49 protein-coding genes (1 of these 49 running past the window's edge) are annotated in these 57671 nt (G+C 49.8%); 19 read left to right on the forward strand and 30 right to left on the reverse strand.

Going from position 1 to position 57671, the window contains the following annotated elements:
- Positions 1 to 184 (forward strand): hypothetical protein (locus tag ACVA58_RS21530; RefSeq protein WP_446512415.1); only part of this gene is annotated, 184 nt, incomplete at its 5' end.
- A gap of 130 nt (positions 185 to 314) precedes the next feature.
- Here ACVA58_RS21530 and ACVA58_RS21535 read toward each other — a convergent pair.
- Positions 315 to 1178 (reverse strand): TraB/GumN family protein, encoded by an 864-nt coding sequence (locus tag ACVA58_RS21535; RefSeq protein WP_446512416.1) that lies wholly within the window; start codon positions 1176 to 1178, stop codon positions 315 to 317.
- Positions 1179 to 1317: 139 nt separating this feature from the next.
- Positions 1318 to 4332, reverse strand: coding sequence for a copper-translocating P-type ATPase (locus ACVA58_RS21540; protein ID WP_446512417.1), 3015 nt, complete (start codon positions 4330 to 4332; stop codon positions 1318 to 1320).
- 175 nt (positions 4333 to 4507) lie between these two features.
- On the opposite strand from ACVA58_RS21540, the gene cueR reads away from it, so the two are divergent.
- Positions 4508 to 4900, forward strand: coding sequence for a Cu(I)-responsive transcriptional regulator (cueR, locus tag ACVA58_RS21545; protein ID WP_446512418.1), 393 nt, complete (start codon positions 4508 to 4510; stop codon positions 4898 to 4900).
- Between the two features lie 65 nt (positions 4901 to 4965).
- Here the strand turns inward: cueR and ACVA58_RS21550 are convergent, their stop codons facing one another.
- The 3 genes from ACVA58_RS21550 to tesA all read right to left on the reverse strand — a co-directional run bounded on the left by ACVA58_RS21550 (position 4966) and on the right by tesA (position 8055).
- The gene (locus ACVA58_RS21550; protein WP_446512419.1) at positions 4966 to 5820 is read right to left on the reverse strand and encodes a co-chaperone YbbN; all 855 of its coding nucleotides are present in this window, start codon (positions 5818 to 5820) and stop codon (positions 4966 to 4968) included.
- Between the two features lie 768 nt (positions 5821 to 6588).
- Positions 6589 to 7425, reverse strand: coding sequence for an SDR family oxidoreductase (locus ACVA58_RS21555; protein ID WP_446512420.1), 837 nt, complete (start codon positions 7423 to 7425; stop codon positions 6589 to 6591).
- Between the two features lie 30 nt (positions 7426 to 7455).
- Entirely contained in the window at positions 7456 to 8055 is a 600-nt protein-coding gene (tesA, locus tag ACVA58_RS21560) for a multifunctional acyl-CoA thioesterase I/protease I/lysophospholipase L1 (protein WP_446512421.1), read from the reverse strand.
- On the opposite strand from tesA, the gene ACVA58_RS21565 reads away from it, so the two are divergent.
- Both ACVA58_RS21565 and ACVA58_RS21570 read left to right on the forward strand, forming a co-directional pair.
- Positions 8054 to 8728, forward strand: a complete 675-nt coding sequence (locus ACVA58_RS21565; RefSeq protein ID WP_446512422.1) for an ABC transporter ATP-binding protein — start codon at positions 8054 to 8056, stop codon at positions 8726 to 8728. The genes tesA and ACVA58_RS21565 overlap by 2 nt on opposite strands.
- A complete protein-coding gene (locus ACVA58_RS21570; protein WP_446512423.1) occupies positions 8725 to 11181 on the forward strand; it encodes an ABC transporter permease in 2457 nt (818 codons plus the stop codon). The genes ACVA58_RS21565 and ACVA58_RS21570 overlap by 4 nt, the downstream gene beginning before the upstream one ends.
- A gap of 75 nt (positions 11182 to 11256) precedes the next feature.
- Here the strand turns inward: ACVA58_RS21570 and ACVA58_RS21575 are convergent, their stop codons facing one another.
- Positions 11257 to 12165 carry a TIGR01777 family oxidoreductase gene (locus ACVA58_RS21575; RefSeq protein WP_446512424.1) on the reverse strand — a complete coding sequence of 303 codons (909 nt, stop codon included), beginning with the start codon at positions 12163 to 12165 and terminating at the stop codon, positions 11257 to 11259.
- A gap of 222 nt (positions 12166 to 12387) precedes the next feature.
- Between ACVA58_RS21575 and ACVA58_RS21580 the strand changes: the two genes are divergently transcribed.
- The 6 genes from ACVA58_RS21580 to focA all read left to right on the forward strand — a co-directional run bounded on the left by ACVA58_RS21580 (position 12388) and on the right by focA (position 16475).
- Positions 12388 to 13122, forward strand: coding sequence for a DUF1538 family protein (locus ACVA58_RS21580; protein ID WP_446512425.1), 735 nt, complete (start codon positions 12388 to 12390; stop codon positions 13120 to 13122).
- 10 nt (positions 13123 to 13132) lie between these two features.
- The gene (locus tag ACVA58_RS21585) at positions 13133 to 13927 is read left to right on the forward strand and encodes a DUF1538 domain-containing protein (RefSeq protein WP_446512426.1); all 795 of its coding nucleotides are present in this window, start codon (positions 13133 to 13135) and stop codon (positions 13925 to 13927) included.
- Entirely contained in the window at positions 13917 to 14267 is a 351-nt protein-coding gene (locus ACVA58_RS21590) for a P-II family nitrogen regulator (RefSeq protein ID WP_255040986.1), read from the forward strand. Before ACVA58_RS21585 ends, ACVA58_RS21590 begins: the two co-directional genes overlap by 11 nt.
- Positions 14264 to 14668 carry a CBS domain-containing protein gene (locus ACVA58_RS21595; protein WP_446512427.1) on the forward strand — a complete coding sequence of 135 codons (405 nt, stop codon included), beginning with the start codon at positions 14264 to 14266 and terminating at the stop codon, positions 14666 to 14668. The genes ACVA58_RS21590 and ACVA58_RS21595 overlap by 4 nt, the downstream gene beginning before the upstream one ends.
- A 78-nt stretch (positions 14669 to 14746) precedes the next feature.
- Positions 14747 to 15295 carry a phosphodiesterase gene (gene yfcE, locus ACVA58_RS21600; protein ID WP_446512428.1) on the forward strand — a complete coding sequence of 183 codons (549 nt, stop codon included), beginning with the start codon at positions 14747 to 14749 and terminating at the stop codon, positions 15293 to 15295.
- Between the two features lie 334 nt (positions 15296 to 15629).
- On the forward strand, positions 15630 to 16475 hold the full coding sequence (focA, locus tag ACVA58_RS21605; protein ID WP_446512429.1) for a formate transporter FocA: 846 nt from the start codon (positions 15630 to 15632) through the stop codon (positions 16473 to 16475).
- A 150-nt stretch (positions 16476 to 16625) separates the two neighbouring features.
- Here focA and ACVA58_RS21610 read toward each other — a convergent pair whose 3' ends face one another.
- The 3 genes from ACVA58_RS21610 to ACVA58_RS21620 form a co-directional block, all read right to left on the reverse strand.
- The gene (locus ACVA58_RS21610; protein WP_107350402.1) at positions 16626 to 17948 is read right to left on the reverse strand and encodes an anaerobic C4-dicarboxylate transporter; all 1323 of its coding nucleotides are present in this window, start codon (positions 17946 to 17948) and stop codon (positions 16626 to 16628) included.
- Positions 17949 to 18265: 317 nt separating this feature from the next.
- Positions 18266 to 20404 (reverse strand): phosphate acetyltransferase, encoded by a 2139-nt coding sequence (pta, locus tag ACVA58_RS21615; protein WP_446512503.1) that lies wholly within the window; start codon positions 20402 to 20404, stop codon positions 18266 to 18268.
- A gap of 167 nt (positions 20405 to 20571) precedes the next feature.
- Positions 20572 to 21768 carry an acetate kinase gene (locus ACVA58_RS21620; RefSeq protein WP_428656600.1) on the reverse strand — a complete coding sequence of 399 codons (1197 nt, stop codon included), beginning with the start codon at positions 21766 to 21768 and terminating at the stop codon, positions 20572 to 20574.
- 333 nt (positions 21769 to 22101) lie between these two features.
- Between ACVA58_RS21620 and yfbV the strand changes: the two genes are divergently transcribed.
- Positions 22102 to 22554 carry a terminus macrodomain insulation protein YfbV gene (gene yfbV, locus ACVA58_RS21625; protein ID WP_107350405.1) on the forward strand — a complete coding sequence of 151 codons (453 nt, stop codon included), beginning with the start codon at positions 22102 to 22104 and terminating at the stop codon, positions 22552 to 22554.
- A gap of 41 nt (positions 22555 to 22595) precedes the next feature.
- On the opposite strand, the gene ACVA58_RS21630 is transcribed toward yfbV, so the two are convergent.
- The 9 genes from ACVA58_RS21630 to rlmA form a co-directional block, all read right to left on the reverse strand.
- Positions 22596 to 23201, reverse strand: a complete 606-nt coding sequence (locus ACVA58_RS21630; RefSeq protein WP_446512430.1) for a TetR family transcriptional regulator — start codon at positions 23199 to 23201, stop codon at positions 22596 to 22598.
- Positions 23202 to 23248: 47 nt separating this feature from the next.
- Positions 23249 to 26404: an efflux RND transporter permease subunit gene (locus ACVA58_RS21635; RefSeq protein WP_446512431.1), complete on the reverse strand. Its 3156-nt coding sequence runs from the start codon at positions 26402 to 26404 to the stop codon at positions 23249 to 23251.
- On the reverse strand, positions 26401 to 27702 hold the full coding sequence (locus ACVA58_RS21640) for an efflux RND transporter periplasmic adaptor subunit (protein WP_446512432.1): 1302 nt from the start codon (positions 27700 to 27702) through the stop codon (positions 26401 to 26403). The genes ACVA58_RS21635 and ACVA58_RS21640 overlap by 4 nt, the downstream gene beginning before the upstream one ends.
- A gap of 340 nt (positions 27703 to 28042) precedes the next feature.
- A complete protein-coding gene (locus tag ACVA58_RS21645) occupies positions 28043 to 28345 on the reverse strand; it encodes a DUF6172 family protein (protein ID WP_446512433.1) in 303 nt (100 codons plus the stop codon).
- A 94-nt stretch (positions 28346 to 28439) separates the two neighbouring features.
- Positions 28440 to 29234 carry an ABC transporter ATP-binding protein gene (locus tag ACVA58_RS21650; RefSeq protein ID WP_446512434.1) on the reverse strand — a complete coding sequence of 265 codons (795 nt, stop codon included), beginning with the start codon at positions 29232 to 29234 and terminating at the stop codon, positions 28440 to 28442.
- A gap of 15 nt (positions 29235 to 29249) precedes the next feature.
- Positions 29250 to 30179, reverse strand: a complete 930-nt coding sequence (locus ACVA58_RS21655) for an ABC transporter permease (RefSeq protein WP_446512435.1) — start codon at positions 30177 to 30179, stop codon at positions 29250 to 29252.
- Between the two features lie 63 nt (positions 30180 to 30242).
- Positions 30243 to 31211: an ABC transporter substrate-binding protein gene (locus ACVA58_RS21660; protein ID WP_446512504.1), complete on the reverse strand. Its 969-nt coding sequence runs from the start codon at positions 31209 to 31211 to the stop codon at positions 30243 to 30245.
- Positions 31212 to 31665: 454 nt separating this feature from the next.
- The gene (locus ACVA58_RS21665; protein ID WP_446512436.1) at positions 31666 to 32628 is read right to left on the reverse strand and encodes a ChaN family lipoprotein; all 963 of its coding nucleotides are present in this window, start codon (positions 32626 to 32628) and stop codon (positions 31666 to 31668) included.
- A 164-nt stretch (positions 32629 to 32792) separates the two neighbouring features.
- A complete protein-coding gene (rlmA, locus tag ACVA58_RS21670) occupies positions 32793 to 33611 on the reverse strand; it encodes a 23S rRNA (guanine(745)-N(1))-methyltransferase (protein WP_446512437.1) in 819 nt (272 codons plus the stop codon).
- 320 nt (positions 33612 to 33931) lie between these two features.
- On the opposite strand from rlmA, the gene ACVA58_RS21675 reads away from it, so the two are divergent.
- The gene (locus tag ACVA58_RS21675) at positions 33932 to 34960 is read left to right on the forward strand and encodes a porin (RefSeq protein WP_446512438.1); all 1029 of its coding nucleotides are present in this window, start codon (positions 33932 to 33934) and stop codon (positions 34958 to 34960) included.
- A gap of 55 nt (positions 34961 to 35015) precedes the next feature.
- On the opposite strand, the gene ACVA58_RS21680 is transcribed toward ACVA58_RS21675, so the two are convergent.
- From ACVA58_RS21680 to ACVA58_RS21695, 4 genes are all read right to left on the reverse strand, one after another.
- Complete coding sequence (locus ACVA58_RS21680) at positions 35016 to 36287, reverse strand: sigma-54-dependent transcriptional regulator (protein WP_446512439.1); 1272 nt, start codon at positions 36285 to 36287, stop codon at positions 35016 to 35018.
- Positions 36274 to 38637 (reverse strand): ATP-binding protein, encoded by a 2364-nt coding sequence (locus tag ACVA58_RS21685; protein WP_446512440.1) that lies wholly within the window; start codon positions 38635 to 38637, stop codon positions 36274 to 36276. The genes ACVA58_RS21680 and ACVA58_RS21685 overlap by 14 nt, the downstream gene beginning before the upstream one ends.
- Entirely contained in the window at positions 38634 to 39902 is a 1269-nt protein-coding gene (locus ACVA58_RS21690) for an ABC transporter substrate-binding protein (protein WP_446512441.1), read from the reverse strand. The genes ACVA58_RS21685 and ACVA58_RS21690 overlap by 4 nt, the downstream gene beginning before the upstream one ends.
- A 259-nt stretch (positions 39903 to 40161) precedes the next feature.
- Positions 40162 to 40662 (reverse strand): YfbU family protein, encoded by a 501-nt coding sequence (locus ACVA58_RS21695; RefSeq protein ID WP_446512442.1) that lies wholly within the window; start codon positions 40660 to 40662, stop codon positions 40162 to 40164.
- A 308-nt stretch (positions 40663 to 40970) separates the two neighbouring features.
- Here ACVA58_RS21695 and ACVA58_RS21700 point away from each other — a divergent pair, with 308 nt between their 5' ends.
- Positions 40971 to 41624, forward strand: coding sequence for an energy-coupling factor ABC transporter permease (locus ACVA58_RS21700; RefSeq protein WP_446512443.1), 654 nt, complete (start codon positions 40971 to 40973; stop codon positions 41622 to 41624).
- A 388-nt stretch (positions 41625 to 42012) separates the two neighbouring features.
- Positions 42013 to 43263, forward strand: coding sequence for a NupC/NupG family nucleoside CNT transporter (locus ACVA58_RS21705; protein WP_446512444.1), 1251 nt, complete (start codon positions 42013 to 42015; stop codon positions 43261 to 43263).
- A 57-nt stretch (positions 43264 to 43320) separates the two neighbouring features.
- Here ACVA58_RS21705 and ACVA58_RS21710 read toward each other — a convergent pair whose 3' ends face one another.
- The 8 genes from ACVA58_RS21710 to ACVA58_RS21745 form a co-directional block, all read right to left on the reverse strand.
- Positions 43321 to 45075, reverse strand: coding sequence for a formate--tetrahydrofolate ligase (locus tag ACVA58_RS21710; RefSeq protein WP_446512445.1), 1755 nt, complete (start codon positions 45073 to 45075; stop codon positions 43321 to 43323).
- Between the two features lie 341 nt (positions 45076 to 45416).
- Entirely contained in the window at positions 45417 to 47513 is a 2097-nt protein-coding gene (gene flhA / locus ACVA58_RS21715) for a flagellar biosynthesis protein FlhA (protein ID WP_446512446.1), read from the reverse strand.
- Between the two features lie 83 nt (positions 47514 to 47596).
- Positions 47597 to 48733 (reverse strand): flagellar biosynthesis protein FlhB, encoded by a 1137-nt coding sequence (gene flhB / locus ACVA58_RS21720; RefSeq protein WP_446512447.1) that lies wholly within the window; start codon positions 48731 to 48733, stop codon positions 47597 to 47599.
- Position 48734: 1 nt separating this feature from the next.
- Entirely contained in the window at positions 48735 to 49526 is a 792-nt protein-coding gene (fliR, locus tag ACVA58_RS21725; protein ID WP_446512448.1) for a flagellar biosynthetic protein FliR, read from the reverse strand.
- Positions 49513 to 49782 (reverse strand): flagellar biosynthesis protein FliQ, encoded by a 270-nt coding sequence (gene fliQ, locus ACVA58_RS21730; RefSeq protein WP_446512449.1) that lies wholly within the window; start codon positions 49780 to 49782, stop codon positions 49513 to 49515. The genes fliR and fliQ overlap by 14 nt, the downstream gene beginning before the upstream one ends.
- Positions 49782 to 50492: a flagellar type III secretion system pore protein FliP gene (fliP, locus tag ACVA58_RS21735; protein ID WP_446512505.1), complete on the reverse strand. Its 711-nt coding sequence runs from the start codon at positions 50490 to 50492 to the stop codon at positions 49782 to 49784. Before fliP ends, fliQ begins: the two co-directional genes overlap by 1 nt.
- 46 nt (positions 50493 to 50538) lie before the next feature.
- Positions 50539 to 50922: a flagellar motor switch protein FliN gene (gene fliN / locus ACVA58_RS21740; RefSeq protein ID WP_446512450.1), complete on the reverse strand. Its 384-nt coding sequence runs from the start codon at positions 50920 to 50922 to the stop codon at positions 50539 to 50541.
- A 2-nt stretch (positions 50923 to 50924) separates the two neighbouring features.
- The gene (locus ACVA58_RS21745; RefSeq protein ID WP_446512451.1) at positions 50925 to 51890 is read right to left on the reverse strand and encodes a FliM/FliN family flagellar motor switch protein; all 966 of its coding nucleotides are present in this window, start codon (positions 51888 to 51890) and stop codon (positions 50925 to 50927) included.
- 622 nt (positions 51891 to 52512) lie between these two features.
- On the opposite strand from ACVA58_RS21745, the gene ACVA58_RS21750 reads away from it, so the two are divergent.
- The 5 genes in view from ACVA58_RS21750 to ACVA58_RS21770 are tightly spaced (at most 17 nt apart) and all read left to right on the forward strand, a layout consistent with a single transcriptional unit that may run on beyond the window.
- A complete protein-coding gene (locus ACVA58_RS21750; RefSeq protein WP_446512452.1) occupies positions 52513 to 53379 on the forward strand; it encodes an OmpA family protein in 867 nt (288 codons plus the stop codon).
- Entirely contained in the window at positions 53376 to 54743 is a 1368-nt protein-coding gene (locus ACVA58_RS21755) for a sigma-54-dependent transcriptional regulator (RefSeq protein ID WP_446512453.1), read from the forward strand. The genes ACVA58_RS21750 and ACVA58_RS21755 overlap by 4 nt, the downstream gene beginning before the upstream one ends.
- Positions 54744 to 54760: 17 nt before the next feature.
- Entirely contained in the window at positions 54761 to 55093 is a 333-nt protein-coding gene (gene fliE / locus ACVA58_RS21760) for a flagellar hook-basal body complex protein FliE (protein WP_446512454.1), read from the forward strand.
- Positions 55094 to 55103: 10 nt separating this feature from the next.
- Complete coding sequence (gene fliF, locus ACVA58_RS21765) at positions 55104 to 56858, forward strand: flagellar basal-body MS-ring/collar protein FliF (RefSeq protein ID WP_446512455.1); 1755 nt, start codon at positions 55104 to 55106, stop codon at positions 56856 to 56858.
- A protein-coding gene (locus ACVA58_RS21770) for a FliG C-terminal domain-containing protein (protein WP_446512456.1) crosses the window boundary here: on the forward strand, positions 56845 to 57671 show its 5' portion. Its footprint extends 205 nt past the window's final position; the window shows 827 of its 1032 coding nt (coding positions 1–827); it begins with the start codon at positions 56845 to 56847; its stop codon lies off the right edge, out of view. Before fliF ends, ACVA58_RS21770 begins: the two co-directional genes overlap by 14 nt.

Genomic DNA, 57671 nt, shown 5'->3' on the forward strand with positions numbered 1-57671 from the left:
AGCTTGGTCGCGCATCTCTGGCTCTTGGGCGTGGTGGACCAGAGGGTCGGGGTTTCCTGCTTCCTTGTTTTGGCCTCTTCACCGACCACTATTGAAAGCCTCGTCAGAAAGACCGGGACGCGCAGTTGGGGCTTTTTTCATTTCAGGCGTACCAATATCGGTAAACAACGTAATCGGTGAATAGCGTAGCTTGGTCGCGCATCTCTGGCTCTTGGGCGTGGTGGACCAGAGGGTCGGGGTTTCCTGCTTCCTTGTTTTGGCCTCTTCACCGACCACTGACGCTCAATACGATGAATAGCGCTTAGGTATAGCTTCTAACCGCAAGATACCTGCTCGCTTTGGCTCAGCTGCTTGATTGAAAAGCCTCGCTGTTTAAGCAGTGCAGGCAGCCCTTCCTCCCCTAGTAGGTGCATGGCACCGACCACGATCAAGAATTTACCTCGTTGATACATCGGATCGCCTGTTAGCTGTTTTGCCCAGTCATGGTTGCGGTCGTTGATGAGGGCGGCGTCGGTTTCGTCGGTGTACTGGCTGTCATCAAACAGGGTTGCGAGCTGTTGTTGATCTCCGGCCTGCCAGGCACTGATCAGGCAAGAGAGCTGATTTGTCATCTCTTCCCACTCATTGACCGTAGTCATCAGAAGATCTTTACCGTGATCATCGAGTTGCTCCATCAAACGTAGTTGCTGTTCGATACTTTCCAGCTCGAGGATAGGCATCTGTTTGGCCTGGGCACGTTTGAGCAAGGTGATATCAATGCCTCTATCTGGGCTCAGCCCCGCTTGCTCGGCCATCTTCATCTGTAGGCTGATTGCTGCCAACCAAGGTGGCGAGCTAAGCAATGGTGAAGACGATATCCCAGCTTGTTTGGCAGTGGCAGTAAGTGACTGTTTCTCACTGTCTGTCAGCATCTGGGCCGTTGTTGCGATTGCTGGGTTGAGTTGTGCCGAGCTAGGTTTGAGGATATTGGCCTCAACGACGAGGGCATCGGCACTGTCCCAATGGGTGGTAAACGCTGTCGGCAGGGGGTAGAAGTTATCGTCACCGGCATGGATTGAGCCAAGGATGATAAATTGTCGGTCGGCATCTTGAGCCTGCCAAACCAGAGGTTCGGCAACAACGCTGGTAGCAATGAAGGGCAGAAGTAATGTGGCACGGGTGAAGAGTGATTTCAGCATAATGATCCTGTGAGCTGATATAACCAGTGATCTGTTTGTTATATCAGCTCATGACAGGGTCGGGTAGGTCTATTTTGGCTGGAGCCAGAACCACCAGACAATAAAGGCAATGGCAAGGGTGCCGATAATAGCGACCATGTTAACGCTCCGTCTTTGGTTGTGAATGGGGCTGAGTACCTTGTTTGTCTTTGCCATCAGGCTTGAACAGCCTTAACCGGTTGGCATTGCTGACAACGGTAATGGAAGACAGTGCCATGGCCGCACCGGCCACCACAGGACTGAGCAAGGTGCCGGTGAACGGGAATAGGATCCCTGCTGCAACCGGAATACCCAGTGTGTTGTACACAAAGGCTCCGAACAGGTTCTGCTTCATGTTTCGAAGCGTTGCCTTAGAAAGCTGCAATGCATCGGGTACACCATGCAGGGAGTGACGCACCAGAGTCAGCTGGGCGCTTTCGATGGCGACATCACTGCCACTGCCCATTGCGATACCGATATCGGCTTGGGCTAAGGCAGGGGCATCATTGATGCCGTCACCGACCATAGCAATCCGTTTACCTTGTTGCTGGATCTTTTCCACTTCGCTGGCTTTACCGTCAGGTAGTACACCTGCTATGACATGGTCGATACCTGCTTGTTTGGCGATGGCATTGGCGGTTGTTGGAATATCACCCGTGAGCATGATGACCTCAAGTCCCATCTTTTTCATGCGCTTGATAGCTGCCACCGAATCATGACGGATCGGATCGCTGACGGCCAACAAGCCTGCCAGTTGGCCATCGACGGCAACATAAATCGGCGTAGCCCCTTGTTCGCTGGCACTTTCGGCCGCTTTATTGGCGAACTCGAGCTCTATCTGGTGCTGGCCCATTAACTTCTGGTTACCCAGCAACACGCTGTGGCCTAACACTTCGCCGCTGATACCAAAGCCGGGCTGGGCCAGAAAATGTTGTTGCGGCTCTAGGCTGAGTGCTTCTACTTTGGCTGCGTTAACAATAGCGGTTGCGAGGGGGTGCTCGGAACCTTGCTCAAGACTGGCTGCCAGTACTAACAGTTGACCTTTGTTGAAGCCGTTATAACAGTTACTGTCGACGAGTGCGGGCTTACCTTCTGTCAGGGTACCGGTTTTGTCCAACACCACAGTATCGACATCGGCCGCGATTTGCAGCGCTTCGGCGTTTCGGATCAATACCCCGTATTCAGCGGCGCGGCCGACGCCCACTGTCACTGACATCGGGGTAGCAAGACCCAGAGCGCAAGGGCAGGCGATGATCAGCACGGTAGTGGCTGTCACCAGCATATAAACTGACGAGGGCTCTGGCCCGAAGTAGTACCAGATCATGGCCGTGACGATAGCGATGATCATGACGGCAGGCACAAAAACAGCGGAAATGGAATCGGCGAGCCTTGCCAGTGCCGGCTTACTACTCTGTGCTTGGCGAACCAGATCAATGATCCTTGCCAGCATGGTATCTCGGCCAATTTTCTCTGCGGTAAACAGGAGGCTACCGTGCTGGTTGATCGTACCGGCGTGGAGGGTATCGCCGGCTTTTTTGTTGGCCGGGATTGGCTCACCGGTCAGCATTGACTCATCGATGTAGCTTTGCCCTTCGATGATTTGTCCATCGACCGGGACCTTGGCACCGGGGTGGAGACGCAGGACCATGCTGGTACGGACGTCGGCTAGGGGCACTTCCCGCTCTTCACCGTTGTGTACGATAATGGCGGTTTGTGGTTGCAAATCCATCAGCTGTTCAAGCGCTTTGGAGGTTCGGCTGCGGGCACGGGCTTCCAAGGCATGGCCTAGGGTGATCAAACCTAAAATCATTGCCGAGGCTTCGAAATACACATGTCTGGCTTGCATCGGCAACCAGTCAGGCACCAGTACCACCAACATCGAATACAGCCAAGCTGCACCGGTTCCCAATGCAACCAGGGTGTCCATTGAAGCACGATGGTGTTTGAAGGCTTTCCAGGCATTGACGAAGAAATGTTTACCTACTGTTGCAAGCAGTAATAGGGTGATAAGGCCAATTGCCCCCCAGCCTAACTGGTCTGCTGTCGAGGTGATCATCATACTGCCGCCAAATACCCCCCAAGCCATGAGCGGACCACCGAGAGCCAGTGCAATATAGGCGTTCTTGATATGCTGGCGGTAAACTTGTTCGTTCTGGGCTTGCTGACGTTGACGACGTGTGAGTTCATCCTCTGACAGTTCTGCTTGATAGCCTGCATCCTCAATCGCTTGGATGATTAGGCGGCTATCTGCGGTACCGCTCACCAGAGCGGTTCTTTCGGCGAGATTGACGCTGGAGGATGTTACCCCGGAGACGCTTTGGATCGCCTTTTCGACTGAGCTAACGCAGCTGGCGCAGGTCATGCCCGATAAAATAAACTGTTGTGAGACGGTGTTTTTCTGTGAAGAAAGGTTTTCCTGTCGCTCGCTAGCGCGGGGTTGGTTGCCGGCAGGTGATTGGCTTATCACAGGTGCAGTTTTAGCACTCTCAGCGATGGCTACTATTGGTGATATGTCGCTTGTTTTCGGTTGAGTCGGTGCTGGAGAGGCACCGAAACCGGCGGCTTTAATTAAGGCGATAACTTCCGTTTGCCCCAGTGTTGTTTGCACGCAGGCATGGGTTTTAGTCACCGTGAAACGAGCAACGTCGTTGTGTTGTTCCAGTAAGGCTTCTACTTTGGCGACACACTTCCCGCAGCTTAGTCCTGACAAGGATAGCTCGTAGGTGTTTGATGTTGTCTCTGCTAGTTCTTCATCATGAGCCGGTACACTGAAACCGAGCGATTCTATTAGCGCGATCAGTTGCGACTCCGGTAGGCTACCGCTAGCGGTAAGTTCAGTTTTGCTGACATTTGAAGAAAATATACCGGGGTGGCTGTCCAGTGCATCCTTGACCTTGCGGACACATTTGCCGCATGACAGGCCAGTAAGTGGTAGTTGGTAGTGGTAGCCTACTTCGTATCCAAGCTGGGTGATGGCATCGACTGCCGCCTGTGGGGCAAAGTCGCCCTGCAGGTTAGCCCGCTCTGTATTGACATCAACGGACTTGATGCCTGGAATTTCAGTGAGAGCCGCTTTGATTTTATTGGCGCAATTCATGCAGCGCACTTTGCTTAGCGGCAGGGTTAATTCGACCATATTGAAGCCTTACTGATGATACAGTTTGATTCACTTAAATCTATTTTAAAGCTTCCATCAACTGGAAGGTCAATACATTTTGAATTTTGTCTTGAAAAGCGAAAATGAGCTTGTCATCGGTTCTGAGACCGCGAATACTAATACGCATAACCTTCCATTAACTGTAAGGATGAGTATGAACATCAGTGAAGTGGCCCAACAGACCGGGCTGACAACCAAGACGATTCGCTTCTATGAGGATAAAGGCATTATTTCACCGCCTGGTCGGGCGGCGAACGGTTACCGTCAGTACAGTGCAAAGCATATCGATGAGCTGCATTTGATCCGGCGCTCGCGCTTGGTCGGCTTTACCCTGGATGAAGGCCGCGAACTATTGGCTTTTTCCCGTGATCCACTGCGGCGCAGTGCTGACGTCAAAGCCAAGGCCGAGCAAAAGTTGGTCGAGATAGATGAAAAGATCAAAGAGTTGTTGGAAATGAAGCAAACCTTGGAAGCTCTGACCAAGCAGTGCCCTGGGGATGAAGGGGCGAGTTGTCCAATTATTGAAGGTTTATGCCGGAACAGCTGAGACAAAAGAAAAGGCAGGGATTTTCCCCTGCCTTGTTATCATTGGCTTTGAGTCGCTGTATGTACTCAGTAAAGCAGTGAGTAAAGCTGACGGCGGTATTTGCTGGCAACGGCATTACCTTGGCCAAGAGCGGCCAGAATGTCCATCATGCTCTTCTTCGCTGCACCATCTGCAAAGTTCATGTCTTTACGAAGCAGTTTGATGAGCAATTCCAATGCCTCTTCTGCACGTTCAACTTGGCTATACTGAACGGCCAGTTCAAAGGCAATATCACGATTGTCGGGTTCTGCCGTCAGCTTTTCTTCCAACAGGCGGATCTCCGGGGAATCACTAGCTTGCTGGTGCAATTCTAGTTTTGCCATCAGGCCCTTGTACTTGGCATCTTGATCTTGCATCGGGATGGTGGCAAGCAAGGTTTCAGCCTCGTCGAACTGTGAAGTTCCCAGTAGACATTCGGCAATCGCTAAGTTGATCACACTGTTTTGAGCAAACTTGGCGGCAAGTTCACGCAGTACCGGTAAAGCCTCGTTGTACTGCTGGTTGTCGACTTGCTCCAATGCTGCTTTCAGGGCAAGTTCTTCCTGACTTGGCAGGTGCTTAGCCAACATTTCGGCTAGGCTTTGCTCGGTTTGCGGGCCGGCAGCGCCATCAACAGGTTGGCCGTCTTTGAACATTGCGACGGTCGGTAGGCTGCGTACACCAAACTGACCTGCAACCATTGGCTGAGCTTCGCAGTTTAGGGTCGCAAGGGTGAACTGGCCTTGGTAAGACGCTGCCAGCTTTTCCAAAATTTGATTAACTTCAGCAGTTTCAGGCATAGATGGGGCCCAAAAACTGATCACCACAGGGTTTTTCATCGATTGCTCGATCACCTGTTGAAGATTCTGTTCATTCAGTTCGATGGCTAATTGGTCATACATGGGTTTATCTTCACTCCCTGGACTTCTGAAAAAGCGCGTAGGCCATAAATTTCTTTGTTGAACTAGTTATGGGGGGGAAGGCGTGAATTTTCAAGGTGAAGCGTTGATATGGTACTGGCAGGGGCAACAATTAACCTAGGTGGTTCTTGAGTTAATGGTAGGTCTTGAATAAATACAGCAGAGGCTGGTGAAACCGGATCAAACAAAAATGGAGGGCCAGGCTCTCCAATATACCAAACTGAGCAATATTCTGGTCTATCAGAGAGAATAAAAAGGAGCCTCTCTGTCGCTTAATACCTGCTACAAATTGCTTTGGTGTAGGCGACTATACCTTCATCAATTTGGATTGCTCTCAAGTGGCAGAGACGGCTCTGATATGACCCGACTATTATTCAGTTTGGTATTATTGAAACGTTAGTAGCAATGCGAGTGTCACACACACACAAAGCATATTTATTTGGCGTAATGTCATTGTCACACCTTTCTTCTTTTCTATTTCGGAACGGTTACGGAGAAAAATGAAGGCTGGTAGGGAACAACCTCAATTTACACTAGAAGCTTAACCGTGCTGTGTGACATAAATATTACATTTCTTGCTTTTATTGGCGGAAATCTTACTTCCGCCCGGCTATTCAGTGTTTTTAAAGGTTTGTTCTTTCCCCATGGTGCTTTTTTGAACCGGCTTACTGGTAAGTGGCTTATATTGCTGTTTGTTTATTGAACGGTGTTAGCTGGAGTAATCTTTTGATTGATGTCTAATTCTTCGTATTAATCACTTTTGATTAGCAGTGAATCGAGCAGCCGAGTAGGCAAAATACGGCGTAGGAAACCGAAGATATAAGTCGGTTGTGTAACATAATATCGGGCTTTCGGCTCAGTGGTTTCCATAATGGCTTGTAATGGCTTCAAAACGGCCTCGGGGCCAAGAGTGAATTTGCCTGATGGTGACTCTTTGCCCAGTCGGTCTAGTGTGTTCTGGTAGTTGGCCAAGTGGCGGGAGCTCGCCATATCGATATATTGCTCGAACTTTGCCTTGGCATTGGCTCTGAACTGGCTCTCAATCGGTCCGGGCTCAATCAAGCTGACTTTGATTGATGTATTGGCCAACTCTAAGCGCAGGGTATCGGTATATCCCTCGAGGGCGAATTTGCTGGCATTGTAGGCGCCTCGGTATTTCATGGCGACAAGGCCCAAAACAGAACTGTTCTGGACGATCTTACCGCTACCTTGGGCCAGCATCACCGGAATTGCTAATCGTGTTAGGTGGTGCCATCCGAACAGGTTGCTTTCAAACTGTTGACGCAGGGCATGGGTTGGCAGATCTTCAAGGGCTCCAGGCTGACCATAGGCGGCATTGTTGAACAGGACATCCAATGTGCCACCTGCAATCGAAAGTGCCTCGTCAAATCCCTGCTCAATGGAAGCTTCATCATTCATATCCATAAGCACGCAGTGTAAGCCTTCTTCTTTCAAGCGCTCGACATCGCTTTGTCGGCGGCAGCTGGCGATAACCAGATGGCCTTGTTGGTGGAGTGTTTTTGCACAGTAGTAACCAATGCCGCTGCTGCAGCCGGTGATCAGAGTTCGGAGCGGATTCATTGCCATTATTGAGGGCATTCCTTGTCAATTTAATTGTTAGAGGTGTGGGGCGAGCTCTTTTGCCATGAAGTCAGCTATCCAAGGCTGGGCGTCAGGTTTGGGGTGCAGGCCGTCATCCATCATCCATTCTTGTTTGAGTATTATGTGCTCGAGGAAAAAGGGCAGCAGAGGGATTTCCAGTTGGCTGCTGATATCTTGATACACTTTTGCAAACTGATCGCTATAGCGCTTGCCGTAGTTTGGCGGTACAAATATTTGCATCAGCAGTGGATACGCGCCTGCCTGTTCAATCTGGGTGATCATTTCACCAAGATTATTGCGTATAGTTGTAGGAGGAAATCCTCTAAGCCCATCATTGGCACCCAGCTCAATCAAGACAAAATCGGGTTGGTGCTGTTCCAGCAGGCGGGGAAGCCGAGCCATCCCATTGCCAGTGGTGTCACCGGAAATACTGGCATTGATGACGGTGACGTCATGGCCATATTTCTCAAGTTCAGTATCCAACAGGCTTGGCCAACTCTGCTCAGCCTGCATTTGGTATCCGGCGCTGAGGCTGTCACCCAGTACAACTAGGGTTGCAGCAAAGGTGTGCTGAGTGAAAACAAGAACAAAAATGATTGAAAGGAATCGCATCATGTCTACATCCGTGATTAAAGCTGTATCAGTGTCCAAGCAGGTGACGACCGCATCTTCGTCACTCACCATTTTGCAGGATGTTTCGCTCGAGGTCGAGCAAGGCGAGGCAATTGCCTTGGTCGGTGTTTCTGGGGCGGGTAAGTCAACCTTAATGACCTTGTTAGCCGGCCTTGATATCCCTAGCCAAGGTAGTATTGAGTTATTGGGTAAGCCTCTGGCTGCGATGGATGATGAGTCACGAGCAGCACTGCGTAGTGACAGTATAGGGTTTGTTTTCCAGAGCTTCTTGTTGATCCCATCTCTGTCTGCTTTGGAAAATGTGATGTTACCGGCCATTATCAAAGGCGAAGACGCTGATGAAGGGCGGGCGCGTGAGCTCCTTAATAAAGTCGGACTTGCCGGACGGGAAGTACATTTACCTGCACAGTTATCCGGTGGTGAGCAGCAGCGAGTTGCGCTGGCTAGGGCGTTTATGACCCGGCCACGAGTACTGTTTGCCGATGAACCGACCGGTAATCTCGACCAACATACTGCCGCTACAATTATTGAACTACTGTTTGCCCTTAATCGCGATCACGGGACTACCTTGGTGTTGGTAACCCATGATCCGCAATTGGCACAGCGTTGTGATCGGACCTTGATGCTTGAAAGTGGGAGCTTGGTAGCCGCATGACAGAAATGACTGATATTCAATCTGAGGCTTCGTCCACAAACCGCACGATGCTACTCAAATGGAGTTGGCGCGAGCTGTGGCATGGCCAGTTATGGCCAGTGGCCGTTGCCCTGACTCTGATTATTGCCTGCGTATTTGCCTTAGCTGCATTGGTGGTTAGGGTTGAGAAGATCATGGTCGATCAGGGACGATCCATGATTGCCGCTGATTTGGTGTTCCGTTCGGCCAACCCCGTTGAGGCACCAACGCTGGAAAAAGCAGACCAACTGGGTCTGGTGGTCTCCCAACAGGTTCGTTTTGGCACCATGGCCTTCAGCGATGAAGCGATGCAGCTGGTCAGCGTCAAAAGTGTCGAGAGTGATTTCCCGCTTCGGGGCGAGCTCGAACTGAAAACGCCGTCCGGAATCCATCACCAAGTTCAGCCTGGTGAGCTGTGGTTGGCTGAGCGTTTGTTCGATCTATTGAAGGTTAAGCCCGGTGATGTATTGGCGATTGGTGATGCCGAGCTAACGGTTAGCGGGACGATAGTGCAAGAGCCTGAGTTATCGTTTAACCCTTTTAGCCAAATGCCTGCCGTGCTGATCCACGCCGACGATTTGGAAAGCACCGGGGCGATCCAACCGGGAAGCCGGGTGCAGTACCGAGCGTATTTCACTGGTGCGGATAGCCAGCTAAAGGCGTTACAGGAGCAAGTAGAGCTTGAGCCGGGGGAGCGCTGGTTAAGCGAAACCTCGCAGGGACGTACCGGTGATGTAATAGAAAAAGCACGGCAATATCTCTCTTTGACCCTGATCCTCGTGATATTGATGGCGACAGCGACCTTGGTGCTGACCTGTATGCATTATGCTTCTACCCGAACCGAGGTAGTGGCGATGATGAAGAGCTTAGGTGCCAGCAGGAAATGGTTATGGCTATGGTTGGCTCGCCAGCTGGCAATGCTGTTTGCTCTGGCTCTGGTCGCCGGCATCGCCATCGGGGCTTTGCTCGAATATCTGCTGCGTGTACCGTTAGTCGATGTCTTACCCGACCCCCTGCCGGGGATCGGTTTTACACCACTGCTAGTCAGTGTCTTGGTCGCTTTATTAGTCGCGATACCCGGGATGGGTATCCCGCTGTTGCGATTGGTCGATGCACCCGCTATTTCGGTGATCCAGCGGCAGGAAAATTGGCCGAGAAATAATAAAGCTTATCTGCTGGCACTGTTGCCTCTGGTCGCTGGTCTGTTTTGGTTAGGAAGTAACGGATTGATGTGGCTAACCCTGCTGGGACTAGCACTGATCTTGGGTGTGTTGGCCTTGCTGGGGGTAGCCATTGTTAGGGGCCTTAAGCGTGGTCGCTGGGGGCCAGCAATTACCTTGGCACTGAGCCGTATAAATCGCAGTCCGATGGCGACGGGAGCTCAGTTGGCCGCCTTGACTAGCTCGCTAATGTTGCTGTCGGTGATCTGGTTGCTTCGCTCCGATTTACTCGCGGACTGGCAGCAGACCTTGCCCGCTGATGCTCCCAATGTGTTTGCCCTTAATATCAGTCCAGAGCAGCAACAGCAGTACTTAAACGTTTTGGATCAGCAGCAGGTGATGCGTTCTGATAGTTACCCGGTGATCCGTGGCCGGATAACCCATATTAATCAACAGGACTTGCTGGAGCGTGCCCAGCAAGGAAGCCAAGAGCGTGACGAGTCATTGCGTCGTGAGCTCAACTTCACTTGGCGTGATTCAATCCCAGTCCACAATGAGTTGATTGCTGGTGAATGGGGTACAGAAAGTGGGGTGTCAGTTGAATCTGGGATTGCCGAGCGGCTGGGGATTACGGTTGGCGATGAGCTGTCTTTCAACGTCAACAGCCAGCCTTTCAGTGCCAAGGTGACCAGTATTCGCGATGTCGAATGGCGTAATATGCGGCCCAATTTCTATTTTATCTTCACGTCAGATGTGATGGCCGAATTGCCAGCCACTTGGCTGGTCAGTTTCCGTATCGAGGCTGATCAGGAGACCGTGGTTAACCAGCTCGGGCGGGATTACCCAACAGTAACCTTGCTTGACTTGCGCACCATGGCCACTCGCATTCAGGGCATCATGCAGCAAGTGTCGCTGTCGCTGTCGGTATTGGCGGGGTTGGGTGTGGTCAGTGGGCTGCTATTGGTGATGACTCTGTTGCGGTTGAGCTTGGCTCAGCGCCGGGACGAAATACGTTTGTATCGCACCTTGGGGGCCAGCCGAAAAAGGGTATCGGCCACGGTATGGGGGGAGTATGGCATTATGGCCTTGCTCGCAGGTGTGATGGCTGCTGCTGGGGCTGAAGCGGTGGTAGCCACCTTGGTGAAGTGGGGCTTTGAGCTTCCAGTTAGCTGGCACCCGGGCGTATGGTTGGTTGTGCCTTTGCTGTCTCTTCTATTGGTGGTGTTGATCATCCGCTCGATGATCAGTAGCCTGCTGTTACCGGTACGTGGTTGATTGATTTGCAGTAAATGCCCCTCAGGCTCCCCTTACTGTTTATGTAAAGGGAGCCTTAGGGTGAAGGCGAAAAGATTAAGCAGCAATAATGTCTTTGAGGGCCGAATCAATATCCCGGTAGCTGAAATCAAAGCCGAGTGTCTCAAGCTTTTTTGGCACAGCCCGTTGCCCTTCCAAAAGTAGGGAGGATGCTTCGCCAAGTGCTATTTTCAGCACAAAAGCGGGGGTAAACAAAATATGCGGACGATGCAGGGCTCTGGCCAGAGATTGGCTGAATACCTTGTTGGTCACCGGTTCGGGGGCCGTTAGGTTGAATGCGCCAGTGGCAGAGGTGTTGTGCAGCAGAAAGACAATCGCGTCCACCATATCCTGCAGGTGGATCCATGGTGTGTACTGCGAGCCATGGCCGATAGGCCCGCCAAGCCCCAATTGGTAAGGTGGCAGCATTTTCACCAATGCGCCGCCATGCTTGCCTAGCACAATACCGGTGCGTAGTAGGCAGACCCGGGTCTGAGCACTGTTGGCTTCATTGGCAATATCTTCCCACTGTTGGCAGACATGGTGGGCAAAGTCATCGTGGTTAACATGTTGACTGACGGCAAAGGATTCATCGATGACCGTGTCTTGCTGATCGCCATAGATCCCCACAGCCGAACCACTGATAAAGGTATGGGGCGGTTGGCTGCTGGCTTGTATCTTCTTGACCAATTGTTCTGTCAGACTCCAACGGCTGTGGCAAATTTTCTTTTTTTGCTGCGGGCTCCAGCGTTTGTTGATAATAGGCTCGCCAGCGAGATTAATAACCGCATCAAAGCCATCAAGGTTTTCGAATTGGTCTAGGGAGGCAACGGCGTTGATCCTGCTGCCGAGGTTTTGGCTGGCTTTAGCCGGGTTGCGGCTCAATACGGTGACATCATGCTCTTTTAGCGCATTAATTAATGCCGAGCCGATGAAGCCGGTCCCGCCGGTCACTAATATTTTCATGTTGCTCCTTTATGGCTGTGCCTGCCAAACTCAATGGTGTTAACCCTCAAGATATAAGTATAGCTAAACCAATGGCTTGTTATAGTTAGCAATCTTCTTTATGACATATGGTTATGTGTGCTACCTCTCGTGTTGGCACATAAAAGCTGTGTCTAATTGTTAATGGGGAGTACCTTGAAGGTATACCCTTTTTCAAACGCCGGGCTACAGTCAGGAGGTGGAATGACTTTTTTGCTCGCCCTGCTGAAATCCTTGTTATCGAGCCTGCGTGACTTATTGCCGATCATTTTGGTGATCAGCTTTTTCCAATTGGTTGTTCTTCAGCAACCACTGCCACACCTAGGCCCGATCTTGGTCGGCTTGGCTTTTGTCGTGGTCGGGTTAACGCTGTTTGTATTTGGGCTGGAGATGGGGCTGTTTCCTATCGGCGAGTCGATGGCTCGCTCCTTTGCCAGCAAGGGCAGTGTCTGGTGGTTGCTATTATTTGCCTTCTGTCTCGGGTTTGGAACAACGATAGCAGAACCCGCGCTCACAGCCGTTGCGGCCGAAGCGGCTAAAGTCGCAGCCGAGGGGGGCTTGATCGCCCCGGATGCCGAGAGCCAGTTGGATTATGCGACCGGCTTGCGCCTAACCGTTGCCTTATCGGTGGGGATTGCGATTATGCTTGGGGTGATACGGATACTTAAAGGTTGGCCTATCCAATGGATGATTATTGGTGGTTATTTGTTGGTGATGATCATGACGTGGTTTGCGCCAGCGGCCATTGTCGGAATTGCCTACGATTCTGGCGGGGTGACGACATCAACCATCACAGTGCCTCTGGTGGCTGCGCTAGGTGTGGGGTTGGCATCATCGATCAAGGGCCGTAATCCGATCGTTGACGGTTTTGGCTTAATCGCTTTTGCCTCGTTATCGCCCATGATATTTGTCATGGCCTACGGCATGCTGGTGCATTAGGAGGGCTGGGATGACAGATCTTAACGGAATAATTCCCCACTTTTTCACTACCTTGCTGATGACGGTACGTGATGTCCTGCCGATCGCCATCATTATTTTTGGCTTCCAACTCGCGGTGTTACGCCGTCCTGTGACCAATTGGCCCCGGGTCGCACTGGGCTTTGTTTACGTTATTGTCGGGTTATCGTTTTTTCTGCTGGGGCTTGAGCTGGCTTTGTTCCCACTGGGTGAATCCATGGCAACCCAGTTAACCGCCATGGACTTTTTGTTCGACAGTGGAGAGGGGATCCCAGATCAAATCCCTTGGACCCAGTATTACTGGGTGTATATTTTTGCTGCAGCCATCGGTTTCAGTACCACCATAGCCGAACCGTCCTTGATAGCCGTTGCGATGAAGGCCAATCAAGTCTCAGGCGATACAATCAGTGTTAACGGCTTGCGTGTAGCGGTTGCATTAGGGGTAGCGGTAGGTATTGCTCTTGGCAGTTATCGGATTGTGGCCGGTGATCCGCTGCATTATTACATCTTGGCGGGTTACTGCGTGGTCGTAGTGCAGACCTATTTTGCACCGAAAATGATTGTACCTTTGGCCTATGACTCTGGCGGTGTGACAACATCGACGGTAACGGTGCCGATAGTGACGGCCTTAGGCCTAGGGCTCGCTTCCACTGTGCCGGGCCGAAACCCGATGCTCGATGGATTCGGGCTAATTGCATTCGCCAGTTTGTTTCCGATGATCACGGTAATGGGTTATGCCCAGTTGTCGGCAAGGCAGGCAAAGAGGAGAGAAGAAAATGCGCTTTAAGCTGTTATTGGCTTTTGTTGAAGATTCGAAAACCGATGCCGTCTTAGATGCTGCCCGCAAAGCCGGGGCGACCGGGGCGACGGTGATCAACAATGCTCGCGGTGAAGGGCTGTACCAGAAGAAAACATTTTTCGGTCTCGGTCTCGATGTCCAGCGTGATGTGATCTTGTTTGTCGTTGAGGAACATTTAGCTCGGACTATTTTGGAAACGATAGAGCATGTCGGGGATTTTGATTCATCGTCGGGTCAAGGGATCGCGGTACAGCTCGATGTTGAGGATGCGGTGGGTGTGGCCCATCAGGTTGAGACACTAACCAAAGTCGTTGAGGCGAAGCTATGAATAATGACACATTGGTCCGGGTTCGGGATGTAATGATGGACACCTACGCGATTGTCGAAGGGCTGACCACTGTTGCAGAGGCAATCCGAATCGCCAAGAGAAAACAAATCAAGGCCCTAATTGTCAACAAACGGAATGATGACGATGAATATGGAATCGTTTTGATGAATGACATTGCCAAGAATGTATTGGCATTGGACCGTTCGCCGGAGCGGACCAACATCTATGAGATCATGACTAAGCCTGCGTTGTCGGTCAGTGCCACCATGGATGTCCGCTATTGTGCCCGCTTATTCGAACGCTTTGGGATCAGCCGGGCGCCGGTCATTGAGAGTGGCAAGATCATTGGCATGGTGAGTTACAACAATATCGTTCTGAACGGCATGCTGCGCGACGAGTAGTCACATTCCGCACAATGGCATTGTCGTGGGGTTCGGTGTAGGATCTCTGCATCCTGTTTCGAAGAAAGATCACCTGACATGAAATTGTTTTTTGCTTCTGATATCCATGGCTGTGCCGAAAGCACCCGTCGTACCCTAGCCAAGTTTGAACAAAGCGGTGCTGACCACTTAATTCTGCTGGGGGATGTACTAAACCACGGTCCGCGCAATGCGTTGCCGGCGGGATACGCACCGATTGACGTGGCCGAGCAGCTCAATCAGCATGCAGAAAAGATCACCGCGGTCAGGGGTAACTGCGACAGCGATGTTGACCAGATGCTGTTGGATTTTCCGATGATGGCAGACTATAACCTTGTGCTGCTGCCAAATGGCCGCCGGCTGTTTCTAACCCACGGTCACCTGTATAACGGTGACAAACACCCGCGCTTACGTGATGGTGATGTCGTGGTTTCAGGCCATACCCACTTGCCGGTTGCCGAAAGGAAGGAAGCGCTTTATGTCTACAACCCTGGGTCGGTGACGATTCCGCGTGGCGAATACCAAGCAAGCTATGGCCTATTGGAAAATGATACGCTTAAAGTGTTGTCGTTTGATGATGATGTCATTTGCCAGATTGAACTGGTGTAGTTAAGAAATTATTCATTAAGTGAAGAAAAGGCGGCTTAAAGCCGCCTTTTTTGATCTCGGTATATTTGTTTTGCTGGTGCATACAATTCTACTGCTATGCACGGATGGGTATAAATGTAGTGGCAATGTGACAGCATGTTAGAGCTATATAAATCTTTGGCGTATGGATGTGTTGCTCAATGTTTACATAACTTGTTGATTCGGTAAAACCGAGTTATTCGTTCGTATATCTCGAATTATTGTTTTGGCAATGGCTTGAATATTTGTGTGATAAAAGTCACTATCTCGCCTCCTTAATTTTGTGTGTTTCAAGATGTGTCAGGTGCCAAACAATATGTGTCAGAATCAGTTTGATTCGCTATTACCGCCGCAAATGGCGGAGAAAGCGGCCGAGGTAGGTGTAAGCAAGGCCACCAAAGATCCGATGAAGTCGTTGCTGCTGGCAATCACTGCAGGGATGCATATTGGTATCGCGTTTGTCTTCTATACCACAGTGACAACCGGTGCCGGTGATATGGCGTGGGGGATGTCGCGCTTTGTTGGTGGCTTGGCATTTAGCCTAGGTCTGATATTAGTTGTGATCACCGGTGGCGAGCTATTTACCAGTTCGGTACTGACCTTGGTTGCCCGTGCCAGCGGAAAGATAAGCTGGAAGAGCCTGTGGCTGAACTGGGGGGTTGTCTATATTGGCAACTTGATCGGTGCCTTGCTGCTAGTCGGTATCATGCTGATGACCAAGCAGTACATGTCCGGAAGTGGTGCTGTTGGTATCAATGCGATGCAAATTGCCCAACACAAACTACATCATGAATTTATGCAAGCTGTCGCACTTGGTGTGATGTGTAATGTCCTCGTGTGCGTGGCGGTATGGATGACTTTCAGTGGCCGCACCCTGACCGATAAAATTCTGGTTATGGTCCTGCCGGTTGCGATGTTTGTATCATCGGGCTTCGAGCACTGCATTGCCAACATGTTCCAGGTACCGATGGCAATTGGCATCAAGTATCTTGCAACACCTGAGTTCTGGCAAATGACGGGGATGAACCCAGCGGACTTTGCCGATTTGACCTTGAGTAATTTTGTTATCAATAACCTGATCCCGGTGACATTGGGCAACATCATCGGTGGTGGTGTGTTTGTGGGGATGGGTTATTGGATTATCTACTTACGCAGCAAGTAAGTGGTCAGTACCGTGTTCTACGTTTTACTAGCTTGGTATTGAGTTAGTGTTTTAATTCTTGTGTTGATTCGAGTCTGACATGTTGGCCGCTACGGATGTAGCGGCCTTTTTTTATTCTCGGTATTTTATTTAGGTAAATAGGGAGCAGTATTAGTTAACCATCATCGAGATGAAGTAACCAATAATTGTTGCTGAGCCGACACCGATGAAGCCTGGGATCATGAAGCTGTGGTTCAGAACGTATTTACCGATAGCCGTTGTGCCTGAGCGGTCGAAGCTGATAGCTGCCAGATCGCTTGGGTAGAACGGGAAGAAGAAGTACGCGTAACACGCAGGCAGCACACCAATCAGAACCGCAGGGTCGATACCCAAGGCAAAACCAAGTGGCAGCATAATGGTCAATACAGCAGCCTGACTTTTCAGGAAGGCAGACACAAAGAACATGGCAAAAGCGAATGACCATGGATAGATATTGACCATGCCACTAACTAGATCAACTAGGTATTCTTTGTGGTGACCGATGATAGTGTCACTGAACCAAGCGATACCGAAGATAGTAATAACGGCACTCATACCGGCAATAAACACATTACTGTTAACGATACGCTTAGGTGAAATATTGGTGGTCAGTAGGATGATCGCACCGACAGATAGCATCAGGAACTGGATGGCCACCGACATGCCTACACCTTGAGGCAGTAGCTGCTTGCTAAATAAAGCAATACCGATCACTGAGAGAATACCCAACAGGAACACGGTAAGGCCTTTCTTCGCCGTACGCTGATGTTCAGCTTCTTCTTCTGCTGAGCCTTCCTGCTCTGGATCGACCAAGCTATTGCGGAATTCTTCATCTTGAATACGTGCCTGGAAAGCAGGATCTGTATCCAAGTCCTTACCGCGTTTCAAACTCCATAAACAACCAATAAGCAGGCCGCCGAAGGTGGCTGGAATAGTCACCATCAACACATTGACTAGGTTGATATCTAGGTTGTTGTCCATGGCTGTTGCCATGACAACAGCAGCAGCGGCGGCAATTGGGCTGGCTGTGATACCCATTTGTGAAGCAACACTTGCCATTGCCATCGGGCGTTCAGGACGGATCCCTTTTTTGTAGGCAACGTCATAGATAACAGGTAGTAGTGGATACACTGAGTGACCGGTACCAACCAGTACTGTTAGGGAGTAGGTACAAATCGGCCCCAAGAAGACAATATGTTCAGGGTGTTTACGAAGTAGGCGTTCGGCAAATTTTACCAGTAACTTCAGGCCACCGGTGGCTTCAAGGGTTGCGGAGGCTGCAACCACTGCCAAGATGATAAGCATAACGCCTACGGGTGGTGAGCCCGGCGCAATACCAAAAACAAACGTCATCACGGAGACACCAAGTCCCCCGAGAAGACCGAAGGCGATACCGCCGTGACGTATACCGATCAAGATGACCGCGAGCAGTAATAACAGGTGTATCCAGAACATTATTCCATTATCCTTGTTTCATATGAGTTACAATCCGCTTGAACTTCTGTACCAAGTTCACAAGGTGGATTTATAAACCATCAACTACATCAAAAGTGGTACACAGATTCCGAAAAAACATACTGTTAACGAATAATTATGCTATTTAGGTGGAGACTGTGACGCCTGTCAACATATGCTGTTGGTTGCGTGAAAAAAGAGAGGATAAATATCCAGCGAAAATAATGAGCAATTAGTTTTGTTGGGATAAAAAAATGCCCCGCGGTGCGGGGCATTAAAATATTATTCAAACTAGAGAGCATTCAAACAAGAAAGTCTTATTTGTTTGCGTCGTCAGCTTGTTTTGCCTGAATCGCAGTTAGTGCCACTGTGTATACGATATCGTCTACTAGTGCGCCACGAGAAAGGTCGTTAACTGGCTTACGCATGCCCTGAAGCATAGGACCGATAGATACTAGGTCTGCTGAACGCTGTACCGCTTTGTAAGTCGTGTTACCTGTGTTTAGGTCAGGGAATACGAATACAGTTGCTTTACCCGCTACAGGCGAGTTAGGCGCTTTAGAGGCAGCAACGTTTTCCATGATCGCAGCATCGTACTGTAGAGGACCATCGATGATTAGATCTGGACGCTTCTCTTGAGCAATGCGAGTTGCTTCACGTACTTTATCTACGTCTGCACCTTTACCAGAAGTACCGGTAGAGTAAGAGATCATAGCAACGCGAGGTTCGATACCGAATGCTTTCGCAGAGTCTGCAGACTGGATAGCGATTTCCGCTAGCTGCTCAGCGTTTGGATCTGGGTTGATTGCACAGTCACCGTATACCAGTACCTGATCAGGCAGCAGCATGAAGAATACAGAAGATACGATTGACGCATCTGGTGCAGTCTTAATGATCTGGAACGGAGGAACGATAGTGTTCGCCGTTGTGTGAACAGCACCAGAAACTAGACCGTCAACTTCATTGTTTTCTAGCATCATTGTGCCTAGGAAAACAGAATCTTGTAGTTTTTCACGTGCAACAACATCAGTCATGCCTTTCGCGCCACGAAGCTCAACAAGGCGAGCAACGTAGTTTTCACGAACAGCTTCTGAGTCGATGATGGTTACGCCAGCACCTAGAGTTACGCCTTGTTGCTCAGCAACACGCTTAATCTCTTCTGGGTTACCAAGAAGCACACATTCAGCAATACCGCGCTCAGCACAGATAGCTGCCGCTTTAACGGTACGTGGTTCATCACCTTCAGGTAGGACAACACGCTTAGCCGCTTTACGTGCTAGCTCAGTTAGCTCGTAACGGAATGCTGGTGGGCTTAGACGACGCTCTTTAGCTGAACCTTCAGTTAGCGATTCAATCCACTGACCATCAATGTGGCTAGCCATGTATTCGTTAACAAGTTCAACACGTTCTTTATCGTCTGCAGGTACTTCTAGGCTGAAGCTCTGAAGGTTCAGAGATGTCTGCCAAGTGTTACCCAGTGCAGTCATAACAGGCAGGCCTGTTTCGAATGCGCGCTCACATAGGTCCATCACTGGCTTAGGTAGCTCGTAGCCGCCAGTAAGCAGTAGGGCACCGATTTCAACGCCGTTCATTGCAGCAAGACATGCCGCAACGATTACGTCTGGACGGTCTGCAGAAGTGACTAGCAGAGAGCCTGGACGGAAGTGCTCAACCATGTGCGGAATAGAACGTGCACAGAAAGTGATGCTCTTGATACGGCGAGTCGCGATATCACCTTCGTTGATGATTTCAGCGTTCAGGTGCTTAGCGATGTCAGTTGAACGAGTCGCGATCAGCTCAGCGCTCCAAGGTGCACAGCCAAGTACACGGATAGGGCTTGAGTTGAATACCTGCATAACTTCAACGTTTGAAGGCACAGTGGCTTCAGCGTCGTCGAAGATTTCAGATAGGTCTGGGCGAGTACGGCCTTCAGCGTCAACAGGTGCGTTTAGCTTGTTAACGATAACACCAGCGATTTGCTTGTTCTTGATACCACCGAAGTTAGAACATGCTACTTCGATACGCTCTTTAAGTTGAGCTGGGTTATCAGTACCAGAGGCAACAACGAATACGATTTCCGCACCCAGAGTTTTAGCAATCTCGTAGTTGATTTGGTTAGCAAACGGATGCTTACGAGTTGGAACAAGACCTTCGATTAGCGCGACTTCAGCATCAGCTGTTGATTCTTTGAAGCGTGCAACGATGTCTTCTAGCAGAACATCGCTCTTATCGTTACGGATAAGCTCTTCTGCACAAGCCATTGAGAAAGGTTCAGCCACTTTCATATCACTGTTAGCAGTGATGATGTTAGTTGTTAGATCTGGCTGATCACCGCCGTGACGTGGCTGGGCGATAGGCTTGAAGAAAGAAACGCGAACACCTTTGCGCTCCATTGCACGAAGCACACCAAGGCTTACGCTAGTAAGACCAACACCGGCACCAACCGGAACAAGCATAATAGTACGGGACACTATGGATTCCTCAACTATTGAAACACGACAGTGCTGTGCAATAACGATGGGTGAACCGGTATTGGACAGCACCACACAAAAGCATGACCTAAGGTCATAAGTCATGAAAAAACGGCCGGCCTAGGCCAGCCGTTGAAGTCAGTATCGACCGATTAGATTTCAGCTAGACGAGCTGTATCTTCCGCGATAACTAGTTCTTCGTTAGTTGAAACAACCATTGCAGGAACACGGCTGTTTTCAGTAGTGATAACACCTTCGCCGCCGAAGCGTGCTTTTAGGTTAGCTTCACCGTCAACTTCAACACCAAGAATTGCAAGGCGGTTTAGAACCATCTCACGGATTGGCGCCGAGTTTTCACCGATACCACCAGTGAAAGTGATTGCGTCTAGACGACCTTCTAGAGATGCTGTGTAGCCAGCAACGTACTTAGCAAGACGGTGACAGAACACGTCCATTGCACGAGTTGCTTCAGCTTTCTCGCCGTAGTTGTCTTCAACAAAACGACAGTCAGAAGTCACTTCAGTTAGACCCTGTAGGCCAGACTCTTTAGTTAGCATCGTGTTGATCTTCTCAACAGAGTAACCTAGGTTGTCGTGCAGGTGGAAGATGATAGCTGGGTCGATATCACCACAACGCGTACCCATCACTAGGCCTTCAAGAGGAGTAAGACCCATAGAAGTATCTACAGACTGACCGTTCTTGATAGCACAAACTGAAGCACCGTTACCTAGGTGACAGTTGATGATGTTTAGCTCTTCTTCTTTCTTACCTAGCAGCTTCGCTGTTTCGCGAGTGATGAATAGGTGAGAAGTACCGTGCATACCGTAGCGACGGATACCGTGCTCTTTATATAGGTTGTACGGTAGAGCGTATAGGTAAGCTTCTTCAGGCATTGTCTGGTGGAAAGCTGTGTCAAATACCGCTACGTTCTTAAGTGCAGGGAATGACTTCTGAGCCGCCTTGATGCCGATGATGTGAGCTGGGTTGTGAAGCGGTGCTAGAGTTGCACAGTCTTCGATACCTTTTAGTACATCGCCACAGATAAGTGCAGACTTAGTGAACTTCTCGCCGCCGTGTACTACACGGTGACCGATAGCTTGTAGGTTTTCTGCTAGTTCTGGCTTAGAAGCAAGAATAGTGTCTACCATGAACGCTAGCGCTTCTTCGTGAGCAGCGCCTTCGCCTAGTTGTGCTTCGTGCTTACCGTCAAGTTTCCACTTGATACGTGCTTCTGGAAGGTGCAGACATTCTGCAAGACCTGTCAGGTGCTCTTCACCTGATACCGCGTCAACAACAGCGAACTTAAGAGAAGAACTACCGCAGTTAAGAACTAAAACCAGCTTAGACATGAGTGACTACCTATAATCTGTCTGAAAGTTGATATTCAACTGATATAAAAATTACCCATAGGATAGACGACTTTTCAATAAGCCGGTCTAATCAGGGTCAAAATCGTGCTACATCCGTATCTTGATAGAATCGTGAAACCCAGATTCTGGGCCATCCTTGGAAGCGCCTTCAGTTGCCAGAACGATGATTACAGGCAACAATAAATGTAGGCGTGCATAGGATAGCGATTGTGGTGCAATATAACAAAAGTATTTTTAGAAAAAATTAATTTGAATCAAGTTTGTTATTGCTGGTTTTGAATTTTTACTAATTTTTTTGAAGTTTGGTGGTTTATGAGTCAACAACATTCTATTTGGCAAGCATTCCGTTATGGTCAGGATTACATGGCCACGTGGCCAATGCGCAAAGAGTTGGCTGTCCTGTTCCCTGAGCAGCGTTATATCAAGGCCACGCGGTTTGCGACGCGGGTGATGCCTGCTGTTGCTGTCATGAGCGTGCTGAGCCAGATGGCGTTCGATAATTATGATGCTTTGCCTCAGGCGATTACGGTGGCGCTATTTGCCTTGAGTATGCCGTTGCAGGGGTTGTGGTGGCTGGGTAAACGAAGCCGGACCGACCTACCGCCGTCGTTGGCAAGTTGGTACCGTGAAATCCATGACAAGATTGTCAGTGAAGGGCATGCGCTGCAGCCGCTGAAAAGCCGCCCTCGCTATAAAGAGCTGGCACAGGTGCTAAATCGCGCATTTAAGCAACTAGATAAATCATCGCTCGAGCGTTGGTTTTAGCGATGTGGCGGCAATATTTGGATTGTCTTGCGGATAAATAATTATCGGATAAACAGTGCCAACGACAGGGAGTGGACATATTGCTCGATCTGTTCATCGGTTTTAGCAATGCGATCGTACATTGTCCATTGTTCACAGATGCCTGTCAGCAGGCCACTGTAGATAACTGCAGCAATGTCCGCGGTGAGATGGGGTAACAACAGGCCATCTTGCTGCAATTGCGACATGGCTCCTTCTACTTTTGCGTTGTCCTCTTGCCCCTTCTCGATACTGCGCAGACGCAGGTCTTCATCGGTAAACCCTTGCAGTGATAGTTGAACAATCATGGTCATTTTAGGGGTGTCGCGCATTTCTGTCAGGAGTACCCGGGCGACATTGAGTAGTCCTTCTCGTAATGCTGAGCCTGTCTGACCGGCAACGGCTTCTGCCGCTTGTTGAACCGCGATGGATTGCTCTTGCCATAATGCATCAAGTAAATCGGCTTTGTCTTTGAAATGCCAGTAAATTGCCCCTCGGGTGAGCCCTGCCTCGGCGGCGATACCGGCGAGGGTAGCCTTGTTCAGGCCTTTTTGACTGAAGACTTTCATTGCGGTATCAAGCAACAATAGCCGGGTCTGTTCTGCTTCTTCTTTACTTTTTCTCGCCATCGACTTTATCCGAAATTCGGGAGTGCCAAAGCACTCCCGATAATCAATTAGGCACTTTGTGTTACTGGGCTACCTAATGGTTTGGTCAAAAGAATATACAACGCGGGGATTATTACAATGGCAATAATCGTCGATGCAACCAAGCCATAGATAATCGCCATACATAGTGGGTACCACTGCGGATCACTGTATGCCAACGGCAATAGGCTCAGGATAGTCGTCAAGCTGGTACTCAGTATCGGCCTTAGGCGTTCAGCGGCGCCATAGGCTGCTGCTTGGGCGACAGACCCGCCTCGCTTGAGATGGCGATTCATGGTATCGACCAACACGATACCGTTATTCACCGCTATCCCCGCGAGCGATACGATACCGATCAGTCCCGAGAACGACATCGCGGTGCCTGAGAGGAAGTAACCGAAGAAGGTTCCCATCAACGCGAGCGGCACAATCAGCAGGATAATTGCCGGTTGGGCAAACGAGTTGAACATCAGTGCCAGCAACACGAAGATCGAGCACATGGCCAGCACAAAGGCTGTTCCCATCGCGCTGTAACTCTCGTCGGCTTTAGCCATTTCACCACCGAGCTGATAGTAATAGCCGTTCGGCCATTGAGCTTGCAACTGCTCCAACTGAGGGATCAATAACGTGATCACCTCGCCGGCAGTTCGCCCTTCCGTTCGTGAGGCTACGGTAACAGCCCGCTGACCTTCCTTGTGGACGAAGACCCGCGGTGTTTCGACGATTTGGTAATCAACCAGATCGGTCAGTGGCACGGCTCGGCCATCCTGGCTGATGATGTGGAGTAACTGCATTTCCGACAAATGGCGGGGGCCGCCAAGACTGTCACCGCGGCTTGGCCACAATACGCTGAGGCGCATCTTGGCGTCGTCATCAATACCTTCAATCTTGAAGTGACCAATTTCGTCTTGCTCCATTGCCACTCGGATCTGCTGTGAGACTTCAGATTCAGACAGTTGGTGGAAGCTCAGCATTTCGTGCTTGAAGTGAAAGCGTACCTCATAACGGGCAGGACCCAGGTTGTCGTTGATGTCGCTACTACCCGGCACCTGTGCCAGTGCGGCTTTGACTGCGGCGGCATTGGCAATCAACTGGTTATAATCAGGCCCAATTAAATCAATTTGGATCGGTGCTGAGGTATCTGGGTTACCACCGATGTGAACCAGAGATACCTCGATACCGGGTTCGTCGTGTAACGCTTGCTGGATGCCGTCGCGGATTTCCTCCAGATATTCGAATGATAACTTATCGCGTTGATCTTTCGGATAAAGGGTCAGGCTGAAACCCACCTGGTTCCACTCTTGGGATGGCAATAGGGCATCGTTGAGCGAAGCGGTTGTCATCGGGCTTTTGGCGCCGACATAGGTAATGACTTTCTCGATCCAAGGCTGCTGACGCAAGAACTCACCTGCCTTATTTGCAGCGCGTTGTGATTGCTCTAGTGTCGAGTCGGGAGCGAGTACCAGTGATACCCCGATTTTTCGATCGTCGGATTCTGGGTACATTTCCGAAGGCATCAGGCCAACCAGCATGATACTGGCAATGAAGAGAACCAGTGTACCGCCAACCCAAACCCCAGCACGGCGCTTACTCTTGAGTACATAAGTAGCCAGCCAACGGCGCAGTTGGTGTCGGTAGCGGCTGGACATTTTGTCGATCAGCAGCTCTTTGTCGTTGTCGGCGGCCTTTTCGAGCATGTAGCGCGACAGCGGGATACAGATCAGAAAGGCGATGAACAGGCTGATCAGCAAGGTGACGGTGATGGTGATAGGCAGAATGCGAATAAACTTACCGTCAATCCCTCCCACCATCATCATCGGCACCATGGCCAAAATCGTTGTGAGCTGTCCTGCGCTCGCTGGCAAGATGAATTGGCGAACAGTATCGAGCGCGGCTTCTGCAAACGGGAGCTTCTTGACATAAAGCCCTTCGTGCATCCCTTCCATCACCAGGATATAGACATCCACCATCAGGCCGAGCGCCAATACCATGCCGATCATGATCATAGAGTTGAAGGAGTAGCCAAAGCTTGCCATCACGGCCAACGTCGCCAGCAGGGTGACAGGCAGAGCGATACCGGCAACCAAGGCTTCGCGCCAGCTGAGTAGCAGCATCAACACGATAAACACGATCACGACGGCTTGTTGCATCGAACTTGAGATATCGTTGAACGCCAACTCAATTAACTCACCGTCGTCACTTACCCGGGACAGGGATAGCCCTTGGGGCCAATCAGAGCGGGTGGTGAGCTGATCGACCATTTGCTGGGTTGACGCGATAACGGCAAAGGTATCAGCCCCTGGATGCTTTAGCACATCAAGGGTTATCCCCGGTTCGTAGGCTTGGTTGTTGACGCTAAAGAAAGTTCGGCTGACTTCGCGATCAAGGCGGTGGCTGACTTCGGCTACTTCCCCCAATCTTACTGGACGATTATCACTCAGGCGGGTGATCGGGAGTTGGCGCACTTGATCGACGGTAACGAAACGGCCGGACAAGTAGAGATTAAAGGTGTTTTCGTCAGATTCGAACTCTCCCCAAGCCATATCGTGGTTGGCATTTTGCAAGCGATCGCGAACCAATAGGGGGGAGATCCCAAGATCTCTTAACCTGTCCATTCTTAGCCGTACATGCAGGCTCTTCTCGCGCATACCATTGAGGTTAACTTTTTTGACCAATGGCAGGTTTTCAAACTGGGTCTCCAGCCGTTTAGCGGTATCCGACAGTAAAATATCATCGACATCACCACTTAATACCCAGCTGATCACTGGCATATTGGAGACTGACATTTCTTCGATATCGGGCTTTTCAATGCTGCCGTCGGCTGGGAATTCCGCCTCGGCTTTATCAACGGCAGCGCGCAGCAGTTGCATCGACTCACTCATCGGCATGTCGGCATCAAATTCTACCGCGACAATCGAGTAGGAGTTGTATGACCCACTAGAGAATGACTTCAGCCCTTTCAAGCTGCGGATTTCATCTTCAAGGTGCTTGGTGATCTCTTTCTCGATTTGTTCAGGCGCAGCGCCTGGCCAGAAGGTCATCACGATGGCTTGGGGAATTTCGAGATCGGGATAGTTCTCTCGTACCATGTTGTTGTACGACAACAACCCTGCCAGCACTACCATGCCTAATAGCAGACGGGCAACCAAGGTTTGGACAAAGAGTTTGCGTGCAATCGGCCTCATCGAGTAGCTCCTACTACCTCAACAGCGCTACCGTTTACCAGTAGGTGCTGGCCTCGGGTGACGACTTGCTCATCCGGTTTGAGGCCGCTAAGTACCTCGATACGACGCAGCCCCTGCAGGCCGAGGGAAAGCTGGCGTTCTTCGACGTGGTTATCGCTATTGACGACAAACGCAAAGGCATTGCCACCACGGAACGATATCGCGTAGATTGGCAGTGACACTGCATTTTCAACGACGGTCGCGGCTATCCAGGCCCGAACGAATTCACCGTCGATGAGTTCCTGATCCTCGTTTAGTACACGTACTTTGACACTTTGTGAGCGGCGCTGAAGGTTGATCGTCGGGCTCACCGACCAGATAGTCCCCGTTACGACCTCGTTACCTTGGAAATGGTTTTCTTCTGCTCGGTACAGGATGGCGTTGTCGCTTGCGAGATAAACGGTTTGGCCTTCTTTTAGTTGGCGGGCATCTTCAACTGGCAGCTCCAGTTGGATTTCTAGCAAGCTGTCATCAACCACCACAATGGCACTGCTGGCTTCGCGATCGCGGTTTGATGTGATCCCTGCTGGAGGGTAGTAGTGGTTATCCTCGCGGATATTCATTGCGGCAATATAGCCATCGAATGGGGCAAATAAACTGGTTTTTTCAAGGCTAACCGTTTCACGGTTAATATCAGCAGATACACTCAGAATGTCTGATTCAATGGCCTCCAGTGCGCTAATGTTCATGGTAACGGCTGAATGGGCATTAAGTAGAGCGGTTTTGTTGCGTTCGAATTCATCCTGAGAGATTACACCGCGCTCATAGACCTCTTCCATCCTGGCAAAGTTTTGTTGGGAAAGGGCGAGATCATTCTCTGCCTGTTGTAGGCGAGCCTGGGCCTCTTGTTTTTGGGCGCGTACTGCTTGCAGGCGGGCTTCGAGTGCTTTTACTGATGCCGAGTTCTGGCGGCTGTCGATTTGTGCTAGGAGCTGGCCGCGTTTGATCGCCTTGTCAGGACCGAAGACACGTGCCCCTTCCCGAAGCTGGGTGCCGTTTTCCAGTTCACCTATGGTGACGACTTTGCCCGGCATTTCGAAATCGAGGAATGCCTTGCGATAGGCTTGCACTGTCCCTTCGGAGAAGGACCACCCCGTTAGTAGTTCTGGCGTGATTTTCTCTGTTTGGACTTTCACCGGTTGAGGTGGGGGAAGGATCTGGTTGGTGTCTTCCAATTGTGAAAACCGGTAGCCAGTCAGCAAAAGCAAGCCGATGGGGAACATGAGCCATGCCTTGGTAGTTAGCGAACGAAGTTTCATGGTTATTCTCTGGGTAGCGACAATCGCTTTATTTTAAATACATTCATGAATGTATGTAAGTGGGTGAATTTTACTTCTAATACCAATCTGGATAAGTCGTTGATCAAGTTATTGCGCTGGAAAACAGCGATTTTGACTAGCAATACTAATTAAATATTTATGTCGGTTGGTATAACCATTTAGGCTCAACGATTGTTACTCGTCATGGCCCTATAGCTCGCTAATAAGTAGGTGAATTTGTTAAGAGGGAAATAACTGAAGAGGTAGCGATCAAAAGCGTAGTTGAAAGGGGGAGGCAGACAAAGCCACTGCGATTGTGGCTTTGTCTTGAAAACGGTGATTACTCTTCGTCTTCAACTTCTCGCTTGGCGCGAACACCCGGCTTGGCCAGGATTTCCAAGTAGAATGACTCTAACGCCAGTGTTTCGGCTTCGTCAATGCACTTATTGATTTCTTTAACGTGGATAACCTTTGCTTCCTGCTCGGTATGACCAAACTTACAGTCGAAATCCCAGTAATCAGCACCAGCTGGAAGGGATTTGTTACGTTCACGCTTGAGGTATTTCTTTACCTCGTGCTTGACTGCTTCGACAACGCGCGGAACCGCTTTTTTTGGGTGAGTTAAGGCAAATGTTTTTTTCATCGTTTTCCTAAAAATCAAAAAGGGCCCAGAACACGCTGGGCACGATGTGTATTTTACTTTAATTTGACGCTGGCCGCGAATAGCAATTTTATCGCTAGTTTAATAGCAGGCTATCATCAGCCAATTCTTCCCCCCGGACTTTACTGAACATCTCCAACAGATCTTTCACGCCCATCTGGCTGCGTGTCTCACCAGCCACATCAAGAACGACTTCTCCCTGATGGAGCATTACAGTTCGCTCGCCATAGGCTAGCGCATCCTTCATCGAGTGGGTGACCATCATGACGGTAAGGTTGAATTCCTCAACCACTTTATTGGTCAGTGCCAGCACAAAGGCGGCCATTCTGGGATCCAAGGCAGCGGTATGCTCATCGAGCAGTAGCAGCTTACTGTCTGCCAGTGTAGCCATCACCAAGCTGACAGCTTGGCGCTGCCCGCCGGACAACAGTCCGATGCTATCACCCAAGCGGTCCTCAAGGCCGAGACCTAAGATACTGATCCGATCCTGAAACAGCTTGCGCCGCTTTGACGACAGAGCCAGCTTCCAACTACGCTGACTGCCACGTTTGTAGGCCAGCGCCATATTTTCTTCAATGGTGAGCGAACCACAGGTGCCGGCTAGCGGGTCTTGGAACACCCGAGCGGCGTACTGGGCCCGCTGGTGGACACTTTTTTGGGTGACATCGATATTGTCAATCAGTACCTGTCCGCCGACCATCGGGGTCTCGCCGCTAACCGCACCTAATAGGGTGGACTTACCGGCCCCGTTAGAGCCAATCACAGTAACAAACTGCTTTTCCGGCACTGTGAGTGATACGCCCTTGAGCGCTTGGTTTTCCAGAATGGTGCCTTCGTTGAAGGTTACACGGATATTGTTTAGTTCAATCATGCTTACCTCAACGTCCTACGCTAACTTTTTGGTGGCTGCGGATGGCTTTTTCTTGTTACGAACCCATTGCCCTTTCATGCGCGGGGCGATCAGGGCTACGGCAACCAGCAGGGCAGTGATCAGGTTGAGATCCGAGGCCTGCAGGCCAAACATCCCGCTGCTGAGGGCAAAGGCGACAGCCAAGCGATAAAGAATGGACCCAAGGATCACCGCAACGACAGCAACCCAGATTTTCCGGCCGGGAAGCAGGGTTTGGCCGAGGATCACTGCAGCAAGGCCTACCACTATGGTGCCAACGCCCGAGGTAACGTCGGCAAAGCTATTGGTTTGGGCAAACAAGGCGCCGGAAAATCCGACCAGCCCGTTGGATAAGGCCAACCCGAAGTAGGTATACAGGGCGGTATTGCCCCCCTGAGCATTGACCATGCGGCTATTTACCCCAGTTGCTCGCAGGCCAAGGCCGAAGTCGCTGGCGAGCAATCGTGTGATAAACCAAGCGCTGGCGATCACGAGGGCAAGCACAATCATCAGACGGATAATGCCTTCGTCGAAGCCATAATCAAAAGCGAGCATTTCAAATGGGGTGAACAAGGTATCTTCACCCAGCAGGGAGAGATTAGGACTGCCCATGATCCGGATATTAATCGAGAAAGTGGCAATCATGGTTAGAATACTGGCTAGGAGGTGCAAGATCCCGCAGCGAACCGCTAGGAAGGCAGTTACCAGCCCGCAAAGCCCGCCAGCAGCAATGGCCAGAAAGGTTGCTGCCCAAGGATTGAAACCGGCAATAATGGCGGTCGCCGCGACTGCCGCCCCCATAGGAAAACTGCCATCGACTGAAAGATCGGGAAAATCTAGAATACGGAACGTTAGGTATACTCCAAGGGCAACCAACCCATAGACCAACCCGATCTCGAGTGTCCCGAGAAAGGCAAAGAAAGACATCCTTATTCTCCTTGTCTTTATGAATGATGTTGTTATCGGGCATCCTGCCCAGAACCTAGCCTATTACTTTTCTATTGAAGTTGCTCGCTCAAGTACCGCAGCAGGGAAGGTGATTCCTAGTTTATCCGCTGCTTTCTGGTTGAGCGCCAGATCGGACCCTTTCGCCACTTTTACGGGAAGATCAGAGATTTTTTTTCCTTTAAGCAAGGCATCAACATAATCAGCCGTTTGCACGCCGACTTGGTAGTAGTCGAAGCCGAGGGCTGCGATGGCACCGTTTTCAATATAGGTTGTCGACGCACCAACAATTGGTGTGTTGGCTTGGTTGCCGGCATTGACCAATCCATCAATCGCACTGGCTACAGTATTATCAGTTGGAGCGTAAATTACGTCAGCTTTGGAAGCGATAATTTGGGCGGCTGATTGGACATCGGCACTTTTCAAAGCCGTGCCTTCGATCACCTTCAGGCCTTTGTCTTTGGCAGCTGCACGGAGCAGTTGAACAAGGGCTACCGCGTTGGCTTCTCCCGGGTTGAATACGACCCCTATGGTGTTCATTTCAGGCAATAGTTCCTGCATCAGTGCCACGTGTTGGGCTACCGGTGAGAGATCGGATAAACCTGTAACATTGCGGGCTGGCTTGCTCATATCTTTGACTAGCTTGGCGCCGACCGGATCGGTCACAGCGGTAAAGACGACGGGAATAGAGCGGGTGGAAGCCGCCAGCGCCTGGGCTGTGGGGGTGGCAATACCCACCAGTACATCGGGACGTTCGCCAACGAATTGTTTGGCAATCTGCACTGCAATCGCCGGGTTACCTTGTGCTGTCTGATAGCTGAACTCTAGATTCTCGCCCTCGACATATCCTTTCTGTTTCAAGCCATCGAGCAAGCCATTGCGCGCAGCATCCAATGCAGGGTGCTCAACGATTTGTGAGACCGCCACTTTTGCCACATCAGCCACAGCGGCTGTTGATGCCATGCTCAATGAGGCGGCGACCCAGATGGCTGTTAGTAGTTTATTGTTTTTCATACCCATTATCACACTCCCTGTTGGTTTCGCGCTGTTCAAATTGTTGCTTAGCATAATGTTTTATCGCATCGTGGCTTAAAATGACATACGGCTTTTAACATACGCTTAACATTGCTGTGGTCGATCGTGCTATATCACAATGATTAAATAGTGAGAGTGATTGTTTGGTGGCGGGAGTTTCCGTTGCTAGCTGGGTTGCTGGAGAATAAATGGTCAATTATGCTTTATTGATATTTTTGTAGCCAGTGGTGAGTTGTTTTCTGATATGCGTTAGTGACGCTACGAAAATCTGTGCCACAGATCATAATGTAGAGAGGCAGGTGTTCAGTGAAGGGTCAGGTCGGGTACGAGATAATAAGCGCTATGAGATATTAGCTGTATCTCTCCCTATGACCCCACAAGCTTGGCCGCCGGTGGGGTCTGTTCTTTTCTAGGCTATTGGTTTTTCTTGCTGTTATTCATAGCACTGCAATGTTTTATTCCTGCCGTAAATCTCTTTCATCGCCGCATGCATTTTGTCTTTATCGACATAGGTTGTCGGTAGTTGCATGACCTGAAAAGTAAAATCAGGTGATCCTGCTGCCACGTTGGCTTTGTCGGTAACTGGCGTCACCATCATGACATTCAGATCCGGGTTGCGTGCAGTGATCCGCGAAGCGGTGCCTAAACCTTCCGCCACATGAAAGCGTCCGGCGACATGAATAATTTGCTTGCCGGGGTGAAGGGCAAGGTAATCCACCATGCTTTCGGCCATGGTGTCATCCCAAGCGGTTTGGGCAGCAAACTGGCGTTTGGTCTTTTCTTCATCGCCATGGTGCATCGATGCGTTGAATTTCTCATGGTAGGCATCATCACCCAATGTTAATTGTTCGGCGACCCACTTGCGTTCAGTGGCTGGTAGTCGTGCCAAATAACCTTCGCCTTGCTGGCCGATGCAACGAACAATGGGTTTCGGGGCGTTGGCAGCAATCACATCGAGCTGATTCATCTTGGCGAACTCAACCAAAGAGCGGTAGTCGCTACTGTAGTTAGGCCAGGCGTTTCCTTCTTTGATCAGGGTTTTCTCGCCGATTTCACCATTTAAATATTGATTGACGACATGCTGCTTATCCCGGGTGAACTGCTCCATTGATAGGGCCATATCAGGGTTCTGTTGGTAAAGGGCAGCAAAAAGGCGGGCCTGCATCAAATGCGCTCCAGGGTGGCCGTGCCATTCACCAACCAGCACAATATCAGCATCTTTAAGTGCTCCGGCGAGCTGGGTAAGGGTCATAGAGTGCCCTTGTGGTGAAAGGATCGTCGAGTCGTACATGGTTGGCAGCGGCTGGGACATGCTGTCGTTCATATCAGTAACATCGGTATGGGAGGTGCAGCCGAACATTAAGCTAGCAAGGCCGAGGGAAAGCCATTTCTTCATGGGCATCAAATCACAGTGAGTTGGGGAAAGCCGAGTAAAAATTACACGACAAACAGAACATTAAGTATAGAGGCTGTGATGATAGATGAGTTGATAGTAGTTATCAATTGCAATTAATAACTACTATCATTTGGTTGCGGCCATTTGACGAAAGTCAATGGCTGTTAAGACTGTCGCTGATAAACCCTAATCGCGAAATCGGCTTCGCAACGGAACTGCTCGCTTGCTGCCAGTTGTTGCCAGACTGTGTCACTGGTTTTCCACGCAAATGGCGTCATCTGCATCAGCGCTGTAGCTTCTTCGCCGTTGAGTGTCATGTCGTAGTGGAGTTGGGTTTGATCGATAAGTTCAAAGCCATCGATATTTTCGTCTGCCATATCATGAAGTCGCACACCGTCATAAATCAGCTCTTTTAATTGGTACAGGTGACGGGCTGCCGGGGTAACCGTCACAATAATGCCGCCAGTTTTAATCGTACGCTTTAGCTCTTCGTTTTTGCATGGCGCATAAATGCGTACCATGCCATCTAAAGAGTGGTCGGAGAAAGGCAGGCGGTGGCTGGAAGCGACACAGAAATGACAGGTCGGGTAGCGTTTGGCCGCGTAGCGAACGGCCACTTTTGAAATATCCAAGCCATGTATTTCCAAAACCGGGTGCGATGCCAATGCCGCGGCAATACCTGAGGTGTAATATCCCTCGCCACAACCAATATCCAGTATTTGCTCGGCATCTTTTGCTAGGTGTTGTTCTAACTTGTCAATGACTAGTTGGCGCATTGGATCATAGTGACCGGCATCGAGGAACAGGCGTCTTGCCTGCATCATCTCTTTGTTATCACCCGGGTTTTTTGAACCCTTGTGATGTGCCGGCATCAAGTTTACATACCCTTCCTTGGCCTGATCAAACTGGTGGTTACTGGCGCATTTCCACGTATTGTCTTGTTGGGTCAGCGGCTGGTGGCAGAGAGGGCATTGGTATGGCATAGGTGTTACCGAACTTATGGAGTAAGTCGAACATTGTAAACGCCCCCTGTATACACCTGCAAGCACGGGGGGATCAGGATACTGATTACGTGGCTCTGTCACTAAGGCTGTAGCTCTTATTTTGTTATTCATTCTCTCCTGTGCATAAAAGTTCAATAAATATCCAACAATTATTCAACATTTCCCTATCTGTACTATGCTAGTTAAGCGCAATTAAGTGCTTGATTTATATCTTTTGCATTTAGCGTTCAAAGAATGGCAGTGCTTTTTACGGGGCAAATGACGGCCTTGACAATAAAAATGTACAACAGGAGTTGAACATGAAAAGAGTAGCATTAGCAGTGGCAGTGTCGGCGTTACTAGGTACAGGGTACGCCCAGGCAGGGACCATTTTCCAAGGTGATGATGGCTCGACCATCGATGTTTATGGCCGTTTGGCTTTTAACGTTACCGATAAAGGGTCCAGTGATGTCGAAGGTAAATTCGACGCCCGAGTCGGGCTCGGTGGATCACAAACGGTCAATGATGATGTGTCGGTGATTGGCTGGGCGGAGTACCAGGTAAACGCTGCCGAAGGAGCGAATGCCGGCAAGGGGAATGACAGTTTTACTGCCCGTTATGTGTGGGCGGGAATTGATGCCTCAGAATATGGTAAATACACTGGTGGCCGTGTGGCTTCAGGCTTGATTATGTTTACCGATATTGTCGATGTGTTCGCCGGTTCGGATATTGCGATTGCAAGGCAGGTGGACAGGGTAGATAGCACCGCAACTCAAGTGTTCCGTCAAGACGGTACCCTGCAATACCAAAATAGTTACGACTACTTTGATGTGTCGGTGGCATACATTCTCGGTAACAGCGAGTCAGATTTGGATACCGGTTATAACATCGCGCTGCGCTATACCTTCAACATGGGTGATGCAGGTAAGTTAGCGCCTGTTGCGGTTTATCAGGTTGACGAAGGTGATGATAGTAATCGTGACTATTACATCTGGGGTGTCGGTGCCAGCTACTACATCGGTGATTTAGTGCTAGGCCTGATTTACTCTGAAGATGAAGTGGATTTCAATAATGGGATCAAGAGTAAAGACGAAGTGGTTGAGTTTACTGCGGTCTACGAAGTCAATGATGACTGGGTGCTACGTGGTGGCTACCGTTGGTTGGAAAACAGTGACGGTGATGAACTTGAGTTGAGCGATACCACGCTGGAAGCTCAATATCGGTTAACCCTTCGCTCATCTATCTTTGCCAGCTATGTGTTCCGTGATGGTAAAAACAATCAGTCAGATGGCTTCTCCGGTAACACGGACGATGACTACATGTTCCTCGGGCTGCGTTACGAGTACTAGTCACACACGAATTAAGCCAGCAGGTGCTGGCTTAATTCGTGTCTAGGGTAAGCCGTTAGCCCCGGGCTTTGTATTCGGCTTTATCCAGACTGTGTTTTTTCATTCTCAGATACAACTTCTTGCGCGGGATCTGGAGATAGTTGGAGACATCGTTGATCCGGCCAGCAAACAGATACAGCGCATCTTCAATCACCTGCTTCTCGTAGCTATCGACCAGATCATCAAGCGGGCTGCTCATATGCTCCAGCGGCTTGGTTCGGTCTTGCCCGGCCAGCTTAACGATACCAATCGCATACAGCTCGGCCACGTTCTTCAGCTCAAGGACATTCCCACTCCACTCGTGGCGATTTAGCGTGTTGATATAGGCTTTGTCGATAGCGGGTACCGCTTTGTGGAGCTTCTGGCAACTCTGCTTCAGGAAGTACTTGAACAGTGGGGCGATATCGCTGACGCGCTGACGTAGAGGCGGCAACTGGAAACGAACTTGGCTCAGGAAGTAAAATAGCTCGGGCAGTAAGACTTCCTGCTCAACCAATGCCTCAGGATTGGCACCCGTAATCGCCAATACTCTGACTTCCTTCTTGTTTTGACGCTCTTGCTCTAGCAAGAAGCGGCACAACCATTGTTGTGTTTCCAATGGCATACTTTGGGGCTCGCTAAGGCTGATGCTGCCGCTGCGGGCAGAAATCATCGCTCGTTGCAGGTCTGCAGTACAGGTAATGTTACCGCCAAGGGTGGCAACGAACGGCCCTTTGTTCATCTGGCTGTGCTGGTGCAGCAGCTTAGTCACAGTATGGCGGCCTGTACCGTTTTCACCTTCAACGAGGACATCTCTCGATGTCAGGGCTATCTGGGTGACCTTTTCACGGATCTTAACCACCAGTGGGCTTTCTCCCAGCAACACTTCATTGGTCGATTGGCCGATGGCCTCACGCTGCTCGATCACCGCTTTCCGAGTTGGAAGGTGCTTGCCGAGTAATTCTAATAATTCTGCGGGCTGCAGTGGTTTTTGCAGGAAGTCGAGTGCGCCGCGTTTGACGGCATCGACGGCCATCGGAATGTCGCCGTGTCCCGTGATCATGATAACAGGCAGTTCGGGATCAAGGTTTTTGATATATTCCAGCAAATCCATCCCGTTGAGACCTGGCATATACATGTCGGTCACAACAACACCGGGCCAGTTTTTGTGCAATAAGGTAGTCGCAAGTGTTGGGTCTGTAATGGCTTTGACTTTAAAACCTGACATTTCAAGCAGTTGCTGATATGAGTCCAACACGTCCTGATCATCATCAATGATTAGTACTTCGATATCATTATTCATTATCATAATTTTTAAGCTCCAACACGACCATGGCACCACCTTGTAGGTTCGAGGCTAAGAAAATATCACCATCAAGACGGTTCATGATTGAACGGCAGATACTTAGGCCAAGGCCCAGTCCCACCTCTTTTGTTGTTGTAAATGGTATAAAGAGTTTTTCGATTATTTCGGCAGCAAATCCATTGCCGCTATCGCTGACTGCCAAGCAACATCGACCAGCCTGACAATCAAGGGATTCGAGAGTGATGATGCGCTGTTCGCAACCAGCGACGGCATCACAGCTATTCACCAGCAGGTTGACCAACACTTGCTCGAGTTGGATCTGATCGGCGTAGCAATAGCATGAAGCGGTGAGTTGGTTGCGGATTTCCGTTTGCTGCACCTTGGCCCGGCTTTCTACAATCATCATTGCTTGCTTGATCGACGCGTTGAGCTCTACTTGCTTCATTGGATTATCAGATGATTGTTTTTTGGAGAAGCTCTTCAGACTGGCGATGATCCGTCCCATCCGGGCGGCAAGGTTTTCCACCTTCGCCAGCGAAGTCGGTAGCTGATCCAGTCGTTGTTTATCCAATGCCAGCTTGGCCGTGAATATATGGGTGGAAATCGCCGATAGTGGCTGGTTTAGCTCATGGGCCAGCGAAGTCATTGTCTGGCCGACTACCGCCATCTTCGCGGCTTGAATCAACTCGTCCTGAGTCTCGCGCAAGTCATCTTCCACTCGCTTGCGATCTTCTATTTCCAATTTCAACTGGCGGTTGCGGCTGGTGAGCGAGTGGGTTTTTTCCCTCACCATTTTTTCCAACCAGCGGGCGGCTTTTTCCTGCTCAGTGATATCAGTCATAGTGATGATCACTTTTTCTTTCTGGCCTTGTTGAAACAGGCGGAAGTCCAAGCGCAAATAGAGGTTTTCTTGGTCGACCTTCTTTTGCTTCAAGGTGAGGTTACATCCCCCCAAACTAAATAGCGGGCTGGTTTCGGTAAATAAGGACTGCAACCGGGCATGCATAGTTGGGCTGAAAAGCTCCCAAATTGACCGGTTCTGTGGCATTTCAATATTGTCGAACAGGTTCAAGGCGCTGGGGTTGACCGACTCGATAATGCCTTCAAGGTTGCAGGTAATGATACTGGCCTGGGTGTTGTTGATCAGGTTTAGGGCATTGCTCTGCTGCATTTCCTGCATTTGGCGGCAAAAGTGGCGCAGGTTATCGCCCAACTGGCCGATCTCGTCATTACCGGATACTTGTATTTGGGCGTCAAGTTGGTTGTTGGCTACCGCCATGAGATCTTGTGATAGGAGGTTCAAGCGCTTGACGATGCCCTGGCCTACCAAGTAAATCGACAACATTACCGACAGGAACAAGGTGATCACCATGGTGCCGAACAAGATCAAATTACTGATAGAAATCGCCTGACGGGTTTTCTCGTTCAGTACATTGAGCGAGGCATCTTCTTGCTCCACCATCGTCAGAATAAGCTCTTCCTGATAAGCCAGTTGGGCTTGGATCCTATCTTGGTACCCAGTGATCTGCTGGTAGAGCTTGTCGTCCTTTAGCAGTTGTGTTTCTAAGATCCCGCCTGGCTCGACCAAGGCAATGAGCTCATTGAGCAGCTGTCGATAGGAAACGGTCGAGGAATAGTGGCTCAAACTTTGGCTCATTTGGCTGATTTCTTCAGTTTTGTAACCAATGAAGTAGAAGGCGTTGCCAATATCCCTTTCCTGTCGCTGCAAAATGATTTCTTGAACCAACTGGTGTAGCTCATTTTCCTTGACGGTGATGGCCTGCAGCAGAGAGAACTCGGTCATGACTTCATTGATGGTGCTCGATACCAAAGCATTGGGCAACATCCGGGTCAGCTGCCACTCAACTTCCTGACGGATGGGTGTAAGCTCGTCAATCATGTCTTGGTGCAGCCATTTGATGTTGCTTTCGGTTTGCGCTAGTACATAAAGGTGGGTATTGCGCTGGTACAACAGATCAGCATAGACATTGATGTCATTGAATAGGGTGTCGTGTTCACTCTTGATGGCTGAGTGGAACTTTAGGCTAGCGGTTTGCACGATAGCCGCGTTGATCTTGGCCAGCTTGTTGTTGATATTTTGTTTCAAATCTGAATGAAGGACAGGGTCGGTATTGTTGCTGAGTAAGTTCAGAGCCGCTTGCAGGCCGGCAGTGTTGCGCTCCAGCTGGTAACTGGCCCGCAGGGTCGGCATATTTTTCTCGACCATGGTCTGGATTTGATCGTCCAGACTTTCCCAGTTGATGATGGCGATCAGGCTGACACCGATGGTAAGAAAAGCCATGAAAGTAATCGACGCAATAAGGCGGTTACCAATGGTATTGCCTAGCCTCATTCGATTTGACCTCTCAGCTTGTGGTTATCAAGCAACCGCTCGCAGATGCTGATGGCCTGATTGAGTTGCTCGGCCATCAAGGTACGCCATTCCTTGATGAGGTGCGCCGTGTGCATGTCGGTTCTCGACATGGTAACCGCGTTTCGTAACTGGGGGGTTCGTGACTGTGCTTCGGAGATCGGTGGTGTAGAGGCCAGCTTGATAGCCAAGTTGTACTGACGCTGATCTTCCGGGGGCAGCGGGGTAAGTTGCTTGACCTTGTGGATCAGCTGCCAAGCTTGGTTAAGCCGGATAAGCTGGCGGTTGATGCTTTGCTCAAACAGCTGCTTGACCAAGATAGAACGCTCTTCCATAAGTTCGTGGTCAATCGAGGTGACTTCGAATGGCTGGGCCATGGTCTGGTGCAAGGCATATTTGTTGAGTGAGCTGGTCGATAAGGTTTGCTGGATGTCGTCTGAGAGCAAGAATTTAATAAAATCAATACTGCGCCTTGCTTGGTTGATATTCTTTACCGCGGCGACATAGCTGGGCATCAGCGGGCTTTTGGGCTGGTAGGAAAAATGGATAAAGGGGAATAGCTTTTGGCTTTCATGGGCATAACTGTCAATGATCGGGCCAATACCGGCCAATCCGCGGGCGATACTGTCCTTGACGCCATAACTGCGGGCCGAGATTGACGATAGATTGCCGCCGATTTGTAACAGTAATTGCCAACCGTTCTTCCAGCCATAATGCTGGAGGATGTTCTCGACCATGATATGGGTTGTACCTGATCGGGCTGGGCTACTCATCACCAGATGACGGAAGTAGCGAGGATCGGCAAGGCTTTCCCACTTGTTCGGTACGGGCAGTTTATGCTTCTTGAGGTAGTCCTTGTTCCACATGAGCCCGTAACCGGAATAGCCGAAGATAGCGACATTGGCGATAGAGTCTTGCATAAAACGTTGCTGCTGAAACGTCGAATCGAAGTTCAATGCGTTGAGCGGCAGCAAGCGATCTTCGTCAATCAGCGGCGTAAACAGTGATCGCGAAGAGGAGATTACGATGTCGATGTCATGGTCTTCATCACTGAGCAAGCGCAGGCCGGAGGTTTCCCGACGATGGAGTATTGTGAAGTGGACTTCAGGGTATTGTTGTTGAAACTGCTTCAATATGGGTTGCAGCGACTCAACGGTAAACGTGGTCAGGATGATCAGCTGATCAGTAGGTTTGGCCCAACTAGAGAACGAGAAAAAGAGTATGACGGCATAGAGAAGTTTCATCATCGGAGATCAACTAACCAGAATGTTTCTTTGTATACAGGGAAAACGGCACCAAGAGTAGTGCAATCACGGGCTAATAATTTGAATTATTAGTGGTTTATCGCTTTTACCACGTTCAATGCAGGTTAAGGGTCAAAGTTGACACAAGTTGCGAGCATTTATCGGTCGGGCTCACATTTTTACTATGGGGCAGGGGATGTCAAGGGGCAGCAGTTAAAAGCCGGAGCGGAGGCTCCGGCTTGAGAAATAAAGCGTCGCTAGATTAGGCGTTCAGTACCTGCTGGATTTCAGCGGTAGACAAGTGGTACTGACGAGGACAATTGCGCCATGTGCGTAGCATACGTTGGTATTTTTCTAGCATTGGCACTTGGCTGTTAAACATGTGCTCGGTTTTGTCGAATTGTGGGTACAGACCTTCTTCCTCTGTCAGGAAACGAACATAGTGAACATGCTGTGCTTCAGAGGCGGCATCAAAGCCTAGGAATTGAAGACGGCGCTGATCAACCTGGCTCTGGTTGTCGTCAGACAGCATCTTGTAAGACTCTTGCATTGCGTGATGCATTTCCATGAAGTCGATGATTTCGCGGCAGTTGTCTTCAGGCAGGTCACCAAACTCTTTATCCAGTTCACGCATTTGCAGGCCGTAACCGCGTTCTACAATAGTTTGCAGACGACGGTACTTGGTTTCGTTCTCAGGCGTGAGCTTGGACATCAAGTAATACTGGTTAGATAGGATCAGGCGTTGCGCGTTGGTCATTTCCATAATGATAGGCCTTAATTTTTTATTGAGCTGGCATTGAGGTTAACAGGATAAAACGAAAAAAAATTGATCTGGTTACGTCTTGCTAACTTTTTTTTGTTAAAAATTACTAATCGCATAAAGTCTATCCAAAGCCATTATGATTAGGCGATAAAATTAAACTATGTCCTTAATTATTACATGGGTTTTAGGGCTTGTTGGATTGAGATGATTGCACTGAAGCACATTGTTTGCGTTGCTGTCTGGTCGGGGAGTGGATCAGTCAACCTAACGATCAGTTGTAAAGAGATAGGCAAAAAGTGGAGGAAAGGATGTCAGGTGTGTTGAGTGGGTTCCAATTAGCGGGTTTTGTGGCTTCGGCAGTGATACTCGTATTGGGCTTTCCAAGGGATTTCTGGCCTAAGTTTCGTGTTCATAAGGACTACCAGCACTGGGTATTGGCCAGTATGTTAGTGCTTTTTCTGCTCTGGAGCCTCAAGGCAGGATTGGCCGATGGGCTGCAAGTGCATTTTTTGGCATTAACCACGTTAGCATTGTGCCATGGTTGGCGGATAGCCGCTTTGATAGGGGTAATTCCATCGGTGTTGTTAGCTGTATTCGGCTTGTTACCGATTGCGGACATTGGGGTTTATCTTGTGGTTTCCGTCATTTTTCCAGTCTGGCTGAGTTTTCTGCTATTTCGGCTGACTTATCGTTACCTCGCTCGTCATGTTTTTATTTATATTTTCGTGGCCGCTTTTCTTAACGGCGCGTTAACTATTACGGCACATCAGATGCTTAATGGTGGGGTGATGTGGTTAAGCGGCCTGTATAGCTGGCACTATATTGTCGATAACTATTTGGTACTGACACCCCTGTTACTGTTTCCCGAAGCATTGCTCAACGGGATGGCGATTACTTTGCTGGTGGTTTATCAGCCGCAATGGGTAAGGACATTTCATGACAGTGATTACCTTAATCAATAGTTTAGCCCGAAGGTCGATGCTTGCTGAATGTGGGTGGTGGATATTCCTTCGCTTTGATTCTTTCAGGAGCGCTTGGTGCCAGACACCTTGAACTTCGTTTTAAAACTGCTAACCTTCGCGCGTTTTTCTGCACGGTTAACCGTGCCCACTCGCATATTGCGCGAGAATCCCCGTTTTCTTCATTCATACGAACGAAATGCCGCCAGGAGGCAAGGATTCAAAGCAGAGGGAAATCGAGTGCATTTGGTGCCTGAGGTTTTTTCTTTAGGCAGAGGTGTACCTAGGTAGCGCCCCAAGCACTTTGGATCGGCTTGTTTTGAACAACCAACAGCTCTGGACTGCACGGTTCAGGGTGCGGCACTGCCTGATTGTTTCTATGAGTATATTTATGCAACTTCTATCTAGCCTGATCGGTATTCTACTGCTGATTGTTTTGGCTTATTTCCTTTCTGAGCAACGTGACCGTATTAATTGGCGTACTGTGTTAGGCGCATTGGCAATCCAAATGGGGTTTGCCGCGATTGTGTTATACAGCACGATTGGGCGTGAAGCCCTGTCTGATTTTTCTGCTGGTGTACAATTAGTGATCAGCTACAGTAACCACGGGATCGGTTTCCTGTTCGGCGGCTTAGTGTCTGACAAGATGTTCGAGCTATTCGGTGGTAATGGTTTTGTCCTTGCGTTACGGGTGCTGCCGGTGGTGGTGTTTTTCTCGGCCTTGGTATCGGTGCTTTATTACCTTGGTATCATGCAATTGATCGTGAATACGCTTGGTCGTGCGCTCTCCCGTGTGCTAGGCACTAGCCGTCCGGAATCGATTTCTGCTACGGCCAATATTTTCCTGGGTATTTCTGAAGCACCGTTGACGATTCGACCATACCTCCCAACCATGACCCGATCGCAACTGTTTGCCGTGATGGTTGGTGGCATGGCATCGGTTGCAGGCTCGGTATTGGTGGGTTATGCCCAAATGGGGATCCCGTTGGAATATCTGCTGGCGGCATCATTTATGGCAGCCCCTGCTGGCTTAATGATGGCCAAGTTGATGATCCCGGAAACCGAGGATGCCGATGCCTGTGTCGAGGAGTCTGAGTCGGAGCAACAGCGCCCAGCGAACGTGATTGATGCGGCGGCGCAAGGTGCTGCACAGGGGATGCAGGTTGCCTTGAATATTGGCGCCATGCTGTTGGCTTTTGTCGGCTTGATCGCGTTGTTCAACGGTATGCTATCCGGAGTCGGAGGCTGGTTCGGGATGCCTGAACTGAGTCTGGATGTGATATTTGGCTATATTTTCTTGCCGTTTGCCTTTATGGCGGGGATCTGGGATTTCGATTCTGCCCAGCAAATGGCGGTTATCTTCGGTACCAAAACGACCATTAACGAGTTTGTCGCCTTTTCGCAGCTTGCGCCTATGATTGCCAGTGGCGTACTGGAGCCTCGCGTTGAGGCGATTATTGCCTTTGCGTTATGTGGCTTTGCCAACTTTGGCTCAATTGCCGTGATGCTGGGAAGTATCGGGGTGATGGCACCAAGCCGTTATCATGAAATTGCAATACTGGGTATGCGCTCTTTGGTGGCAGCGACCTTAGCAAACCTGCTCAATGCAACGGTAGCAGGGCTATTTATCAGTTTGGTGTAAGCCGGACAAACAAAAACGCCAGCGGAAGCTGGCGTTTTTTTATGTGATGGCGAGCGGTTAGCTTAAGCCAACAATGTTGCCGTCAGTATCAATGTCTAATCCTAGATAGGCTGGCTTCTCTGGTAAACCCGGCATCGTCATTACATTACCGCATAGGGCATACACAAAGCCCGCACCGGCACACAACTTCAGTTCGCGAACCGGAACGATAAAGTCGCTTGGCGCACCTTTCAGGCTAGGATCATGGCTGATAGACAGTGGCGTTTTCGCCATGCACAGCGCCAGATTGTCGTAGCCTTGAGCTTTGAACTGAGCGAGTTGTTCTTTGGCCAAATCAGACAGCTCGACACCGCGGCAGCCGTAGCCGACTTCAGCAACTGTCATCAGCTTCTCTTCCAGAGTCTGTGATAAGTCGTAAAGCGGTTTGAAGTTAGCGGGTGTTTCACAAGCACGGGTCACAGCGTTAGCCAGTTCAACCGCACCTTCACCACCTTTGCCAAAGGCTTCGCTGATCGCCACTTCGACATGGGTTGCGAACGATTCGGCTTCAACCATAGTTTTCAGCTGTGCCAGTTCTGCATCCGTGTCTTGCGGGAAGCGGTTGATGGCTACCACGACAGGTACACCGTATTTAGCTGCGTTGTTGATGTGCCATTTCAGGTTGTCGAACCCGGCAATCAGTGCTTTTTCGTCTTCTTCGAAGATGGCTTGCGGCAGGGCTTGGCCCGGACGTAGGTCATATAGGCCAGAGTTGGCCTTAAGACCGCGCAGGGTCGCCACTACCACAGCACAGTCTGGTCCACGACCAGCTTGTTGCGCTTTGATGTTACAGGCTTTCTCAAAGCCCATGTCCGAGCCGAAACCGCCTTCGGTAATGGTGTAATCAGCAAGTTTAAGCGCGATACGGTCGGCAATGATAGACGAATTGCCATGAGCGATGTTGGCAAAAGGGCCTGCGTGGATCAGGGTCGGAACACCTTCCAACGTTTGCATCATGGTTGGTTCAATGGCTTCAATCATCGTCACTGCCATGGCACCGGCAACCTGAAGATCTTCTGCCGTTACTGGATTGCCATCAAGATCATAAGCCATTACGACACGGCCGATACGCTGGCGCATGTCAGCCAAGTCTTTTGACAGGGCAAGGATAGCCATCAGTTCAGAGGCCGCAGAGATATCAAAGCCGTCTTCGCGCTCGAGGCCGTTGATGGTTTTGCCCGGCTGGTTTTTACCAACGGTAATCATGCGAAGGGCACGATCGTTGTGATCCATCACGCGTCGCCAGACGATGCGATCCATATCAATTCGCAGAGCAGGCATACCGGTTTTCTCGCTAAAGCCGTCATAGCCATGGCGCTCTTCGTGATAGACACGGGCATCAATGGCTGCTGCTGCTAGGTTATGCGCTGCGGTCACGGCATGAATATCGCCAGTCAGATGCAGGTTGAGTTTTTCCATCGGCGCGACCTGGCTGTAACCGCCGCCAGCAGCACCGCCTTTCACACCAAATACCGGACCCATTGAAGGTTGGCGGATACACGCCATTACCGACTGGTTGATTTTAGCCAGGCCTTGGGCCAGACCAATTGTGGTAACGGTCTTGCCTTCACCTAATGGGGTTGGTGTGATAGCGGTTACCACTACCAACTTGCCTTCTTTCTTATCAGCCAAACGCTTTAGGACAGACGGTTTCACTTTGGCTTTCAATGTGCCTTGCGGAGTCAGATCCTCCGGTAGCAGGCCAGCCCGCTGAGCGATGTGATCAATCGGCGTAAGCGTCGTATCACGGCAAATTTCAATATCACTTTTCATGGGCGACCATAACCTCGCATTTGGTAACATTATATATATCGCGCAATCAGGTTTTATAAGTTGCGCAATCGTTTGCGTTGGATTTATACCATAATTTTATCACGGGTAAAGCGATAAATGCGGATAGTTATGTCACGAGATTGGTTGTTCTTTATGGAGTTGTTACGCGGGTAACCGTTTGTTTGGCTAAAGTGTTTGATAGGGAAGGGGAATTTTGGTGTTACTTTTTTGTATTTAAAATAAATTTCATTGCCTCTTAATCGGTGAAATTTAGTGTAAGGGCCCTTGGCTTACAACTGATTGGCTGCTGGGTACGAGAACGTACCCAGCCTTGAAGGATTTTAGCCAAGGTGGCCAAGGACATTGATGTTTTTGTCTTCTGGAATTTCATTGTACGAGAGCACGACCAAGCCTTTGGCAAAAGTACGGGCATAGCGCGCCAGCAATGGTCTTAGCTGTGGTGTGACTAATAAGATTGGCTTGAAGCCATTTTGTTTCAGCTGCTCTTTGACTGCCGGCATGTTCTGTTGCAGTTGCGCTAACAGGGTTGGCTCAACCGGGAAGCTATCGAGTGACGTTTGGCCGCCACTTTGTTGGGCTTTACCGAGCGATGTCAGCAGCATTTTCTCAAGGTTGTCACTCAGGGTGTAGATATTGAAATCCTTGCCTGAACCGACCAAGCTGTTGGTCAGCGAACGCTTGAGACCACAGCGGACATCGGCGGCGATCAGGATAGGGTCTTTGGTGATTTCACTGCTTTCGACCATGACTGAGGCGATATTGGCGATGTCTTTTATCGGTACTTGGTCAACCAAGAGCTGGCGGAATACCCGCATTTGCTGCTGGTGGTTCAACTGGCTGGTCAAGGCTTCCATCAGCTTCGGTGCTGCGTCACCAAGACGCTCCATCAAACGCTCGACATCATCATGGCTAAATAACTCGGCCAGATGCTCTTTGATGATTTTACTCAAGTGGGTTGCAACGACCGTCGCGCCATCAACCACGGAATAGCCCTGATTAAGTGCTTGGGGTTTGTTGGCTGGTTCAATCCAGACGGCATCAAGGTTGTAGGCTGGATCTTTACCGAGTACGCCATCGAGTTGGCCGTATACTTCACCGACTGCAAGGGCCATCAGACGTTCGGGATCGATTTCTCCTTGCGAGATAACCTCACCGTGTAGTAGTAGCGAGTATTGGGTTGGCTTGAGCTTGAGGTTATCGCGAATGGCGATTTCAGGGATCAAGAAACCAACCTGCTCGGTAATGGTTTTCCTCACGCCCCGAATGCGCTGTGCCAGCGGCTCACCTTGGTTTTTATCGACTAAGTTAACCAAGCGGTAGCCCAGCTCAAGAGCGATAGGGTTGACCACCGGCACATCATTCCAACCAAGAGACGGGGTATTGTCTTGGGCAATGGCTTCGGCAACAGCTTCTGCCTGTTCGAGCGGTTCGGGATCGTTTTCAATCCGTCTTTGTTTCCAGCCTGCATAGGCTAAGACGGCGGCAAAGATGAAGAACGCAAGGTGCGGCATACCCGGCACCAAGCCAATGATCAACATGATTGCCGAGGCGGTAAACAAGGTTGTCGTGGAAGCCAGCATCTGGCGGTGGACATCGACAGAGATATCGCCGCTGTCGTTGACCCGGGTAACAATAATGGCGGCAGCGGTTGCCAGTAGCAAGGATGGGATCTGGGCAACCAAGCCATCACCAATGGTGAGGAGGGCGAAGCGCTGGAATGCCTCGCTGGCGGCTAAGTCATGCTGCACCATACCTATGGTAATACCGCCTAAGATATTGATGACCAAGATCATCAAACCGGCAATGGCATCACCGCGGACAAATTTTGAGGCACCGTCCATCGAGCCGTAGAAATCTGCTTCTCGGGCTACGTCATCACGGCGGGTTCGGGCTTGGTTTTGGTCTATCAGGCCAGCATTCAAGTCGGCATCAATTGCCATCTGTTTACCAGGCAGAGCATCAAGGGTAAAACGAGCTGATACTTCCGAGATACGTTCGCCACCTTTGGTGATCACCACAAAGTTGATGATCATAAGAATGACGAAAACGACAATACCGACGAAGTAGTTACCACCGACAACCACATCGCCAAAGGCCTGGATTACCTTACCGGCAGAGTCACCACCGAGGTGACCATTGAGCAATACCACCCGGGTAGAGGCGACGTTGAGGGTCAGTCGCATCAAGGTAGCGACCAGCAAGATAGTCGGGAAGACCGAAAAATCGAGTGGTCGTTTGCTCGATACCGCAACCAGCAGCACAATGACGGCCAGTACGATATTGAAAATGAACAGGCCATCGAGCAGCCACGGCGGCAAGGGTAAGATGACCATGGCAAGGATTGCCAGCAGCATAATGGGAATCCCAAAATAGCTGGTGGTCAGGTTCGGAAACAGTTGTTGCAGTTTCGCTTTCATAGGACTTCTAGCTCAAAGTTGACGGTGCTTGTTGTAATAATTGCTGGTTGAGAGTAATCAGTGGTGTTGCTGGTATCTGTTAGCTATTTTTTAGTTAATAAATGCTTGGGGATCGCAAAGCTTGGCAAAGGCTGAGGTTTCTCTTTATTCCCCTCTTTATAGGCCTTGAGCTGCATTACGTATGTTAATACGTGGGCCACGGCGACAAACAGCGGTCCCGGTATTTCCTGATCGACACGGGTATTGAAATAAATCGCGCGTGCCAGTGGCGGCAGGTTAATCACCTCTATGTTGTGTTTCTTGGCAATCGCCTTGATGTGGAAAGCCATTTCGTCTTCGCCTTTGGCAACAACAAAGGGAGCGCCGGCTCGGCTCAGATCATATTTGAGCGCGACAGCATAATGAGTCGGGTTGGTCAGAATGACATCGGCGGTCGGAACTGAATTATCAATTCGGCGGCGAGACATCTGTTGTTGAATTTGCCTGACCCGCTGCTTGACCTCTGGACGACCTTCGCTGTTCTTGTGCTCGTCCTTCACTTCCTGTTTGGTCATCTTCAGCTCTTTGGTGTGGCTCCATAACTGGTAGGGCATATCAATCAAACCGATCAGCAGGACAACGACACCAAAATAGATCAGCGCTTTGATGATATGGCTAAGGGTGATCCCCATACCTTGCTCGAAAGGTGCTCGCTGGGCGGCAATCAAAGTGGTGAGATTGTTATCGAGTAGGACATACAACACGGTTGATAGCAGGATGATCTTGAGGATGGACTTAACTAGCTCAACCAGTGACTTGATGGAAAAAAGCCGTTTAAGACCAGCGAGCGGACTGATTTTGCTTAGTTTTGGCTGGATAGGTTTGAGCGACATAACCCAACCGCCTGGAACCATTGAAGCCAGGATGGTCATGATGATCAACACCATGGCCATCGGGACAAAAATGCCGGCCAGCAAGCGTACACTCTCAGCGAGCTTGCGGGCCATGATATCGGGTTCTTTGAGCTCGGCGGCACTGAGCTGGTAGTTTATGGTAAATAGCTTCTCGGCTTGCTCGCCGAGGAAGTGGCCATAGGCCCAAAGGAACATTGCAATAGTGATAAACAGTACGCCGACCACGAATTCCTTGGAGCGGGCGACTTGGCCCTCACGTTTGGCTTTGCGCAGTTTCTGGGGGCTGGGTTTTTCGCTTTTATCCTGGCTGCTTTGCTGCTGAGACATGTCAGTTTCCTCCCATCAGTCGCATTTCAGCTAAAATCTGGTGACAAAGCTCGGCATAAATTCCCGGCAGGCCAGAAGTGGATAGCAAGACGGCACACAATCCGAGCATCATTGACATCGGAAAGCCCAAGGCAAAGACGTTCAATGACGGGGCTGCACGGTTCATTACCCCGAAAGTCAGGTTGACGGTGAGCATTGCGGCAATGGTTGGCAGGGCGATAGTGACTGCTGCGGTCATCATCCAGCTAAACAAGTCAATCAAGCGGGCAAAAGAGACTTCGTCGAAACCGCCACCGACGGGGTAGCGGCTAAAGCTCTGAACCACGATATCCACCGCCACAAGGTGACCATCCAAGGCAAGGAACAGCAAGGTGGTGAACATCAGAAAGTAGTTACCCAGCAGGGCAACGGTTACCCCGTTGGCGGGATCGTTCATCATCGCCATCCCCAAACCCATCTGCATAGACATGATCTGGCCGACCATTGCCATGGCCGCGAACAGGAACTGCAAACACATACCGAGCAGGGCACCGATAATGATTTGCTCTCCGGCCAGCACCAACGCTTTGAGAGAGACGGGATCAACCGCTGGCATTGGCGGCAGTAGCGGGGCGCAAACCAGCGTGATGGATAATGCTAACAGCAGCCGGGTACGATTGTTGATATGCGCGTTGCCTAAAAAGGGCATGGTCATGAAGGCTGCCGAGATACGAAAAAATGGCCACCATAACTGGCCGGCCATCGCCGTGATCTCGGCAAAGGTGAGGTTGACCAGGCTATCAGCTAACGACATTGGCAATCGTATGGAACAGTGTGGTGAAAAAATCGCTTATGTTGCTCAGCAACCAAGGTCCAGCAAAAATCAACATCAACAGAGTTGTGAGTAGTCGAGGTAGAAAACTCATCGTTTGTTCATTGATTTGGGTGGTGGCCTGGAATATCGCTACCAACAGGCCGACCAGCAGACTTGGGCCAATCAAGATGACGACCATGGAGATAATCATATAGATCGCATCAGCATAAAGACTCGCCGTTGCATCAACGCCCATCACAAGCCTCCAAAGCTGGCGGTTAGGCTACCGACCGTCATGGTCCAGCCATCGACCATCACAAAGACCATCAATTTAAACGGCAACGAGATGATCAGTGGTGATAGCATCATCATACCCATGGCCATCAACACACTGGCGACCACGATGTCGATGATCAGAAATGGAATGAACAGCATGAAGCCGATCTGAAAAGCGGTTCTGAGCTCGCTGAGGACAAAAGCCGGCATCAGTACCGCAAAACTGATTTCTTCTGGTTCAAGATCGAGCGGGTCGCCCGCAATGCGCAGCATTTGTTCAAGGGAGTTTTCATAGGTTTGTGCCAACATAAATGCTCGCACGGGTTTTTCTGCGGTTGCGACAGCTTGCTGCAGAGTGATTGCCCCAGTCTCATAAGGTACGTAGGCATCGGTATAGATAGGATCCCAAACCGGTTTCATCAGCAGCATGGTCAAGGTCAGGCCAATACCAATAAGAATCCGGTTGGGTGGACTTTGCTGTAAGCCCATCGCCTGGCGAAGAATCGCCAGTACCACGATGATCCGGGTGAAGCTGGTCATCATCAACAGCATCGACGGTAAAAAGCTCAGCGCCGTCATCAGCAGCAAAATCTGAACTTTAACCGAATATTCTTGGTTACTTTCGCCATCAAAGACCGACATAAATGCAATCCCCTGATCGGCTAATGCTTGGCCGGAAAAGCCAAGCATCAGTGCCACAAGAGGCAGAAATTTCAGCCAGTTAGGCATCTTTTTTTTATGCAGTAACGTCATGCAATGCATCTTCGGCAATGTCAGTAAGGCGCAGACCATACTTGTCGTTGATTACTACGACTTCGGCATGGCCAAGCAGGCGACCATTGACTTTAACATCCAGCGGTTCGCCATTGAGCTTGTCCAGTTCAATCACTGAATTAGGGCCGATAGTTAACAGCTCACCCAAAGCAATATCAGTGCTGGCTACTTCTAAGGTAACGGTCACTGGAATTTGACGGAAAAACCCAAGGTCCCGTGATGTTTGTGCTGCGTTTGTCGCGTTGTCTAACGTGTCCGATGCCGCAGGGGTATCGAAGATGTCTGCAACATCGGCGTCGATATTCAGATCGCCATCAAGAAGGTGTTGGATGTTTTGTTCGTTCATAATCAGTGTCGCTCCTGAGGAGTAATGTTATCGATAACTTGCAATACAAGGTGACCGTTACGCTCTACAACATGGGCCTGATACAGCGGTAGCGTGCCTGCATTAACATCGACAACTTCTTGGATTTCGGTAGAAATGATGTCACCAACGTTTAAGTTGATAACTTGGTCTAAGGTCAGGGTTTGGCGGCTCAACACCGCATTGAGGCGAAGTGGAACCTGCTTGAGGTGCATATCCCTCAAGCTATCGACTTTCGCGGGATCAATCTGGGTGACAACATCCTTCGCCGTCAGTTGTAGCAACAGGTCATCATCGAGGTGAAGATGAATTTCGCCATGGCTATCTTCAATTTGGATAGCGAATTTGGCATGTAGCACACCATTGCTAAACGTCGGTTGCTCGGTTGACACTTGCCATTGGTGACTGACTTGGTTCAGCAGAGTTGCAGCAAGTCTCGCTTGAACGCGTTTTTCACTCGCATTCATCGGTTGAGTCTTTGCCGGCGAGGCTTTAGCACTAACTGGCTTGGCTTCTGTGCTCTCTACTTTGGCCGAGGAGTCTGAATCTGCATCCGTAATAGCGCTTGGTTCTGCTTTATCCTTTAGAGCAAAGCTTGGTGTACCACCATAAAATGCTTCGGCTATAAGGTGGGTCAATGGCTGTGAAATACTGACAAGACATTGGCCATCAAATTTATTGTGGGTGAAGCAAATAGGCTCCCTGTCTTTAATTTCCTGATAGCTAACATCTAAGCCATAGCTGAGCAATTTTACATTGCAATCAGAACGGCGAGTCATGCTGTTTAGCGTTTTCTCCAGCATTTTTACAGATTGATTAATATAGGGAGATAAAGACTGCTGAGCAGCATTCAATGGTCTTCCTAATGAACGAATGTCGATAGGAAATACATTTTTATAACTATGTATATTCCTCGGTTTGATTTTATTTTTGTTAATGCTCGGTTTCATTAATAATCCCGAAGATATAAAAGTTAAACTGAATTGCCTAATAAGCTCAATTATTTGCTTGCATCTTTACGGCGACTATTTCTAACAGTATTAGTCGAATAGTTCAAATGCTTATAAATAGATGTCATATTTCTGCAAATTAATTTTTTTAAATGAAAATTCAATTATTTGGTGAATCAAGATCACAAAATCATTCAAGATGTTGATGCGAGCGAATTTCCCCTTGTCTTGAAAGTGTGCGTGGGTGCATGGTTTTTCTACTGTTTTGTGTTGTTTGTGTTTTTATTTCGGGGCGGTTTTGTTTGGTTTGTGGTGTTTGTGTTAATTTTGGCTATTTGTAACTAAATATCAAAACGTGATCTTAAGCCAATTAAAATAAAAGGCATAAATTACTGCCTAGTAAATCAATTAAATGCTGCCTAATATCCACCCACAATGCCTTGCTTTATTGACAAATATAATAATAGTTGTGTCTTGTTGCATATAAACATATTAAAAGTTATTACTTGTTACATATGGTTTATTTGTCGTCAACAAAGATGTGCTTGCAGGCGTTATTATTCTCGTTGTTTATTTATGCGAGAGTGAAAATAATTATTACCAGTTAGGCAATTTGTTTAATATGAAAGCAATCAAATCAACCGCAGTGCTTTCTTTGTTATTTTTTTTATCAACGAGCGCACAAGCTAAACCTATCCTAGCGCCTTTAGATAAAGTAGATTGGCAATTCTCAGGAGATCGCTTTTCTTGTAAATTAACAAAGGATCTTAAGTTCGATGGCAGTGTTGCGTTTATTGCAAACTCGGCTCAGCCATATTTGTTTTCCTTTACTAGCAGCCAGCGACCATATTTTGTCGATAATGTATCATTAGGCGTCAATTATTCGCCGTGGGAGCAAGATAAGCCTCTGCGCAAGCTGTTACAAGGCCGAGAAAATGGTCAGTATGGGCTGATTTTTGAAGGAACGGAATCACTCCATTATTTACTCAATAAAATGGAGAAAGGGGCATGGGGACAAATCTCGGTCAGCTATAACCAGCATCAAGAAATTAAAAGCTGGGATATTCCCGCAGTTAGCTTTGCCCCGTCTTATCAGGCGTTCAAATCTTGCTTGGTACAGATGCTGCCTGTGGGTTATGAGCAAGCGAAAGACAATACTTTTTTGTTTTCCAGCAGCGAAAGCAAGATGAATGTCGAGCAAAGAAAGCAACTCAGAGATATTGCCCGCTATATTCGCTACGACCAAAGGATCAGTGCGCTACTGATCGACGGCCATACCGACGTTACGGGTACGTCATTGGATAACTTGTGGTTATCGCGCCAGCGTGCTCAAGCGGTTGCCGATGAGTTGGTCGCACTGGGTATCAAGCGCGATCTTATCCAGCTTCGTGCCCATGGCCAGCGCTATCCGGTACAACAAGGAAAGAGCGGACAAATCAACCAGCAAAACCGCCGGGTACAGCTACGTTTGGTCAGGGAGGGAGCATGACATCTAGTGATGTGATTTTTGCTCACCGTTGCCTAATCCAAGCCGCGGCTGCTATCAAAACCTTGAGTGCTGAGGGATATACCGTTCGTAATGCGTCCACCGCTGCAGATGCCTTGATGAAATTGCGCCAGCAGCCGGATAGCTTGTTATTCGTGGCAGATAATCTTACCGATATGGATATGCTATCGACTATTCGTCGGGCCAAGCAGATAGCCATGAAGGGGACGGTGGTCGCGATTGTTGATTATCAGCAAAGCAAACTGGCCAGCGATGCCATGCAAGCTGGCGCTGATGACTATTTATTGCAGCCCTACCAGCCAGAACAAATTACTGCGTTAATGCAGCGTAACCAGACAGTGCAATCACCGAAGCGTGAAGTAGTTGCAACCAGTCGTCGTAGTCTGCAAGTACTGCAAATGGCCCATCGTGCCGCTCAAACCGATGCCACAGTGCTTGTTACTGGTGAATCTGGAACCGGTAAGGAAGTACTTGCCCGTTATGTTCATGACAACTCGCCAAGAAGTGAAGGCCCGTTTGTCGCCATTAACTGTGCTGCAATTCCTGAGAGTATGCTCGAAGCGGTGCTGTTTGGTCATACCAAAGGTGCGTTTACCGGTGCGACTCAAAGCCAAGCCGGTAAATTTGAAGAGGCCAATGGCGGCACCTTGTTACTCGATGAAATCGGCGAGATGCCACCTGCCTTGCAGGCCAAATTGTTGCGGGTGTTACAAGAGCGTCATGTTGAGCGCCTTGGCAGCCACCGCTCTATTTCATTAGATATCCGAATTATTGCCGCGACTAATGTTGACTTGCAGCAAGCAGTTGCTGAGCGCCGTTTTCGTCAAGATCTCTATTACCGCTTGGATGTACTGCCATTGCAATGGCCGCCGTTGCGAGATCGCAAAGAAGATATTTTGCCATTGGCAGAACATTTTATTCGTAAGCTCAATGCTGGCTGCACAGCCTCTTGCAGCTTATCTGAAGAAGCGCAGCAGGTACTTCTGAGTTACAACTGGCCGGGTAATATCCGTGAGTTGGAAAACACAATCCAGCGGGCGTTAGTGATGCGCCATGGCCACTGGATCACTGTCCAGGACCTCATGCTCAACGATATGCTCAGCACCATGGTTGAAGGGGCTATCACCGAGGTGGTTGAAGATGCCAAGCACGCACTTAAGCAAAGCCGTAAGAATGCCGAGCACCAGTTTATTCTCGACACTTTAGCTCGCTTTAATGGCAAACGTAATCACACAGCAGAAGCCTTGGGGATGTCGACTCGCGCATTGCGCTACAAGATTGCCGCCATGCGTGAACAGGGGATCAACATCGATTCCTATATTCACCAATCTGGCACTGCGGCATAAGGAAAAGGACGGATACTATGTCGAATCAAACCTCAATGATGCAGAGCGAGATGCTACAGCGCATGTCTATTATGCGTGAGCAGGCTCAGAGTGGCACTCAAGTCGCGGTGAACCTCTCGCATCCCTCAACCGGTAACTTTCAGACCGCCATGCAACAAGCCGTGCGCCGGATTGATAACCAGCAGCACACAGCCCACCAACTGACGGCTGATGTGGATGCAGGTCGTTCCGATGATTTGGTTGGTGCGATGGTCGCCAGCCAGAAAGCCAGTATTTCTTTTTCAGCATTGACACAGGTAAGGAACAAGCTCTTAGCCGCCTATGACGATGTACTGAAGATGCCTCTGTAGTGAGAAGAAAATGAGTACAACAGTAGCTGAAAATCCAAAACAGACAGCATCAAACAAATGGCTGTCATACAAAAACAAAATCCAAACGCGATTAGATGGCAAGTACAAGAACGTAGCACTGATTACGGCGCTTGCTCTGTCGGTATCGCTATTTATCGTGGTGGTGATGTGGACCCAGACGAGCCCTTACAAGCCTCTTTATGGTACCCAGGAACGCTACGATAACAGTGAGATTTTATCGGTATTAGAGCAGGAAAAAATCCAGTTTCAGCTCGATAGCCAGTCAGGTCAGATCATGGTGCCCGCAAACCGTTTAGCGGATGCCAGGATTGTCCTTGCTGCCCGTGGTGTGAAGGCCAAGTTACCGGAGGGGCTGGAAATCCTCGATCGTAGTACGGGTCTTGGCACCAGCCAGTTCATTGAAAATGCCCGTTACCGTCAGGGGCTGGAAGGGGAGTTGGCACGCACCATTCTGGCTATTCGTTCGGTGAACCATGCCCGTGTTCACCTAGCTATTCCTAACCGCACTTTGTTTGTTGGTATTAACGAAGAAAAACCATCGGCAGCAGTGATGCTGGAGTTGGAGCCAGGCATGCAGCTTGACCAACCTCAGGTAGAAGCCATTGTGAATTTGGTCAGTGGCAGTATTACCGGTATGGCCACTGATGCGGTATCGGTTGTTGATCAGTACGGTAACTTGCTGAGTGCCGAATTAGCCATGGGCCAGCAATCTCAGGTCAATGTACGTTTCCATGAGCTGCAGCAGCGGGTAGAGCGTGACATCGTGCGCCGCGCTGGCGATATGCTGGCACCATTATTGGGGGTAGGAAACTTCCGGGTTCAGGTCGCGGCGACGCTTAACTTCGACCAAATCGAAGAGACCCATGAATCTGTCGACAGTGATCCTGTGTTGCGTACCGAATTTACCAAACAGGACAACACCCAAGGTCAGTTGGCGATGGGGATCCCGGGCGCGCTGAGCAACCAGCCAACGGGCGAAGAGGGAACGCAAAATAATGAAACTCGTAACGAACGAGCGGAATTAAACCGTCATTATGACGTAGGTCGCAAGGTTCGCCATACCCGCCATGCCCAAGGTGGGATCGAAATGTTATCCGTATCTGTGTTGCTTAACGATGATGTTCAGGAACAAGGTTGGCAACAAGCACAATTGGAGCAAGTAGCTCAAATGATTAAAGATTCTGTTGGATATGTCGCTGAGCGTGGAGATCAGTTCAGCCTGCATGCCTTTAATTTTGCTCGTGCGGTAGACACGGCGCCGGTAAATCCCCCGTGGTGGCACGATCAGCAGCTGTTGTTGCTGGCTAAATATGGTGTCTACGCATTGTTGGGTTTGTCATTCATTATTCTGGTGTTGCGCCCATTGGTGAAGGCGCTGCAACGTCCTGCACCGATGACGACAGCATTAGCGACTGCACCTGCCAGCGCTGCAATGATGGCTAGCGATGAGATGCCGGCTGTCGATTCAGCCCGTGAATTCAAGTCTGCAAGCATTAATACCCCGATCGGTAGTGAGCAGGACCTAGCCGATGCATTACTCGATTCCATCGCCCAAGGCGGTATGGTGGATGAGGACAGTGCTCCGCAGTCTGTTGCAGAGAGCGAATTTGATTTATCGACACTGCCACCACCGGGATCGGAGTTGGAGGTACAGGTGAAGCACTTGCAGAAGCTCACTGAAGTTGAACCAGAACGCGTCGCAGAAGTAATCAAGAAGTGGGTGAATAGCAATGAGTCTAAATAATTTTAGCCATTTGGCAGACGGTGAAGTGCTGCTGGAACCGATGGAGCAAACCGCGATTTTGCTGCTCAGTATGGGCGAAGAATCTGCCTCACAGGTGATGCGACATATGTCGCGGGATGAACTGCTGAAAGTTAGCCACGCGATGGCCCAGCAACCGGCGATCCGCAGTATTGAAGCGCGTTTTGTATTGCAAGGGTTCTTTGAAGAGTTCCGTGCCCAATCGGGGATCAGTGGGGCATCACGCCCGTTCTTGCAACGCACCTTGGACAAAGCACTGGGGGGACGTTTGGCCCGTAACCTGCTGGACACAATCTATGGTGATGAGATCCGCACCACGATGCAGCGACTGCAGTGGATTGAGCCCAAGCAACTTGCCAAGTTTTTGATGAGTGAACACATTCAGATGCAGGCCGTCTTCATTGCTTTTCTACCGCCAGACATTGCTTCTCAGGTGTTGGCCGAGCTATCTCAGGATGAGCAGAAAGATGTTTTGCGCCGAATTGCGGTGTTAACAGAAGTCAGCCGTGACGTAGCGCTGGAACTGCAAGATTTGGTTGACCGTTGTATCGAATTCCTGGCTGAAAATTCGGGAGCGGTGATTGAAGGTGAGAAGCAGGTTGCTGACATCATCAACCGTTTCACCGGTGATCAATTGAGCCTGATGACCGCCCTTGAAGAGCATGATACAGAACTGGCTGAGCGCCTTAAGAACAAGATGTACGAGTTCTCAATCCTTATTCGTCAGCCAGAAGCGGTACGCTTGCGTATTCTGGAAGAAATCCCAACCGATTTGCTGGCAATGGCATTGAAAGG

Source organism: Photobacterium sp. DNB22_13_2 (assembly GCF_052873915.1).

Coding starts and splice junctions, on each gene's coding strand:
- ACVA58_RS21535 (WP_446512416.1), bottom strand. CDS start 1,178: ATGCTGAAATCACTCTTCACCCGTGCCACATTACTTCTGCCCTTCATT.
- ACVA58_RS21540 (WP_446512417.1), bottom strand. CDS start 4,332: ATGGTCGAATTAACCCTGCCGCTAAGCAAAGTGCGCTGCATGAATTGC.
- cueR (WP_446512418.1), top strand. CDS start 4,508: ATGAACATCAGTGAAGTGGCCCAACAGACCGGGCTGACAACCAAGACG.
- ACVA58_RS21550 (WP_446512419.1), bottom strand. CDS start 5,820: ATGTATGACCAATTAGCCATCGAACTGAATGAACAGAATCTTCAACAG.
- ACVA58_RS21555 (WP_446512420.1), bottom strand. CDS start 7,425: ATGGCAATGAATCCGCTCCGAACTCTGATCACCGGCTGCAGCAGCGGC.
- ACVA58_RS21565 (WP_446512422.1), top strand. CDS start 8,054: ATGTCTACATCCGTGATTAAAGCTGTATCAGTGTCCAAGCAGGTGACG.
- tesA (WP_446512421.1), bottom strand. CDS start 8,055: ATGATGCGATTCCTTTCAATCATTTTTGTTCTTGTTTTCACTCAGCAC.
- ACVA58_RS21570 (WP_446512423.1), top strand. CDS start 8,725: ATGACAGAAATGACTGATATTCAATCTGAGGCTTCGTCCACAAACCGC.
- ACVA58_RS21575 (WP_446512424.1), bottom strand. CDS start 12,165: ATGAAAATATTAGTGACCGGCGGGACCGGCTTCATCGGCTCGGCATTA.
- ACVA58_RS21580 (WP_446512425.1), top strand. CDS start 12,388: ATGACTTTTTTGCTCGCCCTGCTGAAATCCTTGTTATCGAGCCTGCGT.
- ACVA58_RS21585 (WP_446512426.1), top strand. CDS start 13,133: ATGACAGATCTTAACGGAATAATTCCCCACTTTTTCACTACCTTGCTG.
- ACVA58_RS21590 (WP_255040986.1), top strand. CDS start 13,917: ATGCGCTTTAAGCTGTTATTGGCTTTTGTTGAAGATTCGAAAACCGAT.
- ACVA58_RS21595 (WP_446512427.1), top strand. CDS start 14,264: ATGAATAATGACACATTGGTCCGGGTTCGGGATGTAATGATGGACACC.
- yfcE (WP_446512428.1), top strand. CDS start 14,747: ATGAAATTGTTTTTTGCTTCTGATATCCATGGCTGTGCCGAAAGCACC.
- focA (WP_446512429.1), top strand. CDS start 15,630: ATGTGTCAGAATCAGTTTGATTCGCTATTACCGCCGCAAATGGCGGAG.
- ACVA58_RS21610 (WP_107350402.1), bottom strand. CDS start 17,948: ATGTTCTGGATACACCTGTTATTACTGCTCGCGGTCATCTTGATCGGT.
- pta (WP_446512503.1), bottom strand. CDS start 20,404: ATGCTTGTTCCGGTTGGTGCCGGTGTTGGTCTTACTAGCGTAAGCCTT.
- ACVA58_RS21620 (WP_428656600.1), bottom strand. CDS start 21,768: ATGTCTAAGCTGGTTTTAGTTCTTAACTGCGGTAGTTCTTCTCTTAAG.
- yfbV (WP_107350405.1), top strand. CDS start 22,102: ATGAGTCAACAACATTCTATTTGGCAAGCATTCCGTTATGGTCAGGAT.
- ACVA58_RS21630 (WP_446512430.1), bottom strand. CDS start 23,201: ATGGCGAGAAAAAGTAAAGAAGAAGCAGAACAGACCCGGCTATTGTTG.
- ACVA58_RS21635 (WP_446512431.1), bottom strand. CDS start 26,404: ATGAGGCCGATTGCACGCAAACTCTTTGTCCAAACCTTGGTTGCCCGT.
- ACVA58_RS21640 (WP_446512432.1), bottom strand. CDS start 27,702: ATGAAACTTCGTTCGCTAACTACCAAGGCATGGCTCATGTTCCCCATC.
- ACVA58_RS21645 (WP_446512433.1), bottom strand. CDS start 28,345: ATGAAAAAAACATTTGCCTTAACTCACCCAAAAAAAGCGGTTCCGCGC.
- ACVA58_RS21650 (WP_446512434.1), bottom strand. CDS start 29,234: ATGATTGAACTAAACAATATCCGTGTAACCTTCAACGAAGGCACCATT.
- ACVA58_RS21655 (WP_446512435.1), bottom strand. CDS start 30,179: ATGTCTTTCTTTGCCTTTCTCGGGACACTCGAGATCGGGTTGGTCTAT.
- ACVA58_RS21660 (WP_446512504.1), bottom strand. CDS start 31,211: ATGAAAAACAATAAACTACTAACAGCCATCTGGGTCGCCGCCTCATTG.
- ACVA58_RS21665 (WP_446512436.1), bottom strand. CDS start 32,628: ATGAAGAAATGGCTTTCCCTCGGCCTTGCTAGCTTAATGTTCGGCTGC.
- rlmA (WP_446512437.1), bottom strand. CDS start 33,611: ATGCCATACCAATGCCCTCTCTGCCACCAGCCGCTGACCCAACAAGAC.
- ACVA58_RS21675 (WP_446512438.1), top strand. CDS start 33,932: ATGAAAAGAGTAGCATTAGCAGTGGCAGTGTCGGCGTTACTAGGTACA.
- ACVA58_RS21680 (WP_446512439.1), bottom strand. CDS start 36,287: ATGATAATGAATAATGATATCGAAGTACTAATCATTGATGATGATCAG.
- ACVA58_RS21685 (WP_446512440.1), bottom strand. CDS start 38,637: ATGAGGCTAGGCAATACCATTGGTAACCGCCTTATTGCGTCGATTACT.
- ACVA58_RS21690 (WP_446512441.1), bottom strand. CDS start 39,902: ATGATGAAACTTCTCTATGCCGTCATACTCTTTTTCTCGTTCTCTAGT.
- ACVA58_RS21695 (WP_446512442.1), bottom strand. CDS start 40,662: ATGGAAATGACCAACGCGCAACGCCTGATCCTATCTAACCAGTATTAC.
- ACVA58_RS21700 (WP_446512443.1), top strand. CDS start 40,971: ATGTCAGGTGTGTTGAGTGGGTTCCAATTAGCGGGTTTTGTGGCTTCG.
- ACVA58_RS21705 (WP_446512444.1), top strand. CDS start 42,013: ATGCAACTTCTATCTAGCCTGATCGGTATTCTACTGCTGATTGTTTTG.
- ACVA58_RS21710 (WP_446512445.1), bottom strand. CDS start 45,075: ATGAAAAGTGATATTGAAATTTGCCGTGATACGACGCTTACGCCGATT.
- flhA (WP_446512446.1), bottom strand. CDS start 47,513: ATGAAAGCGAAACTGCAACAACTGTTTCCGAACCTGACCACCAGCTAT.
- flhB (WP_446512447.1), bottom strand. CDS start 48,733: ATGTCTCAGCAGCAAAGCAGCCAGGATAAAAGCGAAAAACCCAGCCCC.
- fliR (WP_446512448.1), bottom strand. CDS start 49,526: ATGTCGTTAGCTGATAGCCTGGTCAACCTCACCTTTGCCGAGATCACG.
- fliQ (WP_446512449.1), bottom strand. CDS start 49,782: ATGGGCGTTGATGCAACGGCGAGTCTTTATGCTGATGCGATCTATATG.
- fliP (WP_446512505.1), bottom strand. CDS start 50,492: ATGCTTGGCTTTTCCGGCCAAGCATTAGCCGATCAGGGGATTGCATTT.
- fliN (WP_446512450.1), bottom strand. CDS start 50,922: ATGAACGAACAAAACATCCAACACCTTCTTGATGGCGATCTGAATATC.
- ACVA58_RS21745 (WP_446512451.1), bottom strand. CDS start 51,890: ATGAAACCGAGCATTAACAAAAATAAAATCAAACCGAGGAATATACAT.
- ACVA58_RS21750 (WP_446512452.1), top strand. CDS start 52,513: ATGAAAGCAATCAAATCAACCGCAGTGCTTTCTTTGTTATTTTTTTTA.
- ACVA58_RS21755 (WP_446512453.1), top strand. CDS start 53,376: ATGACATCTAGTGATGTGATTTTTGCTCACCGTTGCCTAATCCAAGCC.
- fliE (WP_446512454.1), top strand. CDS start 54,761: ATGTCGAATCAAACCTCAATGATGCAGAGCGAGATGCTACAGCGCATG.
- fliF (WP_446512455.1), top strand. CDS start 55,104: ATGAGTACAACAGTAGCTGAAAATCCAAAACAGACAGCATCAAACAAA.